Origin of the sequence: Leisingera sp. ANG-M6, assembly GCF_000813905.1 — a bacterium.
Taxonomy (GTDB): domain Bacteria; phylum Pseudomonadota; class Alphaproteobacteria; order Rhodobacterales; family Rhodobacteraceae; genus Leisingera.
In genome coordinates, this window is the sequence record NZ_JWLG01000020.1 from 1 (window position 1) to 56,130 (window position 56,130).

At 65.2% G+C, this 56,130-nt stretch carries 54 protein-coding genes (1 of these 54 only partly in view); 31 read left to right on the forward strand and 23 right to left on the reverse strand.

The features are described 5' to 3' along the window. Together RA24_RS18005 and RA24_RS18010 are read right to left on the reverse strand one after the other, a co-directional pair. On the reverse strand, positions 1-4,308 hold a 4,308-nt coding region (locus RA24_RS18005; protein WP_039193326.1), incomplete at its 3' end, for a type I polyketide synthase. Positions 4,309-4,569: 261 nt separating this feature from the next. Continuing rightward, positions 4,570-6,033, reverse strand: coding sequence for a membrane protein (locus RA24_RS18010; protein ID WP_039193328.1), 1,464 nt, complete (start codon positions 6,031-6,033; stop codon positions 4,570-4,572). 193 nt (positions 6,034-6,226) lie between these two features. On the opposite strand from RA24_RS18010, the gene RA24_RS18015 reads away from it, so the two are divergent. Then, a complete protein-coding gene (locus RA24_RS18015; protein ID WP_039174575.1) occupies positions 6,227-6,979 on the forward strand; it encodes a WecB/TagA/CpsF family glycosyltransferase in 753 nt (250 codons plus the stop codon). Positions 6,980-6,986: 7 nt separating this feature from the next. Here RA24_RS18015 and RA24_RS18020 read toward each other — a convergent pair whose 3' ends face one another. The 4 genes from RA24_RS18020 to RA24_RS18035 form a co-directional block, all read right to left on the reverse strand. Then, the gene (locus RA24_RS18020) at positions 6,987-7,937 is read right to left on the reverse strand and encodes a glycosyltransferase (RefSeq protein WP_039193330.1); all 951 of its coding nucleotides are present in this window, start codon (positions 7,935-7,937) and stop codon (positions 6,987-6,989) included. Beyond that, positions 7,934-8,971 carry a glycosyltransferase family 2 protein gene (locus tag RA24_RS18025; RefSeq protein ID WP_237754605.1) on the reverse strand — a complete coding sequence of 346 codons (1,038 nt, stop codon included), beginning with the start codon at positions 8,969-8,971 and terminating at the stop codon, positions 7,934-7,936. The genes RA24_RS18020 and RA24_RS18025 overlap by 4 nt, the downstream gene beginning before the upstream one ends. Before the next feature lie 77 nt (positions 8,972-9,048). Then, entirely contained in the window at positions 9,049-12,678 is a 3,630-nt protein-coding gene (locus tag RA24_RS18030) for a translocation/assembly module TamB domain-containing protein (RefSeq protein ID WP_039193332.1), read from the reverse strand. Beyond that, on the reverse strand, positions 12,675-14,477 hold the full coding sequence (locus tag RA24_RS18035) for an autotransporter assembly complex protein TamA (RefSeq protein ID WP_039193336.1): 1,803 nt from the start codon (positions 14,475-14,477) through the stop codon (positions 12,675-12,677). The genes RA24_RS18030 and RA24_RS18035 overlap by 4 nt, the downstream gene beginning before the upstream one ends. 472 nt (positions 14,478-14,949) lie before the next feature. On the opposite strand from RA24_RS18035, the gene RA24_RS18040 reads away from it, so the two are divergent. Both RA24_RS18040 and RA24_RS18045 read left to right on the forward strand, forming a co-directional pair. Beyond that, complete coding sequence (locus RA24_RS18040; RefSeq protein ID WP_019298136.1) at positions 14,950-15,216, forward strand: hypothetical protein; 267 nt, start codon at positions 14,950-14,952, stop codon at positions 15,214-15,216. Positions 15,217-15,282: 66 nt separating this feature from the next. Next, positions 15,283-15,891, forward strand: coding sequence for a hypothetical protein (locus tag RA24_RS18045; RefSeq protein WP_039193338.1), 609 nt, complete (start codon positions 15,283-15,285; stop codon positions 15,889-15,891). Positions 15,892-15,947: 56 nt separating this feature from the next. On the opposite strand, the gene RA24_RS18050 is transcribed toward RA24_RS18045, so the two are convergent. From RA24_RS18050 to RA24_RS18060, 3 genes are all read right to left on the reverse strand, one after another. After that, positions 15,948-16,931, reverse strand: coding sequence for a type I glyceraldehyde-3-phosphate dehydrogenase (locus RA24_RS18050; protein ID WP_039193340.1), 984 nt, complete (start codon positions 16,929-16,931; stop codon positions 15,948-15,950). Positions 16,932-17,052: 121 nt separating this feature from the next. Then, the gene (locus RA24_RS18055; protein ID WP_019298133.1) at positions 17,053-17,367 is read right to left on the reverse strand and encodes a hypothetical protein; all 315 of its coding nucleotides are present in this window, start codon (positions 17,365-17,367) and stop codon (positions 17,053-17,055) included. 80 nt (positions 17,368-17,447) lie between these two features. Further along, positions 17,448-18,257, reverse strand: coding sequence for an IclR family transcriptional regulator domain-containing protein (locus RA24_RS18060; protein WP_241480975.1), 810 nt, complete (start codon positions 18,255-18,257; stop codon positions 17,448-17,450). Between the two features lie 181 nt (positions 18,258-18,438). Here RA24_RS18060 and RA24_RS18065 point away from each other — a divergent pair, with 181 nt between their 5' ends. The 3 genes from RA24_RS18065 to RA24_RS21830 all read left to right on the forward strand — a co-directional run bounded on the left by RA24_RS18065 (position 18,439) and on the right by RA24_RS21830 (position 21,448). Next, positions 18,439-19,887: a glutamine synthetase family protein gene (locus tag RA24_RS18065; protein WP_039193343.1), complete on the forward strand. Its 1,449-nt coding sequence runs from the start codon at positions 18,439-18,441 to the stop codon at positions 19,885-19,887. Between the two features lie 174 nt (positions 19,888-20,061). After that, a complete protein-coding gene (gene gcvH / locus RA24_RS18070) occupies positions 20,062-20,421 on the forward strand; it encodes a glycine cleavage system protein GcvH (RefSeq protein ID WP_019298130.1) in 360 nt (119 codons plus the stop codon). Positions 20,422-20,476: 55 nt separating this feature from the next. Further along, entirely contained in the window at positions 20,477-21,448 is a 972-nt protein-coding gene (locus RA24_RS21830; RefSeq protein ID WP_193747146.1) for an ankyrin repeat domain-containing protein, read from the forward strand. 25 nt (positions 21,449-21,473) lie between these two features. On the opposite strand, the gene RA24_RS18080 is transcribed toward RA24_RS21830, so the two are convergent. The 3 genes from RA24_RS18080 to truA form a co-directional block, all read right to left on the reverse strand. Then, the gene (locus RA24_RS18080; RefSeq protein WP_039193346.1) at positions 21,474-22,409 is read right to left on the reverse strand and encodes a 2-hydroxyacid dehydrogenase; all 936 of its coding nucleotides are present in this window, start codon (positions 22,407-22,409) and stop codon (positions 21,474-21,476) included. Between the two features lie 80 nt (positions 22,410-22,489). Then, entirely contained in the window at positions 22,490-23,224 is a 735-nt protein-coding gene (locus RA24_RS18085; protein ID WP_019298127.1) for an NYN domain-containing protein, read from the reverse strand. A gap of 192 nt (positions 23,225-23,416) precedes the next feature. Then, complete coding sequence (gene truA, locus RA24_RS18090) at positions 23,417-24,184, reverse strand: tRNA pseudouridine(38-40) synthase TruA (RefSeq protein WP_039150826.1); 768 nt, start codon at positions 24,182-24,184, stop codon at positions 23,417-23,419. A gap of 112 nt (positions 24,185-24,296) precedes the next feature. Between truA and RA24_RS18095 the strand changes: the two genes are divergently transcribed. From RA24_RS18095 to RA24_RS18105, 3 genes are read left to right on the forward strand one after another with little or no spacing between them, the layout of a single operon-like run. Beyond that, entirely contained in the window at positions 24,297-25,712 is a 1,416-nt protein-coding gene (locus RA24_RS18095) for a YcjX family protein (protein WP_039193348.1), read from the forward strand. Beyond that, complete coding sequence (locus RA24_RS18100; RefSeq protein ID WP_039193350.1) at positions 25,709-26,164, forward strand: GNAT family N-acetyltransferase; 456 nt, start codon at positions 25,709-25,711, stop codon at positions 26,162-26,164. The genes RA24_RS18095 and RA24_RS18100 overlap by 4 nt, the downstream gene beginning before the upstream one ends. After that, the gene (locus RA24_RS18105) at positions 26,161-27,150 is read left to right on the forward strand and encodes a YcjF family protein (RefSeq protein ID WP_039193352.1); all 990 of its coding nucleotides are present in this window, start codon (positions 26,161-26,163) and stop codon (positions 27,148-27,150) included. Before RA24_RS18100 ends, RA24_RS18105 begins: the two co-directional genes overlap by 4 nt. A gap of 6 nt (positions 27,151-27,156) precedes the next feature. Here the strand turns inward: RA24_RS18105 and RA24_RS18110 are convergent, their stop codons facing one another. Next, positions 27,157-27,579, reverse strand: a complete 423-nt coding sequence (locus RA24_RS18110) for a group III truncated hemoglobin (protein ID WP_039193355.1) — start codon at positions 27,577-27,579, stop codon at positions 27,157-27,159. Between the two features lie 286 nt (positions 27,580-27,865). On the opposite strand from RA24_RS18110, the gene ileS reads away from it, so the two are divergent. The 4 genes from ileS to RA24_RS18130 all read left to right on the forward strand — a co-directional run bounded on the left by ileS (position 27,866) and on the right by RA24_RS18130 (position 34,064). Then, the gene (gene ileS / locus RA24_RS18115) at positions 27,866-30,808 is read left to right on the forward strand and encodes an isoleucine--tRNA ligase (RefSeq protein WP_039193358.1); all 2,943 of its coding nucleotides are present in this window, start codon (positions 27,866-27,868) and stop codon (positions 30,806-30,808) included. 234 nt (positions 30,809-31,042) lie between these two features. Then, complete coding sequence (locus tag RA24_RS18120; protein WP_039193362.1) at positions 31,043-31,807, forward strand: hypothetical protein; 765 nt, start codon at positions 31,043-31,045, stop codon at positions 31,805-31,807. 140 nt (positions 31,808-31,947) lie between these two features. Continuing rightward, on the forward strand, positions 31,948-33,027 hold the full coding sequence (locus tag RA24_RS18125) for a transporter substrate-binding domain-containing protein (protein WP_039193389.1): 1,080 nt from the start codon (positions 31,948-31,950) through the stop codon (positions 33,025-33,027). 14 nt (positions 33,028-33,041) lie between these two features. Then, a complete protein-coding gene (locus RA24_RS18130; RefSeq protein ID WP_039193365.1) occupies positions 33,042-34,064 on the forward strand; it encodes a transporter substrate-binding domain-containing protein in 1,023 nt (340 codons plus the stop codon). A gap of 10 nt (positions 34,065-34,074) precedes the next feature. Here the strand turns inward: RA24_RS18130 and RA24_RS18135 are convergent, their stop codons facing one another. After that, positions 34,075-34,425 carry a hypothetical protein gene (locus RA24_RS18135; RefSeq protein WP_039174556.1) on the reverse strand — a complete coding sequence of 117 codons (351 nt, stop codon included), beginning with the start codon at positions 34,423-34,425 and terminating at the stop codon, positions 34,075-34,077. 128 nt (positions 34,426-34,553) lie between these two features. Further along, positions 34,554-34,928, reverse strand: a complete 375-nt coding sequence (locus RA24_RS18140; RefSeq protein WP_039193366.1) for a hypothetical protein — start codon at positions 34,926-34,928, stop codon at positions 34,554-34,556. Positions 34,929-35,107: 179 nt separating this feature from the next. Between RA24_RS18140 and RA24_RS18145 the strand changes: the two genes are divergently transcribed. Further along, positions 35,108-35,560 carry a methylated-DNA--[protein]-cysteine S-methyltransferase gene (locus tag RA24_RS18145; RefSeq protein WP_039174553.1) on the forward strand — a complete coding sequence of 151 codons (453 nt, stop codon included), beginning with the start codon at positions 35,108-35,110 and terminating at the stop codon, positions 35,558-35,560. A gap of 125 nt (positions 35,561-35,685) precedes the next feature. Here the strand turns inward: RA24_RS18145 and RA24_RS18150 are convergent, their stop codons facing one another. The 7 genes from RA24_RS18150 to fsa all read right to left on the reverse strand — a co-directional run bounded on the left by RA24_RS18150 (position 35,686) and on the right by fsa (position 39,985). Next, the gene (locus RA24_RS18150) at positions 35,686-36,396 is read right to left on the reverse strand and encodes a CDP-alcohol phosphatidyltransferase family protein (RefSeq protein WP_039150799.1); all 711 of its coding nucleotides are present in this window, start codon (positions 36,394-36,396) and stop codon (positions 35,686-35,688) included. 39 nt (positions 36,397-36,435) lie between these two features. Next, complete coding sequence (locus RA24_RS18155) at positions 36,436-36,642, reverse strand: hypothetical protein (protein ID WP_019298113.1); 207 nt, start codon at positions 36,640-36,642, stop codon at positions 36,436-36,438. A 113-nt stretch (positions 36,643-36,755) separates the two neighbouring features. Further along, a complete protein-coding gene (locus RA24_RS22940; RefSeq protein WP_019298112.1) occupies positions 36,756-36,983 on the reverse strand; it encodes a GDCCVxC domain-containing (seleno)protein in 228 nt (75 codons plus the stop codon). A gap of 50 nt (positions 36,984-37,033) precedes the next feature. Then, positions 37,034-37,954, reverse strand: a complete 921-nt coding sequence (locus tag RA24_RS18165; RefSeq protein WP_039193368.1) for a tyrosine recombinase XerC — start codon at positions 37,952-37,954, stop codon at positions 37,034-37,036. Next, positions 37,951-38,658 (reverse strand): DUF484 family protein, encoded by a 708-nt coding sequence (locus RA24_RS18170; RefSeq protein WP_039193371.1) that lies wholly within the window; start codon positions 38,656-38,658, stop codon positions 37,951-37,953. Before RA24_RS18170 ends, RA24_RS18165 begins: the two co-directional genes overlap by 4 nt. A 130-nt stretch (positions 38,659-38,788) precedes the next feature. Then, entirely contained in the window at positions 38,789-39,328 is a 540-nt protein-coding gene (locus RA24_RS22355; protein ID WP_152612867.1) for a hypothetical protein, read from the reverse strand. A gap of 3 nt (positions 39,329-39,331) precedes the next feature. Next, a complete protein-coding gene (gene fsa / locus RA24_RS18180) occupies positions 39,332-39,985 on the reverse strand; it encodes a fructose-6-phosphate aldolase (protein WP_039193374.1) in 654 nt (217 codons plus the stop codon). Positions 39,986-40,066: 81 nt separating this feature from the next. Between fsa and RA24_RS18185 the strand changes: the two genes are divergently transcribed. The 4 genes from RA24_RS18185 to RA24_RS18200 all read left to right on the forward strand — a co-directional run bounded on the left by RA24_RS18185 (position 40,067) and on the right by RA24_RS18200 (position 45,158). Then, a complete protein-coding gene (locus tag RA24_RS18185) occupies positions 40,067-42,262 on the forward strand; it encodes a primosomal protein N' (protein ID WP_039193377.1) in 2,196 nt (731 codons plus the stop codon). A 203-nt stretch (positions 42,263-42,465) separates the two neighbouring features. Continuing rightward, a complete protein-coding gene (locus RA24_RS18190) occupies positions 42,466-43,701 on the forward strand; it encodes an MFS transporter (protein WP_019298106.1) in 1,236 nt (411 codons plus the stop codon). Positions 43,702-43,837: 136 nt separating this feature from the next. After that, positions 43,838-44,710: a 50S ribosomal protein L11 methyltransferase gene (locus RA24_RS18195; protein WP_019298105.1), complete on the forward strand. Its 873-nt coding sequence runs from the start codon at positions 43,838-43,840 to the stop codon at positions 44,708-44,710. A 166-nt stretch (positions 44,711-44,876) separates the two neighbouring features. After that, positions 44,877-45,158 (forward strand): hypothetical protein, encoded by a 282-nt coding sequence (locus RA24_RS18200; protein ID WP_241480976.1) that lies wholly within the window; start codon positions 44,877-44,879, stop codon positions 45,156-45,158. Positions 45,159-45,336: 178 nt separating this feature from the next. On the opposite strand, the gene RA24_RS18205 is transcribed toward RA24_RS18200, so the two are convergent. Beyond that, positions 45,337-45,555, reverse strand: coding sequence for a DUF1127 domain-containing protein (locus RA24_RS18205; RefSeq protein WP_039193379.1), 219 nt, complete (start codon positions 45,553-45,555; stop codon positions 45,337-45,339). Between the two features lie 338 nt (positions 45,556-45,893). On the opposite strand from RA24_RS18205, the gene ruvC reads away from it, so the two are divergent. From ruvC to tilS, 13 genes are all read left to right on the forward strand, one after another. Next, positions 45,894-46,391: a crossover junction endodeoxyribonuclease RuvC gene (ruvC, locus tag RA24_RS18210; RefSeq protein ID WP_039150947.1), complete on the forward strand. Its 498-nt coding sequence runs from the start codon at positions 45,894-45,896 to the stop codon at positions 46,389-46,391. After that, positions 46,388-47,077, forward strand: coding sequence for a Holliday junction branch migration protein RuvA (gene ruvA, locus RA24_RS18215; protein ID WP_019298100.1), 690 nt, complete (start codon positions 46,388-46,390; stop codon positions 47,075-47,077). The genes ruvC and ruvA overlap by 4 nt, the downstream gene beginning before the upstream one ends. A 149-nt stretch (positions 47,078-47,226) precedes the next feature. Further along, entirely contained in the window at positions 47,227-48,246 is a 1,020-nt protein-coding gene (ruvB, locus tag RA24_RS18220; protein ID WP_019298099.1) for a Holliday junction branch migration DNA helicase RuvB, read from the forward strand. A gap of 235 nt (positions 48,247-48,481) precedes the next feature. Continuing rightward, positions 48,482-49,147 (forward strand): hypothetical protein, encoded by a 666-nt coding sequence (locus RA24_RS18225; protein WP_039193381.1) that lies wholly within the window; start codon positions 48,482-48,484, stop codon positions 49,145-49,147. Then, positions 49,147-49,689: an RNA 2',3'-cyclic phosphodiesterase gene (thpR, locus tag RA24_RS18230; RefSeq protein ID WP_052254309.1), complete on the forward strand. Its 543-nt coding sequence runs from the start codon at positions 49,147-49,149 to the stop codon at positions 49,687-49,689. The genes RA24_RS18225 and thpR overlap by 1 nt, the downstream gene beginning before the upstream one ends. A gap of 62 nt (positions 49,690-49,751) precedes the next feature. Then, the gene (gene ybgC, locus RA24_RS18235) at positions 49,752-50,135 is read left to right on the forward strand and encodes a tol-pal system-associated acyl-CoA thioesterase (protein WP_019298096.1); all 384 of its coding nucleotides are present in this window, start codon (positions 49,752-49,754) and stop codon (positions 50,133-50,135) included. 106 nt (positions 50,136-50,241) lie between these two features. Next, a complete protein-coding gene (gene tolQ, locus RA24_RS18240) occupies positions 50,242-50,937 on the forward strand; it encodes a protein TolQ (RefSeq protein WP_019298095.1) in 696 nt (231 codons plus the stop codon). 4 nt (positions 50,938-50,941) lie between these two features. After that, positions 50,942-51,433 (forward strand): protein TolR, encoded by a 492-nt coding sequence (gene tolR, locus RA24_RS18245; RefSeq protein WP_039150780.1) that lies wholly within the window; start codon positions 50,942-50,944, stop codon positions 51,431-51,433. Positions 51,434-51,448: 15 nt separating this feature from the next. After that, a complete protein-coding gene (locus RA24_RS18250; RefSeq protein WP_039193383.1) occupies positions 51,449-52,576 on the forward strand; it encodes a hypothetical protein in 1,128 nt (375 codons plus the stop codon). Continuing rightward, positions 52,573-53,898: a Tol-Pal system beta propeller repeat protein TolB gene (gene tolB / locus RA24_RS18255; RefSeq protein ID WP_019298092.1), complete on the forward strand. Its 1,326-nt coding sequence runs from the start codon at positions 52,573-52,575 to the stop codon at positions 53,896-53,898. Before RA24_RS18250 ends, tolB begins: the two co-directional genes overlap by 4 nt. Positions 53,899-53,989: 91 nt before the next feature. Beyond that, on the forward strand, positions 53,990-54,496 hold the full coding sequence (pal, locus tag RA24_RS18260; RefSeq protein WP_019298091.1) for a peptidoglycan-associated lipoprotein Pal: 507 nt from the start codon (positions 53,990-53,992) through the stop codon (positions 54,494-54,496). A 4-nt stretch (positions 54,497-54,500) separates the two neighbouring features. Continuing rightward, positions 54,501-55,334, forward strand: coding sequence for a tol-pal system protein YbgF (ybgF, locus tag RA24_RS18265; RefSeq protein ID WP_019298090.1), 834 nt, complete (start codon positions 54,501-54,503; stop codon positions 55,332-55,334). Continuing rightward, positions 55,331-56,130, forward strand: the 5' portion of a protein-coding gene (gene tilS, locus RA24_RS18270; protein WP_082008979.1) for a tRNA lysidine(34) synthetase TilS. It continues 454 nt past the right edge of the window; only the first 800 of its 1,254 coding nucleotides appear in the window; the start codon lies at positions 55,331-55,333; its stop codon lies beyond the right edge, outside the window. The genes ybgF and tilS overlap by 4 nt, the downstream gene beginning before the upstream one ends.

A 56,130-nucleotide genomic window follows, 5' to 3' on the forward strand; every position in this document is an offset into this window, starting at 1 on the left:
GCCGGTGCCGGGCACCAGCGCGGTGCCATCCTTGGTGCGGTGCTCATCCAGCAGCCAGTCCGCGGTTCTGAAGCCGGGGGTGAAGATGCGGTTTCCGGCGGCATCGAAAGCCTGCTGCAGCAGCAGCGGCTGCGGGCAGGGCTCGGGCGTGCTGGCGCCTGCGTTTGCGTTGCGGCCCGCCATGGCGTCAGCGGCCATGCCGGTGTCGGCCCAGACGCCCCAGTCCACCGCGATCACACGGGTCTGCCCGCCTGCGCGGTGCTTGGCCCAGGCGTTGAGGTATTCGTTGGCGGCGATGTAATCCACCTGCCCCGCGGGCCGGGTCACGGTGGAGGTGGAAGAGAACAGCACCATCAGCTCCAGACTGCCGTCCGGGAATACTGCATCCAGCGCCCGCAGCCCACTGACCTTGGGGGCCAGAACCCGGGCGATCTGGTCCTCGTCCTTGGCCAGCAGCGGGCCATCACTGATAACGCCGGCACCGTGGATCACCCCGGTGACGGGGCCAAAGGCAGCTTCGGCCTGCTCCCGCGCTGCACGCAGGTCGCCGCTGTTGCAGACGTCGGCGGCCAGCGGCAGTACTGCACCCTTGCTACCCGCCTCCAGCGCCATCACTGCGCGGATGCGCTGGGCGGTACGGTTGGCCGGGCTGTGGCTGGCCAGATACCGCTCCCAGGTCTCGCGCGGCGGCAGCCCGTCGCGGGAGATCAGCGAGACCTTGGCGGCGTAGCCGCGCATCAGGTGGCCTGCGATGGTCAGGCCGATGCCGCCATAGCCGCCGGTGATCACGTAGTGGCCGCCCTGTTTGAAAGGCGGGGTTTCCGGCGCGGGCAGCGGCTGCGGGCGCCAGCTCAGCTCATAGCGTTTTTCGCCGCGCCAGGCGGCGGTGCTGCTGGCCGGCTCTGCCATCAGCTCTTCCAGCAAGCGGGAGGTGATACCGGCCTGCGCCGGATTGCGGCGGGCAAACAGGCCTTGCGGCGCCTGCGGCAGTTCAATGTCCACAGCCGAGCAGGTCAGCCCCGGCAGCTCGCGCGGGATCACGCCCAGGGGGCCTGCGATCATGGCCTTTTCCGGGTAGGGCAGCGCCTCGCCGCGGACCTGCGCGGCACCGGTGGTAAAGACCGTCAGATGCGCTGGACCGGGCAGATCGGTATTGCCCAGCTCCTGCGCCAGTGCGGTCAGGGAATGGAAGCCCATCTCAAGGTTGCGATCAAAGAAGGAGGAGCCGGGGCGGAAGCTCTCTCGCTCCGTCACCAGCCAGAAATGCGCGATGCGGTCCGGCAGCAGCCCGGCCTCTGCCAGATCAGCCAGCAGCGCGCCATAGGCGGCACGCCCCTGTTCCGGCGGCAGGATATAGGAAGCGGGTGAAAGCTGCGCATAGGTGTCGCCTGCGCGGACGCGCACAACGCTGTGGCCCGCTGCTTCCAGTCTTTCGGCAGCACGGGCCGAGTGGCCTGCCTCGTCCTCGAAAATCAGCCAGTTGTACGGCTCCTGCGCCAGCTCTTGCGCGACATCCAGCGCGCAATCTGCCAGCCGCTGGCGCCAGGCCGGGCGGTAGCCCCATTTGCTCAGATCGTCATGGCGCGCCGGGGTCTGGGCCTCTTCTTCGATTGCCGGTTTGCCGGGCTCGATGAAATAGCGGCTGCGCTGGAAGGCATAGCCGGGCAGGGGCAAGCGGTTGCGGCGCGCGTCGCCCCAAATCTGCGGCCAGTCGGCCTCCACCCCGCAGGCCCAAAGCCGGCCGATGACGCCGAAGAAATAGCTGTCGTCCATCACCTGGTGATCCGGGTGGCGCAGCGTGCTGAGCACTTGGCCCTGTTTCACCGCAGGCGACATCTGCGCCAAGGCGCTGAGGGCCTTGCCGGGGCCGACCTCCAGGAACACCCGGTCCGGGGTCTTGGCAAGGGTTTCGATGCAGTCGGCATAGCGCACGGTATTGCGCAGCTGGCCGACCCAGTAATCGGCGCTGGTGGCCTGTTCCGCGGTCAGGGCAGCGCCGGTGCGGTTCGAAATCACCGGCAGACCGGGTGCCGACAGGGTCAGCTTACGGATGAAATCGCCGTATTCCTGCAGTATGCCGTCCAGCATCCGCGAGTGGGCGGCGATGTCGATGGGGATGCGCTGGTGTTCTACCTCGCGGGCAGTCAGGTCGGCTGACAGCCTGTCCAGCGCCTCCTGCGGGCCGGAAACAGCAGTGAGCGACGGCGCGTTGACGCTGGCGATATCCAGATCATCGCCAATGATGGCCTCAACCTCAGCCAGGGGCAGGGCAATCGACAGCATCCCGCCCGCAGGCACGGTGTCGAACAGCCGTCCGCGCAAGAGGACCAGATCAATGCAGTCCTCAAAGAACATCACGCCGGCCAGGCAGGCAGCGGTGTTCTCGCCCATGGAGTGGCCGACAAGGGCTGCGGGCCTCACGCCCCAGCTGATCCAGAGTTGCGCCAGCGCGTATTCGACGATCATGATCAGCGGCAGCTGCACCGAAGGCTGCTGGAGCTTGGCGTTGGCCGCATCCTCTTCGCCCTCTTCCGGCAGCCAGATCGCGCGGATATCGTAGTCCAGGCTCTGTTGCAGGTGATCCAGTCCGCGGTCCATCCATTCGGCAAAGACAGGCTCGGTCTCATAAAGGTCACGCGCCATGCCCGCGTATTGCGCGCCGCCGCCGGGGAACATGAACACCACCTCGGGGCTGCCGCCCAGCCGGTCGTGGGTGAAGACCTTGCGGGGGTCGTTTTCCTCAATCAGGTCAATGGCTTCGGAGGCGGTCTCTGCCACCAGCACCCGGCGCTTGGCAAAGCCGCGGCGGCCTTCCTTGAGGGTATAGGCCACGTCGGCCAGATCGGCCTCCGGGTTTGCCTTCAGGTACTCTGCAAGGGTTTGCGTATTGGCGTCGAGCGCCGCCTTGGACTGGCCCGAGACGCATAGGATCTGGAACGGGAAGTCGCTTTCCTCGGAGGGCGCGCGCTCCGGCGCTTCCTCCAGGATCACATGCGCATTGGTTCCGCCGACGCCCAAAGAGTTGATGCCGGCGCGCCGCGGCCCCTTATGCGGGGTCCACGGGGTGAGCTCCGCGTTCACGCGAAACGGCGAGGCTTCAAAATCAATCGCCGGGTTCGGGGCTTCAAATCCCAGCGAGGGCGGGATTTCCTTGTGGTGCAGCGCCAGCGCCGTCTTGGTGAGGCTGGCAACACCCGCCGCGGTGTCCAGATGGCCGATGTTGGTCTTGACCGAGCCGATGCGGCAAAAGCCGCTGTCCTGGGTCGTGGCCCGGTAGGCGTCAGTCAGGGCAGAGACTTCGATGGGGTCGCCCAGATAGGTGCCGGTGCCGTGGCATTCCACATAGTCGATGGTGTCCGCCGGGGTGCCCGCGGCCACTAGTGCCTTTTGCACCGCTGCCGACTGGCCGCCGACGGAAGGCGCGAGATAGCCGGCCTTATCCGCGCCGTCGTTGTTGATCGCAGAGCCCTTAATGACAGCCCAGATGTGGTCGCCGTCGGCTATCGCATCCTCCAGCCTCCTCAGCGCCACTGCACCTGCGCCGGAGCCAAACACAGTCCCTTGCGCCCGGTGGTCGAAGGCGTGGCAATGGCCGTCGGGCGACAGGATCTCGTTTTCCTTGTAGAGGTAACCGCGGCCTTGCGGCAGTTCGATGGTAACGCCGCCCGCCAGTGCCATGTCGCAGTCGCCCTCGCGCAGGGCCTTGCAGGCGTAATGAACCGCCACCAGTGAGGTGGAGCAGGCGGTCTGGACGTTGACCGACGGCCCCTTGAGGTCGAATACATGGCTGACACGGGTCGACAGGAAATCCTTGTCGTTGCCGGTATGGCGCAGCAGGAACATGCCCACGTCGTCCACCAGCGCGGGGTTGGAGCAGATGTTGAAATAGAAGTAGCTGCCCATGCCGCAGCCCGCGTAGACGCCGATGGGGCCGCCGATGCTTTCCGGCGGATGGCCTGCGTTTTCCATCGCACCCCAGGCCACCTCCAGGAATTTGCGGTGCTGCGGGTCAAGGATGGCGGCCTCTTTCGGGCTGAATCCGAAGAAGTCCGCATCAAACTCCTCAAACCCCTGCAGCCGTGCGGTGGCAGGCACATAATTCGGATCGGCCAGGACAGAGGCGCGCTCGCCGTTTGCCAGCAGCGTCTCGCGGTCCAGAACCTCAATCGATTCGATGCCAGCGCGCAGGTTCTGCCAGAACGCCTCAGCAGAACCGGCGCCGGGCACAGTTACCGACAGGCCGACAATGGCAATATCACCTGCATTATTCCCGGCGGCGCGCCCCGCTGCGGATGTCCGATCCTGCATCGTCAATACCTGACCCCACTGGCCTTTCGCAAACAGCCCGGCACGCCGCAGCCAATCCGCTTTGCGAAGATGGCAGGGCCCGCCGGACGGGTTTATTTTCGGGTGCCGGGGTTCTCCCCGGCTGCTGTCCCGGCCTGGCGGCTTGGATCCCCATCTGTTCCGCGGGGCCGGGTGAACTCAAATTTACTTTCGTCAATCCATGCGGCTGTCCTATGGACGCATTGTGTCAATTTCGGCCGGAAAAGCGGAAAGATTGCGGCATCACAGGATGCTGCGCCCTTTTGCCCCGGCGGTGTCAGGCATCAGCGCCTGCGCCCCGCCAAATAGTGCGGGTTTCTTCTGGAACAAGCCCGGGTAGAGCAATCTCTCGGCGTAGCCCAGAACCGATCCGGCGCACATCCAGGTGATCGGGATCAGCGTGGCATTCAGCAGCATATCCACCATGGTGGCTGCCAGAATCAGCGCAATCGGGGCTGCATAGGGTGAAACACTGCCCCGGGGCTCCCGGGCCGCGGCACGGGCCAGCAGCAGCAGCGGGGACGCCAGCAGGCCCATCTCGGCGATATAGCCCAACCAGCCGAAAGTGCCGAACACGATGATCCAGCGGCCGTCCGGGATCGACAGGATCTGCCCGGTTTCTTCGTGCCGCACCAGGTTGCGGCCCCAGCCGCCCCAGCCGAACCAGGGCTTTTCGGCGGCGCGCGCCAGCATCTGGGCTTCGTTTTCAAAACGGTAGTTCAGCGAATGTGCCCGTTCGGCGCTGATCGTGCTTGCCTGGGCCACCAATTCCTCTGTTGGCACCAGCCCGGCGTTGCGCAGCATCGGATAGACCACGGCAATCAGCGCCAGCAGCAGGGCCGCCCGCAGCTGCCAGCGCAGCGGCGCCAGTGCCACCACCGGCACAAAGGCCAGCGCATAGGCCAGCGAGGCGAGGCTTTTACACAAAACCAGCACGGCAAACAGGTAGCCTGCGGCCAGCGCCAGCCGGACACGGTCCCCGCCCTTGGTGGCACGGGCAAGCGCGGTGGCCGCCAGCAGCGCCGACAGCATAAAAAACGCCAGCCACAGCGCATGGGGCAGGAACACGATGGGCCTAAAGCCGCCCTGGCGCATCATCTGGCTGAAGTCATGCTGGAAGAATCCGTAGATCCAGACGTTGATCTGCGGGCTGAAGCGGATCTCGATCAGCGACGGAATGGTATAGGCGAGGCCGCCGATCATCAGCGCCAGCAGCAGCTCGCGCTGGGCCTCTGGCGTGGAAAGGTACCGGCGGGCCAGCAGGAAAGGGATCAGCACGATCACCTGATTGATGATCACCGAACCCAGGTCGCGCCAGCGCAGGCCCGGCAGCTGATCGGTCAGGAAGATGATCGGGTCGGAATTGGCGATTTTGCGGAACAGGATCGGCTCGCCATTGGTCAAAACGGTGGGGATGACCCCGAACACAAACAGCAGAACCAGCACCCGCACCGCCGGGTGGCGCGGCAGCAGCGGCACCGGTTTGCGCAGCAGGAAGGCACACAGCACAAAGGCCATCACCGAGGGGATCGCGAACTTGTCCATGTCCGGCACCAGCGGCAGGTCGAACTCGGCCAGCGGCGGCAGCAGAAGATAGCCCGCGATGATGCACCAAAGGATCGCCCGTTCCAGCGGCAGGCGCCGGAACAGGATCAGGCTGGCCAGCGGCCAGGCCAGCAGCATCAGATAGGCCAAAGCGTTGGGCAAAGCCCCGTGCCCCCTCAATTCCCCGGTATTTGCGTCAAACTTTACCCGCTGCGGGCGGCGATGTCGCGCGGATTTGCAATATCGGGTTAACAGGATGCAGCTTTGCCACGGCGCAGGACCGGCTTGCGCATTGGTTCTGGTCTGCCGACGGTGGCGGCGGTATCAGATGGGCGGAAGTGAACCGGGGACGCCCATGTTTTTTGAAATCCACGGCCGCCGGGTTGCGGTGAACATTCCTGCGCGTGCGATGCTAGAGGCAGAAATTCTCGCCCGTTTCAAGGCGGGCCAAGGCTTTGCGCTGGCAACGGTGAACCTGGATCACCTGGTCAAGATGGAGGCGTCGGAGACGTTCTTGTCAGCCTATCAGGCGCAGGATCTGGTGGTGGCGGACGGGCGCCCCATCGTCTGGCTGTCCCGCCTTGCCCGCCGCCCGGTGGCTCTGATGCCAGGCTCCGACATGGTGGTGCCGCTCTGCCGCCTGGCGGCTGAGGCCAAGGTGCCGGTGGTGCTGGCGGGCAGCACGGAAGAGGCGTTGCAGGACGCTGAAAATGCGCTGACGGAGGCGGTGCCGGGGCTGCAGGTGGCCTGGACCCACGCCCCTTCCGGCCGCTTCGATCCGGAAGGGGAGGAGGCAGATCAGATCCTGCACCGGCTGGATGAAACCGGCCCCTGCCTGTGTTTCCTGGCGCTGGGTGCGCCCAAGCAGGAGCGGTTTGCCCAGCGCGGCCGCAAACTGTCGCCCGCGGCAGGCTTCGCCTCTGTCGGTGCCGGGCTGGACTTCCTTGGCGGCCATCAGAAACGCGCGCCCGCCTGGGTCCGCGCCATGGCGATGGAATGGCTTTGGCGGGCACTGTCGAGCCCCACGCGGCTGCTGCCGCGTTATGCCAAATGCCTGGCAATTCTGCCCGGGCTGACACTTAAGGCCTGTCGCATCCGGGCGCGCTGACGGCGGGCTACTTGTATTCTAGTATGCCGCGCGCAGAACCGCGCCAGCGGCGCCAGTAAAACTCCAGCGCGCCCGCAGCCTCAGCGAATTTTCCGAGCACCGAAAACAGAGCCTGTTCAAACCCCATGCGGCGGGACAGGCGCAGCACCTGGGCGGGGTAGATCAGTGCCGCCAGCAGCAGAGCAGGGCGGAGCAGCCCGGCCATCACGATGGCTGCTGGCAGGATGGCGCCCCACAGGAGGGCGCGACGGGTCTCTGCTACCCAGTGGTGCTCCGGCCCGGCGCCATGCAATGCGGCGCCTTCGGCAAAGGCATGGCCTGCGCGGCGGCTGCGGTTCCACCATTGCCCAAACCGCAGCATCTGCGCATCATGCAGGGTCATCTCAGCGTCCAGCCGCCAGACCTGCCAGCCCGCCCGGCGCAGCCGCAGGCACAGTTCCGGCTCCTCGCCGGCGATCAGCCCATCGCGGTAGCCGCCCGCGGTATAGACCGCCGCCACCCGCATCAGCGCGTCGCCACCGCAGGCCTTAGCCTCGCCAACGGGCGTGTCCCATTCCGCATCGCACAGCCGGTTGTAGACGGACATCTCCGGGAACCGCTCCCGTCGCCGTCCACAGGCCACCGCTGCCTTGGGATTTGCCTGCATGAAATCCGCGGCGGTGGCGATCCAGTCCGGGTTCACCTCGCAATCGCCATCCACGAATTGCACAAACTCGATCCCGGTCTCCAGCACCGCCAGCCCGGCGTTGCGGGCGCGGGCGGCGGTGAAGGGCTGGCTGAGGTCCAGGGCCACCACTTCCGCACCCATATCCCGCGCGGCAGCTGCGGACCCATCCGTGGAGCCGCTGTCGACATAGATCAGCTGCTGCACCTGGCCTCGCAGGGATTGCAAGCAGCGGATCAGCCGCTCTCCTTCGTTGCGGCCGATGACAACCGCGGCGATGGCGGCCGCGCTCATGCGGCCTCTCCGGCAAGAAAAGCCCGGTACGCGGGCGAGCTGCGCAGGAAGCCCCGGCGCTGCAGCTCTGAAATCCCCGCGCCCTCTACCGCGTCCGAAGACCACAGGCTCAGGTCCGGCTGCGTCTGCATTGCGCTGCTGCGCTGGCGGTCCTCGCCGTGTTCCGACACGGCCTCCGCCTGGCTCTGCAGATCCCGCGCCAGACTGTCGCCGGCAAATTTGTAGTGGCGGATCAGGCCTTCCAGATCTGCCACCCGCACACCTGACGAGGCATGCGGATGCGCTGCTGCCTGGACGCCAGGCCCGTTGAACACCAGCGGGTGCTTGCTGAGGCAGCAGTTTTCGCCAAACACCTTGCCGCGCACACCGCCGAACAGCATCTGCGCGCCGCCGGGCGGCAGGGTGTTCTGGCGCAGGTAATAGGCAAAGCCGGTGTCGCCGGAGGTATAATCCACCGCCCGCACCGTGCTGATGTCAGAATACCGGAAGCTCTGCACCGCTTCGGCGTAAGACAGTCCGCGCGCCGCGGACAGCGGGCCTTTGGGGAACATTTCCAGCATTTCGGCCTGCAGAGCCGTGTACCCTTGCTGCGCCAGGTAGCGGGTCAGCCCGGCCAGCCCGGCGGTTTCGCTGCCTTCGAAATCGAACAGCTCATCCATGTCGGCAAACAGGCACCAGCGATCCTGGCCATAGCGTTCCGCTGCATAGGCGCGAAAGGTGTTTTCAAACTCCAGCCAGGGCAGGGGGGACTGCAGCACCGCAGTATCCGGCTCCTGCCGGATCCGTTCGATTGTGCCGTCAGCAGAGCCGTTGTCAAAAAAAACAAACGCCGAGACACCAAGCCGCCGGTAGTGATCAAAGAACACATCCAGGTAATAGGCGCCGTCGCGCACGAGGGCGATCAGAACCACCTGGTCCGGCGCAGCAAAACACCCCGCCGGCCCGTGCAGATGGCGCAGCGAGGCGCGGAATCTGACCCGGTGTGCCATGCGGCTGGCGCGGTCCGCCAGTTTCTGGGTGAGTGTTCTTCCCACAGCGTCCCCAATCTGCGGTTGCCCGGAATTCTGCTTGCAGCTTGCCGGCATATTCCCTCCGCTGCAAGCCCTGCCTGTCAGTAGTCCCGTTTGAAGAAAAGGCCGACGCCGGTTTCCCCTTCGCTGTCCACAGTGCCTTGAACCGTCAGGCTTTTGGTGACGTCCAGGTTGATGCTCAGTTCACTGTCGCCCTGGGTGTTGACGTTGAAATCAGTATAGACGTTCTCCGCCACATAGCCGCCCAGCCCCAGCTGTCCTGCGCCCAGGTTGTCGGTGCCGATGTCGACGTCATCCGCTCCGGTGGCTTGCCGTACCTTGCTCTGGGCGCCGCCGCCGCGCCCGCTGAGGGTCAGGGCAGAGCCCGCCAGCCGCGCCAGCGCCAGCGGTGAAATATCTCCGATGTTGTCGCCGAACAGCAGCAGTGCCAAGGCCTCTTCACTGGGGCGGGGCGGGTCGGAGGTCACCTTGATCTCCGGCGCGTCGACCCGGCCGGAAATTTCCAGCGTCGCGGTGCCCTGTTCGGTGGCGGCGGTGGATTTGAACTCCAGATAGGGTTTCAGGTCGCCCAAGAGGGTAATGCGGCCCTCGTCCAGCTCCAGCCGCCGGCCGAGAACATCGAAGGTGCCGCGGATCAGGCTGATCTGGCCGGAGGGCGAGGGCCGCGCGGTGGTGCCGCGCAGGTGGATTTGGCCGCCCAGTTCCGAGCGCAACCCGCGGCCGCGGGCAAAGATCCGCGATGGGGCGCTGATCATGATGTCCAGGTCTGTTCTGCCGGAGCCGCCCGCCCCGCTGCTGCCGCTGCCGGTCAGCCCTGCGCGGGCAAGGGTCCGGCGCACCTCTTGCGGTGCGCCCACATGACGGATCGGCGGGATCGGCGCAGAGGATACGGAGCCGCCTGCGGTATTCAGGTTGATGCTGGTCTCGCCCACGTTGATCTGGCCTGCAATCCGGTTGCTGCCCGCCATGGCGCCGGACATCGCCAGGCTGCCGTTCAGCAGGGACTCATAGGACAGGTGGTCTGTCACAACCACGTCGCCAATCGCGATCTGCAGGTTGCCGTCGAATGGCGGCAGCAGCCCGACCGGGCCGCTGATCTGTACCGTGCCGCCGTCGCGCGGGCGGGCCGAGACTTGCACTTGCGCATTGGAGCGGGCAATGGAGACCGTGGCGTTGATATCGTCCACCCGCTGCGCCGCGGCCGGGATGGCAAGCGACGCGCTTGGCACGGAGATGGTGCCGCTGACCCCGTCCAGCGCCGGAACCCCGCGCAGCGCCATGTCGAAATTCGCAGGCCCTTGCACGAGGTTGGGAGAGATGAATGGGTTCAGGCCTTCCAGCCGCAGGGTGCCCTTGGCGGTCACATCGGCAGTGCCCTTCGCCTCGTTCCAGCTGCCCTCGATGCGGCTGTCGATGTCGGCCGGGCCGCTGGCGGTGCTGTCTACGGTCCAGGTGCCGTCGCGCCGGGTTGCGTTGCCAGTGGCGGCCAGCCGGCCGGGCAGGTCTGGCACCAGCCGCTGCAGCTCAGCCATCACCGCGTCGAACTTCAGATCGGTGCTGCCGTTGCTTTCCGTGAAGCGGGCTTCGGTCTCTACCGAAATACCCGCAGGCCCTTCGGCTTGGACGGTTGCCTGCCATTCGCCGCTGCGCCGTTCCGCCATTCCTTCGGCGCTGAGCCGGCCCGCGAGCTGCGGCACAAAGCGTTCCAGCTCGTTCCAGGCTGCCGCAAAGGTGAAATCAGCGTCCCCCTCAAGCGTCACCGACCCGTCCAGCTTGGCGCTGGAGGTATGCGGCCCCTTCAGCTCCGCCACGCCGCTGAAGGTATCGCCGGTGCGGCTGAGGGTGGTTGCCAGCTCCAGCGTGCCGGGCGCTTGCGGTACCAGAACCTCCAGCCGGTTCAGACGGGCCGTGATGTCCAGCTGGCCGGACTGGTTGCTGAGCGTGCCTGCCGCAGCGGCTTCCAGCGCGCTGCCAGCCAGGGCAAAACGGTCGATGGCAATGCCGTTTTCATCCCGCGCCGCCTTAAGGGCGACGGTGGTGGTGCCTGCCAGCAGCTCATCCGCCTGGGCGATGCCCGCTGACAAGTCCTGCGCCTGCACTGAAAGATCGGTGTCGAACCCGCCGGTCAGCGGGATGAAGGATCCCTTGACCACGGCCTGAACCGCACCGCCCAGCGGGCGGCCCGCCAGCTCGGAAAAACGGCCAAGATCCGCAGCACCCGCCGTCAGGTCTGCGGTGACTTTCAACCCCTCTTCCAGACCATCAAAGGCGACATCGCCTGCGGCCTGGTAGTCGCTGCCGCGCAGCTCCATATCCGTGATATGCAGCGCACCGGGGCCGTCAGTGCTGAGCGTGCCTTCAAAGCGGATTTCGTTGCCGGTCGCTTTGGCCAATGCCGGGTCGCGCGGCTGGAAGCCGCTGAGGCCGGCCGTCAGACGGCCTTCCAGCGCAAAGCCGCTGCTCTGATCCAAGGTGCCGCGGCCCAGAATTTCGGCGGTATCCACCAGCGCGCCTGGATGGCTCAGCTGATTGAGCACCCCGTCCAGCACCCAGCGGCCTTCGAGCGTCTTCTGCAGCTGCAGGTCGGCCTTGGCCAGCGTGGTCTGGCCGTCGCTGGTTGGCAGCGTGACCGCAGCCTGGCCTGCGGGCGGGGAGATCGCGGTCTTCAGGTTGGCGGTGGCCAGCTTGCCGCCCGCATCCAGCGCTGCGGCGCCGGTGATCCGAAGGGCATTGGTGTGCAGGACCAGCGTATCCAGCGTTACGGCGCCGCTGCCCTCGCGCAGGCCTTTGACGTTCAGGCGCAGGCCGGGGCCGAAGAACGGGCGGTGCACCGGCGGCAGCAGCACGTCGATATTGCCGCCCAGGTCGGCAGAAAACCCGATGTCGCGCGGGGTTTCGGGGGCGGCATCCTCAGGCAAGGGGCGGGCCGCCAGCACCACCTGGCCGCCAAGGCGTTCGGTGCCATTGGTGCTGAAGGCGATATCCGCGGTGAAATCCGTGACCGGCCCGGTGCCCTTGGCGGTCAGCTGCAAGTCGGGGTTGCCCGGCAGATTCAGCCCGCGCGAGATCAGCCCGCCCGCGGCCTCATCCACCGAAAGGTCCAGGGAAATCTGCTGGGTTTCATTAGCATATCCGGCTTCCAGCCGGATGTGGTCGCCGGGCTTGTCCAGCCGTGCGGCCTCCAGCTTGGTGTCCAGCGCGCCGTCCGCCAGTTTCAGCGTGCCTTCGACCCGCAGGCTGGCGGCTGTTCCGGTCAGGTCCTCGCCCAGCTCAATCCGGGCCGCCTTGATCTGGCCCAGTTCGATGGCCACCGGCAATTCCGGCAGTGCAAAGGGCGTGGTCTCTGCCTCCGGCAGCTCCGGGTCCGGCGGCAGCGGCTCCGGTGCGCGCTCCACTGCAATGCGCTCCGCCGAAAGCTCATTGACCGAGAACCGCCCGCGCAGCAAATCCAGCCGGTTCCAGTCCAGCACCGCACCCTCGACGGTCAGCCAGATGCCTTTCTCGTCGGCTACGGTGATCTTCTTGATCTTGGCTTCAGAGGAAAATGCGCCTTCCAGCCCCGACACGCTGATATAGCGGCTGTCGCCGGACAGGGTGTCCTCCAGGAAATCGACCAGCAGCCCGCCGGCGTCTTCCTCGGTGGTTTCCTGCGCCGCAGCAGGCAGCGCCGTCAGGCCCAGTGCGAGCGTATAGCCAAGAACCTGTCTCAAAACGCCTGTCCTATCCCGATATAGAATTGCAGCCCGTCCTCGGACCCGCCGTCCACCGGATAGGCAAGGTCGAGCCGGATCGGGCCGATCCCGGCCACATCATAGCGCACACCGATGCCCGCGCCTGCATGGCGTGCTGATGAACCGGAAACGAAACTGTCCGCATCGACAAAGCCGAGGTCGTAGAAACCGACCAGCGAGATCTTGTCAGTGACCTTGCCGCGAACTTCGGCAGACAGGGCGGCAAAGCTGCGCCCGCCCGCGGTGCCGCCATTCGCTGGCACGCCCAGCGACTGGTATTCATGCCCGCGCACGGTGCCCGCACCGCCAGAGAAGAACAGCAGCGTGGGGGAGACCTCACTCAGTGAAGGGCCCACCACGGACCCCAGCTGCAAGCGGCCTGCCAGCACGATCCGGTCGTCAGCGCCCAATCCATAATAGGCGCGCCCGTCGCCTTTCATCTGCAAGCCGGACTTGCTGCCGCCAAAACCGATGAAAGGTGTGGCAGTCCCTTGCAGGAAATAGCCGTCGGTGGGGTTCACCCGGCTGTCGCGGGCGTCATATTCGGCCCGGAACCTGCCTGCCACGTATTTGAACCTGCGTTTGCCGAACACGTCCTCAGCCAGGGTGGAGGACACGCCCAGCGCGGCTTCAGCATAAAACGTCTCCGAAAACGTCCGCCGCGCGCCGATGGCGCCATAGACGCGGGTGGCGGTGTAATGCTCTTCGTCCAGCCGCTCGGCTTCTGCCAGGTAGAAGATCAGGTCGTCCGGCCCCAGTTTCGCGGGCCGGTCCAGCCGCACCGCGACGCGGCCGTCGATGTCGTTGCTGCTGCCGATGCCGCTGATGCGCGCTTCGATCCGCAGCTTCTCGGCGTTGCCGAACAGGTTGCGGTGCATCCAGCTGCCCGACAGCTCCAGTCCGTCGGAGGAGCTGACTTCGGCGCCAAAGGTCAGGCGGCGCTGTGGTAAGTCTTCCACCTGCGCCACAAAGTCCAGCGTGCCGTCCGGGTTTGGCTGCTCCGCTTCGCGCAGGACCACGCTGGAAAACGTGCCGGTGCGGCGCAGCCTTGTGGCGGACTTGGAGATCAGATCGGGGTGGAACTCCTCCCCCGCCGGGAAACCCGCAATGCGGCGGATCGCATCCTGGCTCACGGCTGTGTCGCCGGTGATCCGCATCTGCCCGAACCGCAGCTTTGGTCCCGGCGCCAGCCGCAGCTGGGCATCCAGCCGCGCCTGCAGGTGGTTGGCGGTGATGTTCTGCTCCGCCACATCCGCCTTGGCATGGCCGCTGCGGCGCCACGCCCGGACGCCGGCAATGGCCGCATCGCGGATCACCCCGGTGCCGGCGGGCTTGCCGGAGGCAAAGCCCTCGGGGATCTCCACATCGCTGTTCTGCGGGAACGGTGCCAGCTCCGCCTTGCCAAAGGCAAACTGCGGGCCGGGTCTCACGGTGATTTCCACCGTTTTTACGCTCCTTGGCGGGTTCAATGGCTGGATCTGCGCCGCTTCACGTCCGTCCAGGCGGATGCTTACCACCGGCGAGAAATGCCCGGCATCATACAGGACCTGCACCAGCGTGCGGTAATCTGACAGCGCCGCCGCCAGCAGTTCCTGCACATTGGTTTCGCCGCTGGCCGCGACCGAGGCGGAGGAGCCGCGCAATTTTTCCGTCAGGGCCTGATCTGCACCGGGCGCCTGCAGCGTTGCTTCGGCGGCGCTGGCCTGCAGCGGCAGCAGGGTCTGAAGGCTGAAGGCTAAAGCGCACGCCAAGGGGCGGGGGCGGAAAGGAAAATTCATGTCTGCTCCGGCAGCGGGCGTAAAAATCCGCCTGGACCCGAACAGGGGCACAGGCGCCTTGAAGATGAGCCTAGCACGGGAAAATTGCCGGATGGAACCGGCAAAGCGGCGGCAATCCGCCGGCCCCGCGCGATGGCGGATTGCCGCGCATTGCCCCGTGTTGCCGGCCTGGCGGGCAATGAGGATTGGCAAGCCAAAGGAGGTGTGTGATAGATTAAACCAGCTCCGGCGGGCAGGCCCGCCGGAGCTGTCACTGTTTAACAAAGAACAAAAGTAACGTCAGGCGCAGCCACCACTCACAAAGCAGCCAGCCTGACTGGAATGATACCACGCATGATTTTACTGTCCATATAATTGTCAGTTTGATAAAGTTGCGTGGTATCATTTCTCCCGGGACAGGCCGGGATGCAGGTGTTGAGGACCCAGGAGAGCGGTTTTGGACCGGTTAAGACCAATATTCGAACTTCGCGACATGCTTCACCAGATGGAGCGTGACCTTGGACTGGACAGCCTGAGCCGGTCGGAACGCGATGTGCTGCTGGCGGCAAATGCGCTGACAAGGACGCCGGGTGAGCCGGTACAATCCGAACAGATCCGCAATCACCGGCTGGTCCAGGGGCTGGCCCAGGCCACATTCCACCGCACGCTGAAATCGCTGCTCGAGCTGGGACTGATCAAACGGGCCGGCGGCAGCAAGGCCAAGCACTATGTGGTGAGCTTCGATTCTGCGGCAAAGTGACGGCGCTGCGTCATTCATACATTCCACGGATTGCAGGTTTCTCCGCTCCTGTCTAAAGGGAGCGGCATGAGACGAGTTTTTCAGCTGTTTGCTGGCCTTCAAAGTTTTGCGGTGATCACGGCCGCCTATGTTATCTGCCACGGGCTGACCGCCTGGGTGGTCACACCTGTGCAGGGTCTTTTCCTGCCGGAGGTGACGGTCTTTGCCAGCCTGGTCTACCTGCCGCACGGGGTGCGGGTGCTGGCGGTCTGGCTGCTGGGCTGGCGGGCGGTTCTGCCGCTGGCCGCAGGCGCTTTCCTCTCTGAATTGATATTCACCGACGCCGGTGTGCGGCAGGTTATGGAATCAGTGCTGCTGCAATCCATCGCTGTCAGTGCGGTTTCAGCCTTTGCGGCTTTTGAAATTGCCAGGATGTTCGGGTGGAACCTGTACGCCGGCCAGCAGCGGCGGATTGCCTGGACCAGCCTACTGGCGGTGGGCGCACTGGCTTCCCTGATCAATTCATCGGGGCAGTCGGTGGTGTTTTCCGGCCTGATTTTCCCCGAAGACCAGCTTCCGGTGATGGCGGTCTATGCCGCCGGCGACCTGATCGGCCTGGCCGTCTGCATGCTGGCGCTGACGCTGATCTTCCGCTGGTTCCGCCTGGCGGGCAAACGGCGCTGCCCGCAGGAATAGCAAAGCCCGCCGGCGGCGGGCTTGCAAAAAAATGGGGCAGTACAAAGCGCCGGGAGTTACCCGGCCATAAGCCGCGCCACATCCAGCATCCGCGCCGAAAAGCCCCATTCATTGTCATACCAGCCGAACACCCGCACCTGGGCGTCCCCGGCCATGCGGGTTTCCGGCCCGGCAATCACCAGCGATTCCGGCCGCGCCCTGAGGTCGGAGGACACCAGCGGCATATCGGTCCAGCCCAGCACCTTTGACGCGGCAACGCCCTCGCGCAGTGCAGCAGTGAACTCTGCCTCGTTCATCGGGGTTTTCAGATGTGCGACCAGATCAATGGCAGACACGCTGGCCGTCGGCACCCGCACTGCCGCGCCGCTCACACGGCCTTTCAGATGCGGCAGCACTTCGTCGATCAAATGCATGGCAGAGGTGGTGGTCGGCACCATCGACTGCGCACCGCCGCGCGAGCGCGCGAAATCGCCGCGCGGCGCGTCCACCATCGGCTGCGAGTTGGTGTAGCAATGGATTGTGGTCATATGCGCGGTGTCGATCCCGGCGATCCCGTCCAGCAGCTTGACCAGCGGCGTCAGTCCGTTGGTGGTGCAGGAGGCATTGGAGACGATCCGCGCATCGCCCAGCGTCTCCTCGTTTGCACCCAGCACCACGGTCAGCTCCGCCGCGGGGGAGGGGCCGGAGATCAGCACCTTGGCGGCGCCGGCTTTCAGCCCGCGCTCCGCCACGTCCGACGTTCGTGCAATGCCGGTGCATTCCAGGACCAGATCGACACCGCTCAGGTCAACTTTGGTCAGGTCGGGCTCATGGCTCACCGGAATACTGCGCCCCATCACCTGCAGCGCATCGCCGCCATGCTCCACCGGGTGGGCAAAGGGGCCAAAGGTACTGTCGTACTGAAACAGATAGGCGCACATGTCCAAGGGCGCGATATCATTGATCCGCACAACCTCGATGCCGTCTCCGCGCGAGGGGGTCAGAATCTGGCGCAGGATGGCGCGGCCGATGCGGCCGAATCCGTTGATAGCAAGTTTCATGCGCAATCTATGGCAGGCGCTCCGGCACCGCTCAATCCATGGGCTCCCGGAAAATGATCACATTTCCCAAGAGGATGTTTCAGAAAAACGCTGCTAAACCGCACAAGCGTCAGGGGAGTGCCTATTTGCGGCAGATCACCTGGGCGTAATAGGTGCCGGTGATGTTGCGCACCATCGTGTCCAAGTTGACGCTGCAGCCGGTGGCGGTGCGAATGGCCCGGACCGCCTGGCGCGCGGTCAGCACCGCGGGCGGACGGAAGGCCAGATGCTCCCGGTTGGTGCGGGTGGCGCTGTAGCGGCCCGGGGCGTCTTCCACCGGGGCCACCACCCAATCGCGGCCCAGCACGGTGACCTGCTTGCCTTCCACGCCCTTGGCGCCTGCAGCCGGGGCCAGCGCGGCGCAGAGGGCCGCTGCCAATGCAGTCTGTTTCATCATCGAAATGCTCCTGCGGAAATCACTGGCCTCAGCCTAACGCAGGGCAGGGGCTTTGCAAGGTGCTGCTTAGGGTCAGGACCCTAAAGGTGATCCACCGCTTCCGCCTGGCGCAGCTCTGCCGCGCACAGCTGCAGCCCGCGCAGCAGCCGCTCGGCATCCGCCTCCGGCTGCGATCCCCGCGGGGCGGAGCACCCGGCCACAATCGGCGTCTGGCCGGGCCGCGACACCGGAACGGCATAGCCGGTGATCCCGGCCTCGAACTCGCTGTCCGTCAGGCAGTAGCCTTGTTCCCGCGCCTGTGCGACGCATTGCAGAATGGTGCCGGGATCGGTCAGCGACTGGCTGGTATGGCGCGGGATTTCCGCCGCTGCCAGCACCGATGCGGCCTCCTCCTCCGGCAGCCCGGCCAGCAGCATCCGCCCCAGGCTGGTATGGGCCAGCGGAATATGCGAGCCGGCGGTGAAGCCATAGGTGATATGGCCGTGCTCGACAGTGGATTGCGCCAGCAGCAGCACCCGGCCCTGATCCAGCATCGCCAGCGTCACCTCGATCTGCATCTGCCGGGCATGGCGGTTCAGAACCGGCTGCACCCGGCGGCCGAACTGATTGGCCTGCAAAAAGCCGCCCGCCAGCGCCAGCACCCGCGGGGTCAAGGACAGCATCCGACCGTCCTGGCGCAGATAGCCCGCCTGCACCAGCGTCAGCGCGCCCCTGCGGGCGGTGGCGCGGTCCTGGCCGCTGCGCCGGGCAATCTCTGCCAGGGTCATGCTGGGAGTCTCTGCGTCAAACACCGCCAGAACCGCCAGCCCCTTGGCAAAGCTCGACGAAATATTCCTGTCCTGATCTGCCGCTGTCATTACCTGGCCGTCCCGTTCTGATCCTGTAGTCACCGCTGGCTGCAGCAGTTTTGTGCGAATGCTGGCAACAATGTTCGCTTTGCGAACGCTGTCAAGGCGCAAAACCTCCGCAATATCCAGATTGCGCAACGGGTTGCGGCAAATCCCGCCGCCGGCTGGACGTGCAGGTGTTTCCGGTGCAATTTCAATTAGCTCCACACCCGAGAGGCCGCCCATGGCACAAGATTTCACATCCGGCAAACTGGCCCGCCTGGGGCTGCTGTCACCTGAGGACTGCCGGAAGGCGGCGGAAATCACCTCCCGCGCGCAGTTTGACGGGATCGAGACGGTTCGGGTGCTGTTCCCCGACCAGCACGGGCTGCTGCGCGGCAAGACGGTGATGGCGGAAGGTTTTGCTTCCGTCTTTGACCGCGGCCTCAATGTGCCCGCAACCCTGCTGCTCAAGGACACCTCGCACCGCACCGCCTTCCCGGTGTGGGAGGAGGGCGCCGATCTGGCCGGCCCGATGCAGGGGGCAGGCGACGTGCTGCTGGTGCCGCGCCCGGAGACCTGGCGCGCGCTGCCCTGGTCCGGCCATTCCGCCTGGATCTTCTGCACACCGGTCTACCCGGACGGCCGGCCCATCCCCTTTGCCCCCTGCGCGGTGCTGCAGCAGCAGGTGGAGATGCTGGCGGGGCAAGGCATGGCCGCCACCTTCGGGCTGGAGGTGGAGTTCCACCTGTTTGAGCTGGCAGACAAGGCGGACGCTCATGCCCAGGCCACCCGCCCCGGCGCCCCGGTGCAGACCCGCAACCTGATGCAGGGCTACCAGTATCTGACCGAAACCCGCTATGGCGAGGTGGAGGGCATCCTCGACCTGTTGCGCCGCAACGCCCAGAAACTGGGCCTGCCGGTGCGCTCGGTGGAAGTCGAGATGGGCCCCAGCCAGGTTGAGTTCACCTTTGCCCCCGACGGCGCCATGGCGCAGGCCGACGCGATGGTGATGTTCCGCACCATGGTCAAGGAGGTCTGCGCCCGGAACGGCCTGCACGCCAGCTTCATGGCCAAGCCGCGGCTGGACAATGCCATGGCCAACGGCTGGCATGTGCATCAGTCGCTGCAGGATCTGGCCACGGGCCGCAACCTGTTCATGCCGGAAACCGCCGGGATGCTCAGCCCGCCCGCCAGCGCCTGGATGGCTGGCCTGCTGAGGTACGCGTCCGAGACCTCCTTGCTGATCGCCCCCACGGTGAACAGCTACAAACGCTACCTGCCGTTCCAGCTGGCCCCCAGCCGCATCGGCTGGGGCGAGGACAACCGCGGTGCCATGCTGCGCGCGCTGATGCAGCCCCGCGACCCCGCCAGCCGGATCGAGAACCGCGCCCCCGACAGCACCGCCAACCCCTATTACGCGCTGGCCGCCCAGGTCATCGCAGGTGCTGCCGGCATCCGGGAGGGGCTGGAGGCCCCGAAACCCACCTTGTCGCCCTACAGCGAAGACGCTGACCGCCTGCCGCGCTCGCTGGGCCAGGCGCTGGACGGGTTCGCAAACTCCACGCTTTGCCGCGAGGCGCTGGGCGCGGACACTGCTGACTATCTGCTGCAGCTCAAGACCTTTGAGTGGGAACGCTACCTCGATACCGTCAGCGAATGGGAGCAGGCGGAGTATTTCAACCTGTTCTGACCGGTGGCAGGGCAGCAAATTCTCCATCTCCGGGTGAATTGCCGTCTTGATCGCCCGGCCCCCCCGTTGATACCGTATACCCGCGTATGCGAGGGGCTCCCTTGCCATGTGCGGCGCCATTTCCGGCGGCCAGAGACATTGAAAACCCACGCCTCTTCGAAGGAACACATCCCCATGAAATACACCGAGGAACACGAGTGGCTGCTGCCCGAGGGCGACCTGATCACCGTCGGCATCACCGCCCACGCTGCCGAGCAGCTGGGCGAAGTGGTCTATGTCGAGCTGCCCGAGCCGGGCACCGAAGTCTCCAAGGATGACGAGATCGTGGTGATTGAATCGGTCAAGGCCGCCTCCGACATTCTCGCCCCGCTGGACGGCGAGATCGTCGAGGTGAACGAGGCGCTGGCCGACAACCCCGGCAAAGTGAACGAGGACGCCGAGGGCGACGCCTGGTTCTTCAAGATCAAGCCGTCGGACCTGTCGCCGATGGACGATTATATGGATGAGGCCGGGTATAAGGATTTCATCAGTTGATCCGGCTGCGGCCCCGCTCGGGGCCGCCACACAATTTCCCAGCGGCGCAGGGCCTGTGCCGGCGCGTTTTGGCGTGATGCACCCGCCATGTTACACTGCGTCCGTCAGACATTCTGAAGGAGGACGCAAGATGCCGCTGCGTTTCTTCCGGCCAGCCCGCCTGCTTTTGCTGCTTGTTCTTCTTCCCGGCGCAGCTGTGGCTCAAAATTTGGTCCCCTTAGCCGCTTCGGGCGATATGCCGGCCTTGAAGGCGGCCTTGCCCCAGGGCTCCAGCCCTGACCCGGAAACGCTGGCCAGGCCGCTCTACTTCGCAGCCCAGCGCGGGCAGGAGGAGGCGGTGCGCTACCTGCTGTCTGCGGGCGCTTTGCCTGACACCGCAACAGAATTCGGCACGGCGCTCGGCATTGCCGCCCGAAACAATCACACCGGCATCGTCTCAATCCTGCTGGAGGCTGGCGCCGACCCGAACCTGCCGGGCGGTGAAGACTTGCTGATGCCGCTGCATCAGGCTGCTGAGCGAGGAGCAATCGAGGCGGCCCGCCTGCTGCTTGACCACGGCGCCGATGTGAATGCGGCGGCGGTGCGCTTCGGGTGGCCCGCCCTGCACTATGCCCAGCGGAAGGGCCGGACTGAGATGGTCGCGTTCCTGCGGGAAATGGGGGCCGGCCCGGCACCGGTCGCGCCCCTGCAGCCCGGGGAGCTAGCAGCAGCCGACCCCGAGGAAGGACGCATTCTGGCATTTGAATGCGGGGGGTGCCACGGTCTGAAACCCGGTGAAATCAATACAGGGCAGCACCCTGGCCCTAGCCTTGCAGGAGTCGTTGGCCGGGCCAAGGCATCGGTCGAAGGGTTCCCGTATTCCGGGGAGATGAAAGCGCAGACAGGGCAATGGACGCCCGACGAGCTAAATGTTTTCCTTGCCGATCCGTTCAATGCCGTTCCCGGAACAGACATGACCCGCGGCAGCCAGCCGGACCGCGCCGCGCGGGTTGCCATCATCGCCTATCTATCGAGTCTTGCGTACTAGCAGGTGCATTGCGCAGGGCAGGGGCTCAGTACCCCCGCTCACGGTCCACTTCGTGCAGCAGGTCTTCGCCCGCCTCCAGCCGCCGCAGGTTTTCCACCACGTCCTTCAGCGCATCGCCCAGATGCCAGCCGGACACATGCGGCGTAAGGGTGACTTGCGGATGCGCCCACAGCGGATTGTCCGCGGGCAGCGGCTCCTTGCTCACCACATCCAGCACCGCATGGCCGGGTGTGCCCGCGTCCAGCGCCGTCAGCAGCGCAGGCTCATCCACCAGATCGCCGCGGCCCGCGTTGATCAGCACCACGCCCGGCTTCATCGCCGCCAGCGTCTGTGCGTTCATCAGCCCTCGGGTGGCGGGGGTGGAGGGCAGGATCGAACAGACGTAATCGCATTCGCCCAGCATCTGCACCAGCGCCGCTTCGCCATGGCGGCAGTCCACGCCTTCGATCTCCTTGGGTGAGCGGCTCCAGCCCAGCACACGGAACCGCATGTCGCGCATTAGCTGCGCCGTCAGGCCGCCGATATGGCCCAGTCCCAATACGCCGACGGTGGTTTCCTGCGGACGGCGCGGCGCCAGCGGCTCCCAGGCGCTGCGGGATTGCGAGGCTGCATGGGCCAGCAAATTGCGCTGATCACGCAGCACATAGGCCAGGCAGAACTCTGCAATCTCATGCGCGGGTTCCAGCGGGCGCAGCCGGGCCACCCGCACATGCGGTGCCAGGCTGGGGTGCGCCACGATGGTATCCACCCCGGCGCCCAGCTTCTGCACCAGCTTCAGGTTTGGCAAATGTTCCGGCAGATCTCCCTTCAGCGCGGAGACCGCCAGCACCGTGATCTCATCCAGATTGCCGGGGGCTGATATCGGCCGGATATCGGCACCGGGGGCCATCGCCCGCAGTTCCTCTGCCAGCTGTTCCTCGGTATACCAGCCATCGTGGCCGATGCTGATCAGCATTGCCATGCGCGTTCCTCCCGTCGCCGCGTCCCATTTGCGGGACTAAGCCACGGTTTGCGCGCAAACGAAAGACGGTATTCGCAGCCTCAGTCCAACCGCCGCACCAGGATCTGGTTGCCTTCGCCGCGCTTGGTCTCAAACAGCTTCAGCGTTGCAATCAGTTCGCTCAGCTTGCGCTTGCCATAGCTGCGGGTGTCAAAATCCGGAAACGCCGCGGTGATATACTGGCCGATCTGGCCCAGGGTGAACCACTCGTCCTCCTGGCCGATCGCATCCATTGCCCGCACCACCAGCTTGGTCGGGTCCGCCAGTTCAGCCGGCGCATTGCCGTTGCCCTCTTCCTTCTTGGGCTTCGGCTTGGTCTTTGCCGGCTCCTCCAGCAAGTTCTCCACATAGATGAACCGTTTGCACGCCTGCACAAAGGCGGCGGGCGTCTTACGCATCCCCATGCCGAACACATCCACGCCTTGTTCGCGGATGCGGCTGGCCAGCCGGGTGAAATCGCTGTCCGAGGAGATCAGCACAAAGCCGTCGAAGCGGCCCGAATGCAGGATGTCCATCGCGTCGATCACCAGCGCAATGTCAGAGGCGTTCTTGCCGGTGGTATTGGCAAACTGCTGATGCGGCACGATCGCCAGTGCCGCCAGCTTCTCCTTGTTCCAGCCCTGCGGGCCGCCGCCGGCAAAGTCGCCATAGATGCGCCGGATGCTGGCCTCGCCGAAGGAGGCGATCTCCTCGAACATCGCCTCGGCGTATTTGGCAGAGATATTGTCGGCGTCGATCAGGACGGCCAGAAGGGGCGGTTTGGCTGTAGCGGGCATTCGGGGTCTCTGCTTCGTGTATTTGGGCAGCCCCGCCGCGCGCAGTGCCGCCGCAGGAACGCTGCCGGTTGGTCAGGTCCTGCGTCAGTGTGAGGGAGGGGTGTGGCGATAGAATGGCAGGGGTGTGGCAGCGGCCCGGTGCACAGGGGGTGCACAGGGGGTGTACGGATGGCACCCCCCGGATTTCAAGCTTCAGCCGAAGGGATCGTCCGGATACCCCACCCGCGCCAGATACAGCCCGTGCCCGGGGCAGACCGGCCCGCAGGCAGCGCGGTCGCAAGCGTCCAGCGCGGCCTTCACGTCCGCCGGTTCCCAGGCTCCGGCACCGACCCGCTCCAGCGTGCCGACAAAGCTCCTGACCTGGTTGTGCAAGAAGCTGCGGGCGCGGACGTGGAAGTGAATCTCCGGCCCGGAGAACCCCTGCACCCGCTCCACCCGCAGCTCATCCAGCGTCTTGACCGGGCTTGCCGCCTGGCAGATCGAGGAGCGGAAGGTGGTGAAATCATGATTTCCGATCAGATGGTTGGCGGCTTCCTGCATGGCCTCCGCATCGAGATCGTGATTGATCTGCCAGACCTGGCCCGCGTCATGGGTGGCAGGTGCGCGGCGGATCAGGATGCGGAACAGGTACTGCCGCTCTACCGCGGAAAACCGCGCGTGCCAGTCGCCGTCCACCCGGGCGCAGTCCACGATGGCGACCGGATCGGGCTTCAGGTGGTAGTTCAGCGCCTCAGACAGGCGGAACGGGTCCCATTCCTTGGCCATATCGCAATGCGCCACCTGTCCCAGCGCATGCACGCCGGTATCGGTGCGCCCGGCGGCGGCAATGGTGTGCTCCCCCGGCTCCAGCCGTGCCAGCGCAGCCTCGATCGCGCCCTGCACAGACGGCAGTTCCTTCTGCCTTTGCCAGCCGGCAAAAGGCTTCCCGTGGTATTCGACTTTCAAAGCAAAACGCGGCATGGCCGGGCAAGTAGCAACAGGGCCGAGCCGGGGCAAGCCCCGCGTGCGCTCTGGTATCCCGGCGGGATGCTGCCTATCTTGTGCTCAGCAAGAACAGAGCAGGATCAGGGCCTTGGTGATAACCTCCCTTGCAGACGGGGTGATGAGCGGGGTGGAGAGCGTCACTAGCGGCCTCTCCGCAGCGCTGTTCGACCGGCCCATCCGGCTCGGCGTCACCGGTTTGGCGCGCTCGGGCAAGACGGTATTCATCACCTCGCTGGTCGCCAACCTCATGGACCGGGGCCGGATGCTGCAGCTTGGCGCCGCGCGCGAGGGCCGGATCGAGGCCGCCTTCCTGCAGCCCCAGCCTGACGACACCGTGCCGCGGTTCGACTATGAAAACCACCTCGCGGCGCTGACCGGGCCGTCACCCCATTGGCCGGATAGCACAAGGGCGGTCTCCGAGCTGCGTCTCAGTCTCAAGGTGCGGCCCGCGGGCCTCTTGGCAGGCCTGCAGGGGCCGCGCACGCTGCATCTGGACATTGTCGACTACCCCGGCGAGTGGCTGCTGGATCTGGCCTTGCTGGACAAAACCTACGCTGAGTGGTCTGCCGATGTGCTGTCCCGCATTGCCAGCCGCCCGCAGGCGGCCCGCTTTCTGGCTGAACAATCCAAAGCCGTCCCCGCTGGAACACATGAGGAGCCGCAGGCGCAGTCGCTCGCCGCCGCCTTCACGGAATACCTGACAACCGCCCGCACCGCCGGGTTCTATGACTGCACCCCCGGCCGCTTTTTGCTGCCCGGCGATCTGGAAGGCTCGCCGGTGCTGACCTTCGCCCCGCTTCCGGCTGAGGCCAGCCCGCCGCGCGGCAGCTTGTGGCGGGAAATGGAGCGGCGCTACGAGGCCTATAAATCCAAGGTCGTGAAACCCTTCTTCCGCGATCACTTCGCCCGTATCGACCGGCAGGTGGTGCTGGTCGATGCGCTCTCGGCGATCCACTCCGGCCCGCAGGCGGTGGAGGATCTTCGCCATGCAATGACGGATATCCTCAGCGCCTTCAAACCGGGCCGCAACCATTTCCTGACCCGGCTTCTGGGCGGCAAGCGGGTGGAGAAGATTCTGTTCGCTGCGACCAAGGCCGACCACATGCATCATGCCCAGCACCCGCAGATGACCGCCATAATCGAGGCCCTGACCCGCGAGGCGCAGGACCGCGCCCGCTTTGCCGGGGCAGAGACCGCGGCGCTGGCGATGGCCTCCCTTCGCACCACGACGGAAGAAATGCGCCCCCACAACGGCGCTGAACTGCCCTGCGTGCGCGGCACCCTGCTGGACAGCGGAAAGCAGGCGGCCTTCTACCCCGGCGCTTTGCCGCAAGACCCGGCCCAGCTGCTCACCCCAGCGCGGCAAGGTGCTGAACGCTGGCTGGAAGGCGACTACCAGTCAATGGCATTTGCACCCGCGCCGCTCACCCTGAAACACGGCAGCGGCCCGCCGCATATCCGCCTCGACCGCGCCGCAGACTTCCTGATTGGAGATGCCCTGTGACCCTCTGCCTGCGCCCAGCCACACCTCTCGATGCGGGGGCGACCGGTGATATTCTCTACCGCTTCCAGCAAGATACCGCCTGGATGCCCAAGCTCTATTCATCGGCCCAAACGATCATGTTCTGCGGCATGATGATTGACCGGGGCTGGGTGACCGTGGCGGAGCGGGACGGGGCAGTTCTGGGTTTCCTCGCCCGCAAGGAGCAGGAGGTCTGCTCTCTCTACCTCGCTCCCGGTGCCTGCGGCCAAGGCGCGGGTAAGATGCTGCTGGATGCGGCCAAGGCGGAAGCGCCGCGGCTGGTGCTGAACACCTTTGCCGCCAATACAAGGGCGCAGCGGTTCTATCTGCGGGAGGGGTTTGCCGAGGTTGCCCGCGGCGATGGCTCTGGCAATGAAGAGGGCCTGCCTGACATCACTTATGAGTGGCGCGCAGTACAGGAGGCCGCGGCATGAGCAACAAGCCGGTCCTGTTTGATCTGGAGGAGGAGGCTGACGCCCCCTCTGTCGCAGAGGCGCCGCCGGTGCCCGATCCCGTACCGATGGCAGCGCGGCCAAACGCGATGGAACAGGCCGCCCGCATTGCGGCGCGCCGCCCCTCGCGGCTGGCCCGCTGGTTCTGGGCGCTGCTGGTTGCCGTCATTGGCGCCATGGCCTCGGTCGCGGCCTGGGATTTTGCCGCCGGCCTGATTGCGCGGGTGCCGGTGCTGGGCTGGGCCGTTACCGCTGGTCTCGGGCTGCTCCTGCTGCTGGCGCTGGCGATGGGCTTGCGCGAACTGGCCGCGCTCTCCCGGCTGCGCCGGGTCGATGCCTTGCGCCATCAGGCAGCGGAGGCCGTGGATCTGACCGCCGCCCGCGCCTTCACCACCCGGCTGGAGGCTTTCTACAACGGGCGCGAGGATCTCAGCTGGCACCAGGCAAGGCTGGCAGAGCGGCAGGCGGAGGTGATGGACGGCGACGCGCTGCTGCTGCTGGCAGAGGAAGAGCTGCTGGTGCCGCTGGACTCCATTGCCCTGCGCGAGGTGGAGGCTGCGGCCCGGCAGGTTGCGACGGTGACGGCGCTGGTGCCGATGGCGCTGGCGGATATCCTGACGGCGCTGGTCTCCTCGCTGCGGATGATCCGCCGGGTGGCGGGGATCTATGGCGGCCGTCCCGGTTTCTTCAGCTCCTGGCGGCTGACTCGCGCGGTGCTGGCGCATCTGGCCGCAACCGGCGCGGTGGCCGCTGGCGATGACCTGCTGGAGCCGGTGCTGGGCGGGTCGGTGCTGTCCAAGCTCTCCCGCCGCTTCGGCGAGGGGCTGGTCAACGGTGCCTTGTCCGCTCGCGTTGGCATCGCCGCGATGGAGGTCTGCCGTCCAATGCCGTTCTCACCGCAGCACAAGCCGAGCACCCGCAAGGTGGTGCAGCGGGCACTGACAGGATTGTTTTCAAAAGAAAAATAGGCGCTGTCAGAACAGTTTGGGCGGCTGGTCCTTGGGCTGGCGCATGGCCACCACGCCAGTGCGGAAGCCCTCGCCGATGCGGTCGGCCAAGGCGCCCCATTGAAGCGCGGTACGCTCTGGCAGCTCCGCCCGCAGCACTTGGTGGAACAGCCCAAGCCAAAGCGGGAAATGCTCTGCCTTCACGTCGGGACGTGAGACATGCACCCGCATCGGATTGCCGCTGTAACTGCGCTCGCGCAGGATCGCATTGCGCCAGAAGCCCGCAATCTTCTCCTCATGTTCCGGCCAGTCGGTGACATGGGCGGCAAACACCGGCCCCAGCACGTCGTCCGCACGCACCTGCATGTAGAACACCGCCACCACGCGGGAAATCTCCTCTGCGGTGATCTCGAACCGTGCCAGCGGGTTCTGTGTTTCGGTGTCGGTCATTGTCTGCTCCGGCCTGCCATCATCCGCTAGATAGGGTGAAGGCGGCGGAAGCGGAAGAGGGAAGGCGTATTTGCCGCTGCCCTCATCAAAATGCGGCACATCTGCCGCTTTACCCTCCCGCGCGCCCGTCCTATAAGGCGCTTCATGTCCCTATTCGCGGCCATCATTATTCGAATTATATCCCCGGCGCTCTGAAACCATTGAGCCGCCGGGCAAAGGCGCTTGAGCCATCGCGCCGAACCGAATATCCCAATTTCCGACCTTGATCATCCAAAGGACGCCCCCGATGTGCGCCGACACGCCCCAGACGCCTGACTACAAAGACACCCTGAACCTGCCGAAAACCGATTTCCCGATGCGCGCAGGCCTGCCCAAGCGCGAGCCCGCCTGGCTGGAGCGCTGGGCCGAGATCGGCGTCTACGACAAACTCCGCGACAAGGCCGCCGCGGCCAAGGGCGGCGACGCGGAACGCAAGCCCTTTACCCTGCATGACGGCCCGCCCTACGCCAACGGCCACCTGCACATCGGCCACGCGCTGAACAAGACCATCAAGGACATGATCGTCCGCTCGCACCAGATGATGGGCTTTGACAGCCGTTACGTGCCGGGCTGGGACTGCCATGGCCTGCCGATCGAATGGAAGATCGAGGAGCAGTACCGCAAGAAGGGCAAGAACAAGGACGCGGTGCCGGTTGTGGAATTCCGCCAGGAATGCCGCGCCTTTGCCGACAGCTGGGTCGAGATCCAGCGCGAGGAGTTCAAGCGTCTGGGCATCACCGGCAATTGGGATGATCCGTACCTCACCATGAACTACCACGCCGAGGCGGTTATCGCTGACGAGTTCATGAAGTTCCTGATGAATGGCACGCTCTATCAGGGCTCCAAGCCGGTGATGTGGTCGCCGGTCGAAAAGACCGCCCTGGCTGAGGCCGAGGTGGAGTATCACGACAAGGAAAGCTTCACCATCTGGGTGAAGTTCAAGGTTGCCGAACCTGCAGATCACAAGCTGGCCGGCGCCCAGGTGGTGATCTGGACCACCACCCCCTGGACCATCCCGTCGAACAAGGCCGTGGTTTTCGGCAAAGACATTGCCTACGGCCTCTATGAGGTCACCGGCACCCCGGATGAATGCTGGGCCGCCGTGGGTGACAAGTATATCCTGGCCGACAATCTGGCGGCTGAGGTGTTCAAGCGCGCGCGCCTGAGCGAGGACCAGTACACCCGGGTCGCCGATGTTCCTGTCTCCGATCTCGAAGGCGTCGGCCTGACCCACCCGCTGCACGGTGCCGAAGGCTCGAACGGCGAATGGGACGGTATCCGCGACTTCCGCGCGGCGCCTTTCGTGACTGACACCGAAGGCACCGGCTTTGTCCACTGCGCCCCCAGCCACGGCATGGAGGAATTCGAACTCTACCGTGATCTGAACATGCTGGAGCAGATGATCACCTACAACGTGATGGACGATGGCGGCTTCCGGGCCGACCTGCCGTTCTTCGGCGGCACCTATATCCTGAACCGCAAGGGCGGCGAGGGCGATGCCAACAAGACCATCATCGACAAGCTGGTTGAGGTTGGCGGCCTGCTGGCACGCGGCAAGATCAAGCACAGCTACCCGCATTCCTGGCGCTCCAAGGCGCCGATCATCTACCGCAACACGCCGCAGTGGTTCGCCTCCGTCGACCGCAAGCTGGACGACGGCATGGATGAGATGGGCAGCAGCATCCGCGAACGTGCCCTGCGCTCGATCGACGAACTGGTGAAATGGTGGCCGCAGACCGGCCGCAACCGCCTGCATTCGATGATCGAAAGCCGCCCCGACTGGGTTCTGTCGCGCCAGCGCGCCTGGGGCGTGCCGCTGACGTGCTTTACCAAGAAGGGTGCGCTGCCGACCGATGCGGACTTCCTCTTGCGCAACGAAGACGTGAACAAGCGCATCGTCGCAGAGTTTGAAGAGCACGGCGCCGACGTCTGGTACCAGGATGGTTTCAAAGCGCGGGTGCTGGGTAACTCCGTGGACCCGGATGACTACGATCAGGTATTCGACGTGCTGGACGTGTGGTTCGACTCCGGTTCGACCCATGCCTTTGTGCTGCGAGACCGCGAGGACGGCACCGAGGACGGCATCGCCGACGTTTACATGGAAGGCACCGACCAGCACCGCGGCTGGTTCCACTCCTCGCTGCTGCAGGCCTGCGGCACCAAGGGCCGCGCGCCTTACCGCAACGTGGTGACCCACGGCTTCACGCTGGACGAGAAGGGCATGAAAATGTCCAAGTCGCTCGGCAACACCATCGTGCCGGAAGAGGTCGTCAAACAATACGGCGCCGACATCCTGCGCCTGTGGGTGGCCCAGACCGATTACACCGCCGACCAGCGGATCGGGCCGGAGATCCTGAAAGGCACCGCCGACAGCTACCGCCGCCTGCGCAACACCATGCGGTTCATGCTGGGCTCCCTGGGCGACTTCAGCGAGGATCAGCGGGTTGAGCCTGCGGATATGCCGGAGCTGGAGCAGTGGGTGCTGCACCGTCTGGCCGAACTGGATCACAGGGTGCGCACCGGCTACCAGTCGTTCGACTTCCAGGGCGTGTTCTCGGCGGTCTTCAACTTTGCCACTGTCGACCTGTCAGCCTTCTACTTCGATATCCGCAAGGATGCGCTTTATTGCGATGGCGACACCCTGAACGCCCGTGCAGCCCGCACCGTGCTGGATATCCTGTTCCACCGCCTGACCACCTGGCTGGCGCCGATCCTGGTCTTCACCATGGAAGAGGTCTGGCTGGAGAAGTACCCGGGTGAGGGCAGCTCCGTGCATTTGCAGGATATCCCGGTGACGCCCGCCGACTGGCTAAATGAGCCGCTGGCCGCCAAATGGTCCAAGATCCGCCAGGCCCGCCGGGTGGTGACCGCGGCGCTGGAGGTGCAGCGCACCGACAAGGTGATCGGCGCCTCGCTGGAGGCCGCTCCGGTGGTGCATGTGCGCGACGGTGAGGCGCTGGCGGCGCTGAAGTCGGTGAATTTTGCTGATATCTGCATCACCTCGGACATCGCGCTGACCAATGACCCGGCCCCCGCCGAAGCCTTCCGGATGCCGGAAGTGGACGGCGTGTCGGTGGTGTTTGAAAAGGCCGACGGCGGCAAGTGCCAGCGCTGCTGGAAGATCCTGCCGGATGTCGGCAGCCACGGGCATGAGGGCGTCTGCGGCCGCTGCGACAGCGCGCTGGGGTAAGCCGCTCCTCACCTCTGAATTGCACGCAACGCCCGGCCACGCGCCGGGCGTTGTCCTTTTTGCGATGATGTTATGGCATTTTTCACACTTTTTCCGGGAAATGCCTTGTGCCCTGCAAGATCGGATTCCTCTAGATGTTGACCGGTTTTCTACAATTGGTTAAGAATTCGTTAATTCCATGTAGATTTAAAACGTCATTTCAATAAGTGGCATGGGGCAGGGGGACAGTTTTCTATGCTGAAGCTGAAAGCGGACGCGCAACCGGCGGCTGAGCCGGGTGAAGCGCGCGGCAAGGCAGTGCGGATTGACGGGGTGTCAGCGCCGAAGAATATCAAGATCGGGCTTGTGGCGGCACACCCTGAGCCCGTCAAGGCAAAGCCCGCTTCCAGCGCCGCCGCCAGCGCGGTCAAGGCCGCCAGGCCAGGCCAGCCGGCAAAAAGCTTAAAACCCGCGAAGCCGGAGCCGAAAGCCGCTCCCGAACCGAAGCAGTTCGCGCCTGTGGCAGCTGAAGGCCCCTCGGCGCTGCCCAAGCTGGGTCTGGCGGCGGCCGGCCTTGCGGTGGCGGCTGCGATGCTGCTCTATTTTCAGTTCGGCGGCAGCGATGCTGCAGAGGCTGTTCAGGCCGTGGCAGTGCCGGTGGAGCAGAACGTGGAAGCGGTCCCGGCTGGTGCCGCAGCAGCGGCAGGGCTCGAGGGCACTGCCGCCAGCGGCGAGGACGCGCTGGTCGCCCGGATCACCGAAGGCACGCTGGCAGCGCTGCGCAGCAAGCAGGCTCAGCCCGCCGCTTCAGTCCAGGCTGCGCCTGCTGCGCCTGCAGAGGGCTCGGCGCTCTACAAGATGGTGCTGACCGCTGCCGCGCAGGGCCAGTCCGCGGCCTATATCGACCAGCTGGTGAACGGCGCCTATGAGCGTCAGGAAATCTCCGTCCCGTCCAGCCTGATCGGCGCCGATGGGCGGGTGGATACCGCAACGCTGCTGGCGCTGTTCGTCGGAAACTAAGACCCGTCAGCTGCGGCGCCAGAATGGCGCTGCCGCGCGGGCAGCCGCACTGCCCGCGGACCTCAATCAACAAGAAATCAATACAATGGGCGCCACCCGCCATTTCTGCGGATCAGGTGCTGCACACTTCCGGGGGGATCATGAAGACCTTTTTCGCTGCCGCCGCCATCGGGCTGTCCGGCCTCTTTGCCACGTCTGCTGCTGCCGAAACCTGCGGCGGCATCTATACCGTGCAATCCGGTGACAGCCTGTCGGTGATTGCCGACAAGCTCTACAAGGACGCGGGCAAATGGAGCGCCATCCACAACCGCAACATCGACCAGATCGGCCCTAAACCTGGCGCGATCCGGGTTGGCATGAAATTGTCTCTCGCCTGCCTCGAAGGGCTGCCTCTGGGCTTGCCGGGCGGCAAGGACATCACCGCTGCCGCGCCTGCTGTTGCAGTGCCGGTCAAGGTGGCGCCGGGCAACGCGGCTGTACGCCAGAAAATCAACCTGCTGACCGGCGACGACTACGCGCCCTTCACCTCCAAGGCGTCGCACAACGGCGGCCTGATCACTGAAGTGGTGAATGCTGCAATGACCCAGGCCGCCCCGGCTGAGGGCTATGCCATCCACTGGGTCAACGATTGGTCCTCGCACTTCGACCCGCTGCTGTCCAATGCGCTGCTGGACCTGGGCTTCCCCTGGTACAAGCCTGACTGCGAAACCATGCCCGACAGCTACCGCTGTCAGAACTTCCACTTCTCCGAGCCGATGTTCGAAACCCTGATGCTGCTGTTTGCGCATAAGGACCGGCCGTTTGTGTTCACCAGCGACAGCGACATCGAGGGCAAGACCCTGTGCCGCCCCGCGGGTTACCTGACCTTTGATCTGGATGAGCGTGGCCGCCGCTGGATTGCCGACAAGAAGATCACCCTGAAACAGCCGCACAAGGTGAAGGACTGTTTTGACATGGTGGCCGCGGGCGAGGCGGACGCGGTGGCGATCAACGAATTCACCGGCCGCAGCGTGATGAAGGAGGCGGGCATTGCCGACCAGTTCACGGTTCTGCCGCAGCCGCTGTCGGTGCTGGGCATCTATGTGGTGGTGCACAAGACCCATCCGCGCGCGGGTGAAATGCTGGCAATGATCAACAAGGGCCTGCGTTCGATCCAGGAAGACGGCAGCTACCAGGCCATCGTCGAAGACCACATGGCCCGGATCTGGGCCGGGTTCTGAGGGGGGATGCCTGAATGAAACGGCTTTTTTCACGCCTCCTGCGGCTAGCTGCCCTGTTCACCATGGCACCCGCTGCGGCCTGGGCGATCTGCGACGTGGACTATGTGGCGCAGCCCGGCGATACGCTGTTCTCCATCGCAGAGACCCATTACGGCGACCGCAACCGCTGGACCATGGTTTATTACCGCAACCAGAAACTTCTGGCCGGCGCCACGGTGCTGCCGGGCCGCAAGCTTTTCATCCCCTGCCTCACCGGCGCCACCGCGCCGGATGCCACGCCGCTCAGGCAGGAGAAGGCAGAGCTGACGCTGCTGACCGGCAGCGGCTACGGCCCGTTCACCGACCGCAGCCTGCCGGGGCAGGGCATGGTGACAGAGCTGATCAACGCAGCACTTGAGCTGGCACCAGCACCGGTCAGCTATTCGGTCAGCTGGGAGGACGACTGGTCCAAACACCTGTTCCCGATGCTGGACAAGAAAGAGTTCGACATGGGATTTCCGTGGCTCAAGCCCGACTGCGCGGCAGAGCCTGGCAATGAGCGCTGCGCGAATTTCCATTTCTCCGAACCTGTCATGACCATGCCCATCATGCTGTTCGTGCGGGCCGGCGGCGGTTTTGAATATGAGGACGACAGCGATGTCGAGGGCAAGACTCTATGCCGCCCGGCGGGCTACTTCACCCATGACCTGAACCGCGCAGACCGGCGCTGGCTGGACGGCGAAAAGATCACCCTGGTGCAGCCGGAAACCCCGGCCGACTGTTTCCGCATGGTGTCAGAGGGACAGGTGGACGCGGCGGCGGTGAACCTGTTCCTGGGTGCCAATACCATTGTGGCAGAGGACCTGCGCGACACTGTGGTGCCGCTGGAAAAACCGCTGTCGGAAGAAGGCCTGCATGTGGTGATTTCCAAGCGCCACTGGCGCGGCACCACCCATCTCTACCGGATCAACGCAGGACTGCAGAAGCTGCGGGACAGCGGCCGGTTCGAAGAGATCATGTCGCGGCACCTGGAGCTGTTCTGGGCACAGCTGCAATAAGACGGAGAGGTCAGGCCGTCAGCGTCCTGGCCTCCTGATAGCCCTGATAGGCTGCCTGGGCCCCGCCGGGCGGGATCCGGTCTGCCGGCCAGGCGCGCTGCATCAGCAGATGCTCTGCCAGCACAGCGTTTTCGTGAAACAGCTCATCTCCGGGTGCAGCGGTTTCGCGTCCCGCGGCGTCCCAGAAAAACTCGCTGTTTTCCGGATGCGGCGCATCCTGCGGATGCTCGTCCTGACCGCGCGGCGTGTTGTCGGCGGTTTCGCTCTTGTCCGGGTCATCGGAGCGGACAACCGGGCGGGCGGTCAGAAAACCGCGGTTTGGCCTGATGGGATCTATACGTCCCGAAACTGGTATAAACATCACAGAGGGTCCTTCGCAGAGGCACTGAACCGTTCTTTAACCAGTTTTAACACAACAGGCTTAACGGCAGGTAAACACATTCAGGCGGCGTGGTATGTGCCCTTGCAGACGGGCCTTGGTTTGGCGGGTCAGCCAATGATGCGCTGCACCTTGGCATAGTTCGCCTCTGCGGTCAGCACACTGACCGGCTTTGGGCCTGCCTGGCAGCCATTCATCAGATCCTGATAGTAGGCATCCATGTCGATGCCTTTCGCCGGGCGCGGTTCCAACGCCTCGGCCCGCGCCATTTCCCGGGCCGGGCCGACATACTGGGCGGTCAGGGCGTCAGCAGGGCTGCCGGCCTGCACGGCATCCCGCGCTGGAGTGCGCGTCATGCCTTTGATCAAAGACGCATCAGCCAGTTCCCGTGCAGTGGTTCCCGAAGCCGGTGCCTCCTGGCGCAAGGCCTGGATCTGCTTCATGCCGTTGTAGAAACCGGCAGGGCTGGAAACTGCTGAAATCATCTGACTGACCTTTAGCTCTCTTCTTGAAACTCACTTTAGTCGAATTTGATGCAATCTGGCGGTAAACCGTTAGCACTGGTTAACAAAGCGTTAACGCGGCAGCCGGGGACCGATGTCCGGGCTTGCGGACCGCGCACCGGCACCAGAGAATGCAGCCGGGAGCAGGCCGGAGGAAAAGGATGATTTCAGCAAGTCTTGAGACGCCCGTCGGGCCGCTCAGCGTGGCAGAGCGGGACGGCGCCATCGTGCGGCTGGACTGGACGGCGGAGGCCAGCGGGCAGTCAGCGCTGCTGACCCGGGCGCTGGACCAATTGCGCGCCTATTTTGCGGGGGAGCTGACGGTGTTCGACTTGCCGCTGCAGGTGGACGGGTCTGATTTTCAGCGCGCCGTCTGTGATGCAATGCTGGCGATTCCCTTTGGCGAGACCCGCACCTATGGCGATATTGCCAAACAGCTGGGGGCGCCGCCGCAACCGGTCGGAAATGCCTGCGGCGGCAATCCGATCCCGGTGATCATCCCCTGCCACCGGGTGCTGGGCGCCAGCGGTCTTGGCGGGTTTTCCGGCAAAGGCGGGGTGGAGACCAAGGTGGCTCTGCTGAAACACGAAGGCGCTGCCAGCCTGCTGATTTGATCTTTACGGCAGACGCGTCTTTATGACAGCCGCGGCGGCTGCTTCTTTCTGGTTGAAAATACCCCGGGGTGAATGCGCCCGCAGGGCGCAGAGGGGCGGCGCCCCTTCAAGTGGCAGGGCGGTATTCAAGCCCTTGAGGACGTGCGCTGCCGTTCCGGCACAATCTGCTGGGCGATGCCGACAAACAGCAGGTAGACCGAGGTCACCACCAGCCCCCAATGCGCCCAGCTGGCCGGGTGGAAGTCGACCCAGGCGGCCCAGCCCGCAAAGAAGGTCCAGGCCAGCGCCATCGGCAGCGACACCTTGCGCCAGCGCACCGTGCGCACCGGATGGATGAACTTCAGCGGCAGGAACATCGCCACCGACAGCAGCGTCACCAGCACCAGACTAGTCCAATGGCTCGGCTCCAGCGCAAAGATCACCAGCACCGGCATGTTCCACACGCCGGGATAGCCGGAAAAGGAATTGTCCTTGGTCTTCATTCTGGTGTCGGCGTAATACATCGCGCTGCCAAAGGTGATTACGATGATCGCAAACCACCCTGTCCAGCCCGCCATCAGCCCGGATTGGAACAAGGCAAAGGCGGGAATGAAGACATAGGTCAGGTAGTCGATGATCAGGTCCAGCAGCACCCCGTCGAACTCCGGCGAGTAGCGCTTGACGTGATAGTGCCGCGCCAGCGGCCCGTCGATGCCGTCCACCGCGAAGGCAACCACCAGCCACAGGAACATCAGGCTCCATTTACCCTCAGCCGCCGCCAGCATTGCCAGCATGGCAAAGACGGCGCCGGTTGCGGTGAGCAGGTGAACGGAAAGAGCGCGGATCTGAGGTGTCATGCGACCGTGATGGCGAATTTGCCCCGGAGCCGCAACCGTTCAGTGCAGAATTGGGCGGAATTCCGTACCCGCCGCCAACTGGATCCGCGCCATGCTGCGGCCATGCGGCGCCGGGTCGGTGATGTCGGGCGAGGAGAAAGGGGATTGTGCGGGCCTGTCGCGCTGCCATGGCTGCACATCAGGCGGCGGGGCAGGGGCGGCAGGGGCGCCATCGGCAAACAAAACGGCAAAGCCGGCGGGGGTCATGGCAGAATCCTTTCTGGATCGGTTTCTGCCATCTGGCCTGCAGCGCCTTAACAGAGGCTTGCTGCCTGCTGCGGAAATTAGTGCGGATTTTATTCAACCGGGCGGTAAACCGGTCAGCCGCAGCAGCCGTCCCCCTTTTGCACCGGCGGGCACGGAACGGTCCCGTAGGAACAGAAAACACAGCAATCGCCGGGCTTTGGCCGCAGCAGGGTTTTGCAGGCGGGGCACTCATGAAACCACTGGCAGGCGTTCTGCGGCATCTCCTCTGCCGCCTGATGCCCGCAGGCGGGGCAGGTCAGGATACTGGTCAGTTCCACTTGTGCGGGGTGTTCATCGGGCATGGTAGACCCTCCTGCTGACAGCAAAGGCCAGCAAGGCGGGCGGGGTCAAGTCACGCTTTCGGGTGGGCCTTGTTGTAGACTTCCAGCAGGTGGGTGGTGTCCACCGCAGTATAGGCCTGGGTGGTCGACAGCGACGCGTGCCCGAGCAGTTCCTGAATTGCGCGCAGGTCGCCGCCCGCCTCCAGCAGGTGGGTGGCAAAGCTGTGGCGCAGCGCGTGCGGGGTGGCGGTGGCGGGCAGGCCCAGCTGGGCGCGGGTCCTGGCCATCACCCCCTGGATCTGGCGCGGGTTCAGCGCGCCGCCGCGCACGCCGCGGAACAGGGGGGCCTTCGCCTCCTGCGGATGCGGACACAGCGACAGGTAACGCTCCACTGCATCGCGGGCGGCGGGCAGTACCGGCACCACGCGTTCTTTCCGGCCCTTGCCCAGGATGCGCAAGACCGGCGGCAGCGGTGCATCCGCACCCGTCAGCCCAAGCGCCTCGGATATCCGCAGCCCGCAGCCATACAGCAGCGTCACCACGGCGACGTCCCGCGCCGCCACCCAATCCTGCTGCGACTGCAGCTCAACGGTTTCGAGGACGGCCTTGGCGGCCTCCGGCGCCAGCGGGCGGGGCAGTTTCTTCTGAAACTTGGGAGAGCGCGCCAGCAGCACCGCGGCCGGCTCAAACCCTTCGCGCTCCGCCAGCCAGCGGTAGAAATTCTTGACCGCCGACAGCTTGCGCGCCAGCGACCGCGCGCCGGTGCCGGAGTTACGCTCCGACGCCATCCAGGCCCGCATGTCAGAGGTGGTGATCCGTGCCAGCGCCCCCAGCCCCTGCGGCCCGCCGCTGTGCTGGGTCATGAAGGCCAAGAAGGTGGAGACGTCACCGCGGTAGGCGGTGAGGGTGTTGGCGGAGGCATCCTCCAGCCCGCCCAGACGCTCCAGCCACAGCTGCAGGGCGTCGCGGCAGGCGGGGGAAATCAGCGTCATGACAGCCAGTAGCGCATCGAGCGTTCAAAGACGCCGCCAAAGAAAGTCAGGAGGTCCGTGCCTTGCATCGGCGAGAACTGATGCGGATCTTCCGATCCCATCACCAGCATACCGGGCAGGCGGCCTTCGCCCAGGTCCAGCATCAGGCAAGCCTCTGAACGGATCCATTCGGCCTTCATCCCGTAGACCCGCGGGCTGCCGCCCTGGGTCTGGCGCAGGGTCACGGGGCGGTCGCTGCCGGGCTGGCCTGCATAGCTTTCGGTGAAACCGGGGCCTGCCAGCTTCAGTGCGCCGGACTTGCGCTCCACCTCGGCGCCGCCGGGCTGGGCGGTCTCCAGCACCAGCGCCAGCGCATGGACGCGCAGGATTTCCGGCATGTCCTGCTCAAGGCAGGCCAAAAAGGCGGTGAAATCGCGCGGCTCCAGCAGCCGCAGCACGGCGCGGTGGATGAGGTTGGTGCCGGCCAGGTTGTCATAGGCCGCGGCAATCACCGAGCGGTGGGTATCCTCCAGCCGGTCCAGCCGCGCCGCCATCCGTTCCATCGCGATGCCGCGCAGGTCAACCACGTTGGACCCCATCGCCCGCTCATTGGCTGCAACCAGGGCGTTCATCAGGTGCTGATCCTCCAGCACCGCATCGGGTTTGGCGAGGATCGCCTCGCGCAACTGGTCTTCCAGGCTGACTGTATTGCTTGAACTGCTCATGTGAACTCTTACGGCTCCGGACCTCTGACGGGTTTGGTGCCGTTTATAACACGGGATTTCCCTGATGCTGCGGAAAAATGCGGGGCGCACGGAAATTGCTGTATGGATGCGCGCTTGAATTGCTCAACGGCTAATTTTCAGCCGTTGCTGCGAGTGGCGAATTGAATCGTGCCGGATCCCTGACTTCCTGATGAATCTGATCGAGAGTCGGCTGCAACAGTTTGTCGTGTGCACTCCAAATCTGTTCAAGATTGGAGGGCTTGCCGTCCGCCTTGAACTTCACCTGTTTGGGGAAGGTTAGCAAAGATAAGAAGCCGAGGTGGTCCCGCGTTTCGGCTTTCCGCCAAGGCAAAGAGATCAGCGCTTTCCCCCACTTCTGCGGGTCGCTACCCAAAGCTGCAGCTGAACTTTCAGCAGACGCGCAGTGAAAATGCCATGCTTCAACAATAAGCTGCCTGCCGTGCGGCAGATACAGGCATTTCACTATCCTGATGCCATCTTCACGAACCGGCCCCAGAAAATCAGCTGCATATTCCTGATTGTGTGGTTCCCAGCCTGGCTTCCAAGCTGGGTGCGGGACATAGCCATAAGACGAAAGTGCCTTTGCCAGCCTGTCAGATAGGATGGCAAAGGCTTGTTTGTGCTGTAACTTTGGCTTTTTGGCGGCCACAGATTACAGGATCTTGATCTCTGCCGCCTTGATGTCGGCCAGGAAGGCGTCCAGGCCCTTGTCGGTCAGCGGGTGGTTCACCATCGCCTTGATCACGGCAGGCGGAGCGGTGATTACGTCAGCGCCGATGCGGGCGGAATCCAGCACGTGGTTTACGGAGCGGATCGAGGCCGCCAGGATCTGGGTCTCGAATCCGTAGTTGTCATAGATGGTGCGGATGTCCTCGATCAGTTCCATGCCATCGAGGTTGATGTCGTCCAGACGCCCGATGAAGGGGGAGATGAAAGTTGCGCCCGCCTTGGCCGCCAGCAGCGCCTGGTTGGCGGAGAAGCACAAGGTCACGTTCACCATATGGCCGTCATCGGTCAGGGTTTTACAGGCTTTCAGCCCGTCCCAGGTCAGCGGCACCTTCACCGCGATGTTCTCGGCGATCTCCACCAGCTTGCGGCCTTCGGCGATCATGGTTTCCGCATCTGTGGCGGTTACCTCGGCAGAAACCGGCCCGTCGACCAGATCGCAGATCTCCTTGGTGACCTCGATGATGTCGCGGCCGGATTTCTTGATCAGCGAGGGGTTGGTGGTGACACCGTCCACCATGCCCAGATCGTTCAGCTCGGCAATGGCGCCGATCTCGGCAGTATCTACGAAGAATTTCATGGGGCAGTCCTTTGGATGGGTTGGCCTCGGTCGCCACAGCCTTTACCTCATGGAAATACGGGCGGCAACACAGGCAGCAGTATGAGCGGGCAGGAGTTCTTTCAGGCAGGCGAGAGGGTTGGGGTTCTGACCACGCAACCCCTTGACCGGCTGCTGGATTACCGCGCGCCGGAGGGCGGCTGCTACCTCGGCGCCTATGTCGAGGTGCCCTTGGGTCCGCGCAAGGTGCTGGGCGTGGTCTGGGGGCCGGGTGCCGGGGATTTCGATTCGGCCAAGCTGCGCTCGGTGATCCGGGTGCTGGATGTGGCCCCGATGCGGACCGAAATGCGCCAGTTCCTTGGCAAGGCCGCCGATTACACCCTGACACCGATGCCTGCGATGCTGCGGCTGGCCACCCGTGCGCCGGGTCTTTCCGATCCGCCGTCGATGCGCAAGATCCTGCGCCGGGGCGAGGGCGTGCCGGACCGGATGACGGATGCCCGCACCCGGGTGCTGGAGGTGCTGGAGGAGTATGGCGGCCTTGCCTTCACACCCAGGGAACTCGCCGATATGGCGGATGTGACACCCTCGGTGGTGAAGGGGCTGGTCAAGCAGGGCGCCCTGCGCGAGGAGGAAGCCCCCCGCGACACCCCTTATCCGCATCTCGACCCGGAACTGCCCTCAAAACAGCTGACCGAGGATCAGGCCAAGGCTGCCGCTACTCTGGCTGAAGGTGTGTACAGCGGGCGCTACGGCACCACGCTGCTGAAGGGCGTCACCGGCTCCGGCAAGACCGAGGTCTATCTGGAGGCCGTCGCCGCCGCCCTGCGCGCCGGGCGGCAGGCGCTGGTGCTGCTGCCCGAAATCGCGCTCACCGCTGAGTTCCTGACCCGCGTCGAGGCGCGCTTTGGCGCCAAACCGGCTGAATGGCACTCCGGCGCCACCATGACCGAACGCCGCCGGGTCTGGAAAATGGTCGGGCAGGGAGCGGCCCAGCTGGTGATCGGCGCCCGCTCAGCCCTGTTCCTGCCGTTCCGCGACCTGGGCCTGATCATCGTCGATGAGGAACACGACACCTCCTACAAGCAGGAGGACGGGGTTCTGTACAACGCCCGCGACATGGCAGTGCTGCGCGCGGCGATGTGCTCGGCGCAGGTCGTGCTGGCCTCCGCCACGCCTTCGCTTGAGACCTGGGCCAATGCCGAGGCCGGCAAGTACAACCGTCTGAACCTCACCTCCCGTTTCGGCGCTTCGGTGCTGCCGGACATGCGCGCAGTGGATATGCGGTCAGAGGACCTGCTGCCCTCCACCTGGATCTCGCCAACCCTGAAACAGGCAATGAAACTGCGCTTGGAACGCGGTGAGCAATCGCTCCTGTTCCTCAACCGCCGCGGCTTTGCCCCGGTTACCATCTGCCGCGCCTGCGGCGCGCAGGTGGCCTGCGACCATTGCGATGCGCGGATGGTGGAGCACCGCTTCATGAAGCGGCTGATGTGCCACCAGTGCGGCGAGACCAAACCCGTGCCGGAGGCCTGCCCCTCCTGCGAGGTGGAGGGCAAGATGGCCCCGGTCGGCCCCGGCATCGAGCGGCTGGCGGAGGAAGCCACCGCCATGTTCCCCGAGGCCCGCATTGCGGTGCTCAGCTCCGACTTGTTCGGCTCTGCCCGCGCGCTGAAAAGCCGGATCGAGGAGATCGCCGCAGGCGAAGCCGACATCATCCTCGGCACCCAGCTGGTCGCCAAGGGCCATAACTTCCCTTTGCTGACGCTGGTGGGGGTGATTGACGCCGACCTTGGCCTGCAGGGTTCCGACCTGCGCGCGGCAGAGCGGACCTTTCAGCTGATGCGTCAGGTGGCGGGCCGGGCAGGGCGCGCCGAACGCCCGGGGGAGGCCCTGATGCAGACCTTCCAGCCGGAGCACCCGGTGATCCGGGCGATCCTGTCTGGGGATGAGGAAAGCTTCTGGAAAGCAGAAGCCGCCGAGCGTCAGGCCGCTGGCGTGCCGCCCTATGGCCGGATGGCCGGGATCATCCTGTCCGGGCCGGATCTGGCGGCGGTCTTTGACCTCGGCAATGCGATGGCCCGCAACGACGGACCGCTGCGCCAGATCGGCGCCCAGCTGTTCGGCCCCGCCCCGGCCCCCATCGCCCGCGTCCGCGGCCGCCACCGGGTGCGGCTGCTGGTCAAGGCGCCGAAAGGCGTGCCGTTGCAGGAGGCGCTGGCCCGCTGGACCGCGCCGCTGCGGCTGAAGGGCGACTTGCGCCTCAGCATCGACATCGACCCGCAGAGCTTTTTCTGAGACCGGGCAGGGGGCGCTGCCCCCGGCCTGCGGCCTCCCCCGGGGTATTTCTTACCAGAAAGAAGCGGCCTTTCTCTTGCCCGGCATATCCCTGTGCGAGGCAGAGCCTCGCATTTCCAGTCTCTGCGCGCTGATGCGGAGCTTAATGTGCAGGCGGGTTTTCCCCCTCGCCAGACCGGCGGAACAGGCGTAAACCCTTGCTCATGTTCAAACCGATGCCCCTTTCTGAGGCCCAGGGCCTCCCGTTCTGGCGCCGCCCGGTGACGCTTTTGTTCCTGATGGCGCTGGCGATGCCGATTGCCTTCAACACCTGGAGCGCGCTGCTCAACAACTTCGTGATCGAAGCGGCCAATTTCGACGGCGCCGACATTGGCCTGCTGCACACGGTCCGGGAAATCCCGGGCTTTCTGGCCGTTGGCGTGATCGCGGTGATCCTGTTCGTGCGCGAGCAGGTGCTGGGGCTGATCTCGCTGGTGATGCTGGGCGTGGCCACCGCAGTCACCGCCTGGTTCCCCTCGCTCGGCGGCCTGCTGATGGTGACGCTTCTCAGCTCCATCGGCTTTCACTACTACGAGACGGTGAACCAGTCGCTGCAGCTGCAGTGGCTGCCCAAGGACCGCGCGCCGCAGACGCTGGGCTGGCTGGTCGCTGCCGGGTCGGCGGCAACGCTGGTGGTCTACGGGCTGATCGTGCTGACCTGGGAGAGCCTGGGCCTCAGCTACAACACCGTGTTCCTGGCCGCAGGCGGGCTGACCGCTGCCATCGCGCTATTTGCGCTCTTTGCCTATCCGCAGTTCGACGCGCCGCACCCGCAGACCAAGAAGCTGATCCTGCGCAAGCGCTACTGGCTCTACTACGCGCTGCAGTTCATGGCGGGCGCCCGGCGGCAGATCTTTGTGGTCTTTGCAGGCTTCATGATGGTCGAGAAGTTCGGCTTTGAGGTGCATGAGCTGACCGGGCTTTACCTGATCAACCTGGTGATCAACATGACCGTTGCGCCGGTTCTGGGTAAGGCCGTGGCCGCCTTTGGCGAGCGCCGCACGCTGATTTTCGAATACGCAGGGCTCGCCATCGTCTTTGCGGCTTATGGCGGCATTTACTGGTTCGGCTGGGGTGTGGTGATTGCGGCTGTGCTCTATGTGGTGGACCATGTGCTGTTTGCCCTGGCGCTGGCGCTCAAGACCTACTTCCAGAAAATCGCCGACCCGGGCGATATCGCCCCCACGGCCGCCGTGGCCTTCACCATCAACCACATCGCCGCGGTGTTCCTGCCGGTGCTGCTTGGCCTCCTCTGGGTCTATGAGCCGGGCCTGGTCTTTGCCCTGGCGGCCGCCATGGCGCTGGTGTCGCTGTCCCTGTCGCTGCTGATCCCGCGCCATCCGGAACCCGGCAACGAGACCATCTTCAGCAAATACGCGCGGCCTGCGCCGGCGGAGTGACTCTTCCGCCCCGCCAAGGGGCGGAGCGCCCGCGCATGAGCTAAGCGCGGGCGCTGCCTGGCCTCAGGCCAGGCGGATGCTTGACGCGGGGCGCGTGGAAGCCTAGGCGCATGGCAACAGTTTCAGGAGCAACGCCATGCCCACATTCACCGCCCTCACCACGCTCACTGCAAAAGCCCAGGCCGAAGCGCTGGGCGAAGCCATGGAGCGGCTCATCCCGGAACCTACCGGCATCGGCGTCTTTGAGATGGAGGACGGCTCCGGCCTGTGGGAGGTTGGCGGCTATTTCACCGAAGCCCCCGACGAGGCAGGCCTGGCGCTGCTGGCTGCGATGCATGAGGCCAAACCCTTTGTGGTCTCAGAGGTGCCGGAAACCGACTGGGTCGCCCATGTGCGCCGCGAACTGGCGCCGGTCGAGGCCGGCCGCTTCTTCGTTTACGGCTCCCATGACGCGGACAAGCTGCCCGCAGACAAGATCCCGCTGCTGATCGAGGCGGCAATGGCGTTCGGCACCGGCCACCACGGCACCACGCTGGGCTGCCTCAAGGCGCTGGACCATCTTCTGGACGAGGGCTTCCGCGGCGAAAAGGTGGCTGACATCGGCTGCGGCACCGCGGTGCTGGCAATGGCCGCAGCGCGCGTTTGGGATGGCACCATCCTGGCCAGCGACATCGACGAGGTCGCGGTCGAGGTGGCTGAGGCCAATCTCAAGGCCAACGGTATGGAAGGCCAAGTCACCTGCCTAGAGGCAGCGGGTTTCGACAACCCGGAATTGCAGGCGCAGGCGCCCTATGACCTGATCTTCGCCAATATCCTGAAAGGCCCGCTGGTGGCCCTGGCGCCGGATCTGACGGCGAATCTGCGTCCCGGCGGCTATGCGATTCTCTCCGGAATCCTGAACGAGCAGGCCGATGACGTGGTCAGCGTTTATGCACAGAACGGCGCCAATCTGGCGCGCCGGGACGAAATTGGTGAATGGACAACGTTACTTCTCCGTAAAGCGGGCTGATTGAACTAAGTTTACGGCAAATTTGAGGGGCTTGCCCCACTTTTGCCGCATTTTTAGCCAATGATGGGCCATCCGCTGGTGGGGGCCAGTTCGGAGACTAGTGATGGGCGAACATCGTGATACGTTCCAATCGCGTTTGAAGCATATCAACCGCAAACATACGGCCATGTCCGAAGGCTTTTCCGCGAAGATGCGGCCGGATGGGCTCTTGGTGATTCAGCCGCGCCGGGTGCAGTCCCGGATCTCGGCCCGCACCGTGGTGATCTTTGCCGGGGCCTTCCTGCTGTTCAAGGGCTTCCTGATGGCAGCGCTTGGTTTTGGCAGCTATGACGAAAGGGTCAGGACCCTTGCCGAAGGCAGTGCGCTTGAGCGCGCGGGGGCCTTTATCATGCAGGCTGATCCTGCTTCCGTTTACATCGCTCAGAAGATCGGGCCAGTGCTGCGCTGACCCGGATCAAACTGCAGGAAAGAGTGTGAAAGGCCGCTGCTCACGGGGCAGGCGGCCTTTTCCTTTGCCGGCGGCTGGCTGCACGGCCGCGCCAATAAAAAACGCCGCGGCCATTGCAGGTCCGCGGCGTTTCCCTAATCGCCCCGAGGGAGGAGGCAGGGCGGAAATCAGGGATGTCTCAGATGACGGTTTTGCCGGTGGCGACGCCATCGATGTCGCCGCGGCACATGCCGATGTCGGCCAGCTCGCGGTCGGACAGGCCGTTCAGCGCGTTGCGGGTCACGCGGGCGTCGTTCCAGGCGGCGAAGGCGCCGGTTGCAGCGGCGAACAGATCGCCGAAACGGCCAAACAGGCCGGTGGAACCATAGGTGGTGCGGGTGGTATCAAATGCGGCCATATCCGTGTCCTCTGATTAGCTGTTAGCATCCGTCGCGTCATTGCGATGGCGGGCATCTAGTGGCGAAAAATCAGCGCAGCAAGGCCTGAAATTGCATGTGTCATATGCACTAACTGCATAGCTGTTTGCCTTGTAAATAAGGGGTTTACGGCCAGGCTCCGAATGGGCCCGAAAATGTCGTTCCCGCCAGTATGAAGGGTCGTTTCCAGGCCGCAGCTGCAGGATTCCCGGAAACAATCAGCTATGAAAGCAATTGGACATGTTCGCCTTTTGTGCTAGTGCTGGGTCAAAATAATTTCCGGCCAGCGGGCCGGCTCGCGGGCAAGGGCAGGCAGATCATGCGGATTTTGGGAATTGATCCGGGGTTGCGGAACCTTGGATGGGGTGTAATCGAATCGCGCGGCAGCCGTCTCAGCCATGTTGCTAATGGTGTTTGCACTTCTGACGGCGACGATCTGGGCGAGCGTCTGTTGTCGTTGCACAACCAGGTTTCCGAGATCATCGAGGAATTCGCCCCGGACCAGGCAGCGATCGAGCAGACTTTCGTGAACAAGGACGGCGCCGGCACGCTGAAGCTGGGCCAGGCGCGGGGGGTGGCCCTGCTGACCTTGGCCAAGGCGGGTCTGCCGGTGGGCGAGTACGCCCCGAACCGGGTCAAGAAAACGGTGGTGGGTGTGGGTCACGCCGAGAAGGAGCAGGTAATGCATATGGTCAAGCTGCAGTTGCCGGGGTGCCTTCCCAAGAACGCTGATGCCGCAGATGCGCTGGCGATTGCGATCTGCCACGCCTACTACGGCGGCACGCAGCAGCGCCAGCTAAGGGAGAAACGCGCATGATCGGCAAGCTGACAGGGCGGCTCGACTACCGGGCGCAGGATCACGTGCTGATCGACGTGCGCGGCGTTGGTTACATCGTCTACTGCTCCGACCGCACCATGGCGGCTTTGCCGGGTGTGGGCGAAGCCATCGCGCTCTACACTGACATGGTGGTGCGCGAGGACCTGATGCAGCTTTACGGCTTCACCTCGCTGGTGGAGAAGGAATGGCACCGGCTGCTGACCTCGGTGCAAGGTGTCGGCGCCAAGGTGTCGCTGGCCATTCTCGGCGCGCTTGGGCCGGACGGGGTGAGCCGCGCGATTGCGTTGGGGGACTGGGCCACAGTAAAGGCCGCCAAGGGCGTCGGCCCCAAGACCGCGCAGCGCATCGTGCTGGATCTCAAGGACAAGGCGCCCGGCGTGATGGCGATGGGTGGCACCGTGGTGGACGCGATGGACGGCCCAGGGCTGGAGGTGGTCGAGGATGCCGATCCCGCACCCGCCGCCAAGCCGGCCCGCAAGGCGCCGCCCAAGAAACCCAGCGGTGCGGCGGCTGCTTCCGCCGGGGCGTTGTCGGCCTTGGGCAATCTGGGCTACGGCCCCTCGGATGCCGCGGCTGCGGTGGCGGAGGCGGCTGCGACCTATCCGGATGCGGATGAGCCGGAACTGATCCGCGCCGCGCTGCGCCTGCTGGCGCCGAAAGGGTGATGTAAGTTGTTGCGGATATCGGATGCCCGACCCGGCCTGCAGGCCGGGCAGCGCCCGTCCCGCCCCCCTCGGGGCGGGCGCTTCGCTTCCTGCCCCGCCGGGACGGGCGCTGCCCTTTCCGGGTTCCCTCTAATTGCGGAAACACTGACATGATTGACGCCGACCCCGCCTTGCGCCCCGAGCCGTTGCCGGAAGACAACGACCGCGCCCTGCGCCCGCAGGGCCTGGGTGAGTTCATCGGCCAGGCCGAGGCCCGCGCCAACCTGCGCGTCTTCATCGAGAGCGCCCGCCGCCGCGGCGAGGCGATGGATCACACGCTGTTCCACGGCCCCCCGGGCCTTGGCAAAACTACGCTCGCTCAGATCGTCGCGCGCGAGCTGGGCGTGAACTTCCGCATGACCTCCGGCCCGGTGCTGGCCAAGGCAGGCGACCTGGCAGCGATCCTCACCAACCTCGAAGCCCGCGACGTCTTGTTCATCGACGAGATCCACCGGCTGAACCCGGCGGTGGAGGAGGTGCTCTACCCGGCGATGGAGGATTTCGAACTGGATCTGGTGATCGGCGAAGGCCCGGCAGCGCGGACCGTGCGGATCGAGCTGCAGCCCTTTACCCTGGTCGGCGCCACCACCCGGATGGGCCTCTTGACCACACCGCTGCGCGACCGTTTCGGCATCCCGACCCGGCTGCAGTTCTACACCATCGACGAGCTGTTTGAGATCGTCAGCCGCAACGCCCGCAAGCTGGGTGCCCCGGCCGATGATGCCGGCGCCCGCGAAATCGCGCGGCGCGCCCGCGGCACCCCCAGGATCGCCGGGCGGCTCCTGCGCCGCGTGGTGGACTTCGCGGTTGTGGAGGGCGACGGCACCATCACCCGGGAGCTGGCCGACGGTGCCCTGACGCGGCTGGGGGTGGACCAGCTGGGGCTGGACGGCGCCGACCGCCGTTATCTGAAGCTGATCGCGGAAAACTACGGCGGCGGACCGGTGGGGATTGAGACAATCTCGGCAGCCCTCAGCGAAAGCCGCGACGCGCTGGAGGAGGTGATCGAGCCCTACCTCTTGCAGCAGGGATTGATCCAGCGCACCCCGCGCGGGCGGATGCTGGCGCAAAAGGCCTGGACCCACCTCGGCATGCCACCGCCGCGCAGCCAGAACGACCTGTTCGGGTAAAACCGGGGTCTGCCACTATAAGTTGTGTCAGTCTTTCTGTCCAAATGTTTCGCGCGCGAAACATTCGGGCAATATTGCTGACCTATCTGAATGCACTGCGCCGCGCCTGCGGCGCCGGGCCCAAGGCTGCTGCCGGCGGCCTGGCGCAGCCAGGAGGCCGGCCAGGCGCGGGAGCCTTCCCCTTGCTGTCCCGGCATACAGACGGCATAGACGGGGCAGGACCAAGGAGACGCAAATGACCGCCCAGCTGCCAGACCTGACGCCGGAGCAGATCGAAACCCTGTTCACCCGCAATGACGGCGCCTACGCCTTTGCCCGTTGGGGCCGGCCGGTGGCGCCGATTGTGTTCGGGGTGCAGGACGAGACCCTGAAGACCGTCAAGGGCGCGCTGGAAGCAGTGATGACGCTGGCAGGCCACCAGATGGCCGAAACCGACCCGGAGCTGGGCTCCAACCTGATGTTCTTCTTTTTCCGCGAGTGGGAGGAACTGCTGGAGGTGCCGGACCTTGACCGGCTGATCCCGGGGCTGCAGACGCTGGTCGCACGGCTGAGAGACGGTGATGCCAGCCAGTACCGCGCCTTTCGCTTTGACGATCAGGGCGGCATCAAGGCGGCGTTTGTTTTCCTGCGGATGCAGGGTGCGATGGCGCAGATGCCGGCCGAGACGCTGGCGCTCACCCAGGCGGTGCAGGTGGCGCTGATGTGGGGCGATGCGGCCTTCGCCGAGGCCTCGCCGCTGGCGGTTCTGCCGGAGACCGGCGCCACCATCCTGCGGCCCGAAATCGCGGGAGTAATCGCGGCCGCTTACGACCGGATGATGCCGGTTGCGGCGGAGGATAAATCCCATGCTCTGCGGTTGTTTGCGCGGCTTCAGGCGCCGGCGGAACCGCCGCAGAGCTGATGCGCGCCTTTGTCGGCCTGCCGCTGCCGGACTCAGCCCTGGATGCGCTGGAACGCGTGCAGGAGCGGCTGACCGTGGGACGCCAAGTCCCCGCAGAGAACATGCACCTGACGCTGGCCTTCCTCGATGACCAGCCGGAGGCCGCGCTGCAGGCCCTGCATCAGCTTCTGGCAGAGATCAGCGTGCCGCCCCTGCAGCTGACCTTCAACGGTCTGGACACCTTTGGCGGCAAGCTTCCGCGGGTGCTGGCGGCAGAGGTGCGGAAAACGCCGGAGCTGACCCGCCTGCGCGACCACGTCCGCAGCGCCTGCCGCACTGCCGGGATCGAGCTGTCCCGCGAACGCTTCCGCCCCCATGTGACGCTGGCGCGTTTTCCCCGGCACATGGAGGCGGGGCAGGTGCAGAAGGTTGCCCGTTTTCTGGCCGCGGCATCGGAGTTCCGGCTGCAGTGCGAAGCGGAGAGCTTTGCGCTGTTCCAATCGACGCTGGCGCCAGAGGGCGCGCGGTATGACAACTTGGCGGAGTATCCGCTAGAGGGATGAGCCGGCTTGCAGCGGTTTGGCGCCGCCCATAGGGTGCGCGGGCAAACGCAGGAGAGCAGGCAATGAACCACCAATTTCCCGTCCGGGTCTACTATGAGGACACCGACATGGGCGGGATTGTCTATCACGCCAACTACCTGCGCTTCATCGAGCGCGCCCGCAGTGACTGGGTGCGCGGCATCGGGGTCGATCAGAACGCCATGCGCGAGGCCGGGCTGATCTATGTGGTGCGCCGGATCGAGGCGGATTACCTGGCGCCTGCCAAGTTCGACGAGGAGTTGCTGGTCATCACCTCAATGCACAACGTGACCCCTGCCCGGATGGTCCTGAATCAGGAGGTCGCACGGGACGGCCAGGTGCTGTTCCGCGCCCAGGTCACCATTGTTTGCATAACCACAGGCGGCAAACCGGCCCGGCTTCCGGCAGAGATTCGCGCATTGCGGTAACATTTGGCGCCCGGCCGCCTGTTTTATTGGCCTTTGCCATTGAACTGCGCTAGCGTCTTGCCAAATAAGGCCGGATAAACGGCTGGGAAAACCGTAGAGCAGGCGAATGGAAGCAGAAACTCTGGCGCTGGCGCAGGAGATTGATTTCTCCATGTGGGGCCTTTTCGCGCGGGCCACCGTAACCGTGAAACTGGTGATGCTGATGCTGATCGTGGCCTCGGTCTGGTCCTGGGGCATCATCATTCAGAAAACGATAAACTACCGCAAAGCGCGCGGGGAGGCAGACGCCTTTGACCGCGCCTTCTGGTCCGGCAATCCGCTGGATGAGCTGTTTGACCAAGTGGGCGCAGAGCCGCCCGGCCAGGCGGCGCGGATCTTCTCGGCCGGGATGACCGAATGGCGGCGCAGCCACCGCAGCGACGGCGGGCTGATCCCCGGCGCGCAGGCGCGCATTGACCGGTCGATGGATGTGGCGATCGCCAAGGAAACCGAAGGGCTGCAGGGCGGTTTGTCGGTGCTGGCAACTGTTGGCTCCACTGCGCCGTTCATTGGCCTCTTCGGCACCGTCTGGGGCATCATGACCGCCTTCATCGAGATCGCAGAACAGCAAAACACCAACCTCGCCGTTGTGGCGCCGGGCATTGCCGAGGCGCTGATGGCGACCGGGCTGGGCCTGCTGGCGGCGATCCCCGCTGTGGTTTTCTACAACAAGCTGAGCGCGGACAGCGACCGCATCATTGGCGGCTACGAGGCCTTTGCCGATGAGTTCGCCACCATCCTCAGCCGCCAGCTGGATTCCTGAGGCGATGGGCGCCGCAGTCCAGCAGCCTTCAGGCGGCAGCAACCGCCGCCGGGGCCGCCGCCGCGGACGCGGCCGGCCGATGTCCGAAATCAACGTGACGCCTTTTGTGGACGTCATGCTGGTGCTTCTGATCATCTTCATGGTGGCAGCCCCCCTGATGACCGTGGGCGTGCCGGTGGAACTGCCCAAGACCGCCGCGGGCGCATTGCCCGGCGACGAGGAAGAGCCGCTGACCGTCACCATGACCGCCGAGGGCGGCGTGGAAATCCAGACCACGCCGGTCGCGCGCGAGGAGCTGGTGGCCAAACTGCGCGCGATTGCGGCAGAGCGCTCCTCGGACCGGGTGTTCCTGCGCGCCGACGGGCGGATCGCCTATTCGGACGTGATGCAGGTGATGGGCGCGCTGAATGCGGGCGGTTTTTCCAACGTGGGGCTGGTCACCGATACCGGCGGTCCGGCGCTGGACGGGCAGCGGGCTGAAAGCACAGGGCAGTAGGCGGGGACGCGGACGGTGCAGACCGGAACCAAGATCTCACTTGCCGGGCACGGGGTGCTGATGACATGGGTTGTCTTTGGCGCCTGGTTCCCGTCCGAACCCTTGCCGTCCAACGTGCAGCAGGTGGCGCTGATTTCATCCGAGCAATTCGAGAAGCTGAGCCAGCAGCGTGAGGCGCCGCAGGTGTCGCCGGAGCCTGCTCCGCTGAACGAGCCCGCCGCGGTGCAGCCCGCGCCGGAACCGGCACCGCAGCCGGATGCGGAACCGGAAATCACCCAGCCGGAACCGATTGCCCCGGCAGAGCCGGATCCGCAGGTAACAGAGCTGCCGGAACAGCCGCCTGAACCGGAAGTGCCGATCGAGCTGCCCTCTGTCGCGGAAGAGCCGGATGTGGCCTCCCTGGTGCCGCAGGTCCGGCCCGAAACGGCGCCGCGCCCGGTGGACCGGGTGGCGCCGGAACCGGTTGCACCGCCGGAACCGGACACCAGGATCGACGATATCGTCCAGCCCGAGGTGGCGCCGGAAGAAGGCGCCGAGACTGAGCAGGACGTGCAGGACGCCACTGCGCGCGAGGCCGCCAGCGACCGCATTGTGACCGAAGAGAACGAGGGTGAGGATGTGGCAGCCTCCGCCGCGCCCGCGGTCTCCAAGCGGCCCAAGACCCGGCCCGCCCGGCCCCAGCCGGACCCGGAACCGCAGGTGACAGAAGCGGCGCAGCCGGCAGAAACGGAGCAGACGGATACTGCCGATGCAGTGGCGGATGCGCTGGCCGAGGCGCTGGCGGGCGGCGCCGATGTGGAGGCGCCGGAACCCTCCGGCCCGCCTCTGACGCTGGGCGAGAAAGACGCGCTGAGGGTCGAGGTGTCGCGCTGCTGGAACGTTGGCTCGCTCTCGACCGATGCGCTGAAGACCACCGTGGTGGTTGGTGTGTCGCTGTCCCAGGACGGCAAGCCGGACACCGGCTCGATCCGGATGCTGTCCAGCACCGGCGGGTCTTCGGCAGCGGCAAAGCAGGCCTATGAGGCGGCCCGGCGGGCGATTATCCGCTGCGGGTCCTCAGGCTTTCAGCTTCCCCCTGAAAAATACGCGCAATGGCGCGATATTGAGATGACATTCAATCCTGAAAGGATGCGGATCAAATGAGGAAAATACTGGCAGCCCTTCTGATCGGAGCCGCAGCCGCGGCAGGCGCGGGCGCGGCCATGGCTCAGGACGGCCCGCTTCGCATCGAGATCGACCAGGGCGTGATCGAACCCTTGCCTTATGCGGTGCCGGATTTCGTGCCGGAAACACCGGCAGCCTCGGAATATGCGGCGCAGATCGCGCGGGTTATCGCAGCGGACCTGAGCGGCACCGGCCTGTTCCGGGAAGTGCCGGCCAGCGCCCATATCTCCAAGGTGACGGGCTTCGACAATCCGGTGAAATACGCCGACTGGAAAGCCGTAAATGCGCAGGCGCTGATCACCGGCGCAGTCAGCGTCAACGGCAATCAGCTGACGGTCAGGTTCCGCGGCCATGATGTGTTCGCCGAGAAAGAGCTGGGCACCGGCCTGCAGTTCAATGGCACCACCGACGGCTGGCGGCGGATGGCGCATAAGGTGGCGGATGCGATCTACAGCCGGATCACCGGCGAGAGCGGTTATTTCGACAGCCGGGTGGTCTATGTCTCTGAAAGCGGCCCCAAGAACGACCGCCGCAAGCGGCTGGCGGTGATGGATTACGACGGTGCCAATGTGCAGTACCTGACCAACAGCGCCTCGATCGTGCTGGCGCCGCGGTTCTCGCCCACCGGCGACCGGGTGCTTTACACCAGCTATGAAAGCGGCTTCCCGCAGATCCATGTGCTGGACGTGGGCCAGGTGCAGCGCAAGGTGCTGTCCAGCGGAGACGGCACCATGAGCTTTGCGCCGCGGTTTGCGCCCGACGGGCGCACCATCGTCTATTCGCAGACCCAGGGCGGCAATACCGACCTGTTCTCGATGGATATCCAAACCGGGGCCAAGTCGCGGCTGACCTCGGCCCCGTCGATCGAGACCGCGCCGTCGTTTTCACCGGATGGCAGCCAGATCGTGTTCGAAAGCGACCGCTCCGGCAGCCAGCAGCTCTATGTCATGCCGGCAGGCGGCGGCGAGGCGCGGCGGATCAGCTTTGGCCAAGGCCGCTATGGCACGCCCGTCTGGTCGCCGCGCGGCGACATGATTGCCTTTACCAAGCAGAACAAGGGCCGTTTCCACATCGGCGTGATGCGCACCGACGGCAGCGAGGAACGGCTGCTGACAGCGTCCTTCCTGGACGAGGGGCCGACCTGGGCGCCCAATGGCCGGGTGATCATGTTTACCCGCGAAAGCCAGGGCAGTGCTGGGCGGGCGCTGCTGTATTCTGTGGACATCACCGGGCGCAACCTTAAACCTGTGAAGACACCGGACGGGGCCTCTGACCCGGCCTGGTCGCCATTGCAGAATTAATTGAATCTATAAGGCGGGGATACCCGCATGGAACCTGAACCGGGCATATGTTAATTTCCGGTCAAGAAACGCAAAGGGATAGGCAGACAACATGAGCGGTTTGAAATTGGCAATTGCGGCTGTTGCCGTCCTGGGCCTTGCGGCCTGCAGCAACAACCGGTGGGATGATACGGCAAACGGCGGCGGAGCCGGCGCAGGGGCGGGTGCCGGGGCAGGGGCCTTGGATCCGGCAAGCCCGGCTTATTTCCAGCAGTCCATCGGCGACCGGGTTCTGTTTCTTGTGGACCAGTCGACGCTGACGCCTGAGGCACAAGGCATCCTTCAGGGCCAGGCGCGCTGGCTGACCCAGAACGCCGATTATGTTGTCACCATCGAGGGCCACGCCGATGAGCAGGGCACCCGCGAGTACAACCTGGCCCTGGGCGCCCGCCGCGCCAATGCCGCGCGGGAATACCTGATTTCGCAAGGGGTTGCAGGCCACCGCCTGAAGGTCGTCAGCTACGGCAAGGAACGCCCGCTGGAGATCTGCTCAAACGAGGCCTGCTATTCCAAGAACCGCCGCGCGGTCACCGTGCTGGCCGGCGGGCTGACGGGGTAACGCGATGAAACGCCTGCGCACAGTTCTTCTGGCCTCCGTTCTGGCCCTGCCGCTGCCGCTGGCGGCGCAGGACAGCCAAACGCTGGCGGACATCCGCCAGGAGCTGACCGTTCTGCATGTCGAAATCCAGCGGCTGAAGCGCGAGATGTCGACGACAGGCGCCCCCTCGGCGAATGTGTCAGGCGACACGGTTCTGGACCGGGTTGCCGCGATCGAGAGCGAACTGCAGCGGCTGACGCTGCAGACCGAGCAGCTGGGCCACCGGGTCGACCGGATCGTCACTGATGGCACCAACCGGATCGGCGACCTGGAGTTCCGCCTGGTTGAGCTGGAGGGCGGCGATGTCGGCGCGCTGAAGGAAACCACCACGCTGGGCGGCGGGGAATTGCCTGCCGCCGGCGGCTCGGGTGCGGTGGCCGGCACGGCCGGCACCGAACCGGCGGCCGGAGAGCTGGCCATTGGCGAGCAGGCGGACTTTGATGCCGCCGAAAAGCTTCTGGCGGACGGCGCGTATCAGGACGCGGCAGAGAAATTCGCGGCCTTCAACCAGTCCTATCCAGGCAGCCCGCTGGCACCCGCTGCCGAATTCAGCCGCGGCAAGGCGCTGGACGGTCTGGGTGACACCCGCGAAGCAGCGCGGGCCTATCTGGCGGCGTTTACCGGAAACTCCGCCGGGCCTGTGGCCCCCAAGGCGCTGTTCGAACTGGGCGCGGCCCTGGGCCGCTTGGGCCAGACCGACCAGGCCTGTGTCACGCTGTCTGAAGTCGGAGTGCGGTTCCCCGGCGCTGCGCAGCAGGCTGAGGCCGCGGCAGAAATGGCCAAACTGGGCTGTTCTTGACCGGGCTGCGGCGCGATATCCTGGGACTGCTGCGCGGCCAGTTCCAGTCCAGGCTGACTGGCAAGCTGGGCATTGCCGTCTCTGGCGGCAGTGATTCCATGGCGCTGCTGCATCTGATGAAAGAAGCCTTCCAAGGTGAGCCGGTTGAGCTCCTTGCCGCGACTGTGGACCACGGTTTGCGGGAGGAATCAGCGGCTGAAGCCGCCTGGGTTGGCGAAGTTGCTTCTGAACTTGGGATCACGCACGAGGTGATCCGGTGGGAGGATGGTCCCGGCAAGGGCAACCTGCAGAAACAGGCGCGCGAAGCGCGCTATGATCTGCTGTGTGCCTGGGCTAGGCGCCATGGCATCTCTACCCTCTGCGTGGCGCATACAGCGGACGATCAGGCCGAAACCCTGCTGATGCGCATGGCCCGGGCCTCTGGCGTGTCGGGGCTTTCCGGCATGCCGCCGCGCCGCGTGCACAAGGGCGTTACCCTGGTGCGGCCGCTGCTGGAAGTGACCCGCAGCGAACTGCGCCAGTTCCTGCAGGAGCGCGGCATCGAATGGTGCGAGGATCCCAGCAACAGCGACATCCGCTATGAACGGGTGCGGGCACGCCGCGCCCTGGCGGAACTGGCACCGCTGGGCCTGACGCCGACGGTGCTGTCCCGGGTTGCCGAAAACATGAACAAGGCGCGCGAAGCGCTGGATTGGTACGTCTTCCTGGCCGCCCGCGACATGGCCCATGTGCAGGCCGGGGCGGTGGTTCTTTGCCAGCGGAAGTTCCGCACTCTCCCCGGCGAAACCGGCTACCG

Bases quoted from the DNA above. Each gene is read 5' to 3' on its own strand.
- RA24_RS18015 (WP_039174575.1), top strand. From the start codon at position 6,227: ATGTTTTTTGAAATCCACGGCCGCCGGGTTGCGGTGAACATTCCTGCG.
- RA24_RS18020 (WP_039193330.1), bottom strand. From the start codon at position 7,937: ATGAGCGCGGCCGCCATCGCCGCGGTTGTCATCGGCCGCAACGAAGGA.
- RA24_RS18035 (WP_039193336.1), bottom strand. From the start codon at position 14,477: ATGAATTTTCCTTTCCGCCCCCGCCCCTTGGCGTGCGCTTTAGCCTTC.
- RA24_RS18040 (WP_019298136.1), top strand. From the start codon at position 14,950: ATGCTTCACCAGATGGAGCGTGACCTTGGACTGGACAGCCTGAGCCGG.
- RA24_RS18045 (WP_039193338.1), top strand. From the start codon at position 15,283: ATGAGACGAGTTTTTCAGCTGTTTGCTGGCCTTCAAAGTTTTGCGGTG.
- RA24_RS18050 (WP_039193340.1), bottom strand. From the start codon at position 16,931: ATGAAACTTGCTATCAACGGATTCGGCCGCATCGGCCGCGCCATCCTG.
- RA24_RS18055 (WP_019298133.1), bottom strand. From the start codon at position 17,367: ATGATGAAACAGACTGCATTGGCAGCGGCCCTCTGCGCCGCGCTGGCC.
- RA24_RS18065 (WP_039193343.1), top strand. From the start codon at position 18,439: ATGGCACAAGATTTCACATCCGGCAAACTGGCCCGCCTGGGGCTGCTG.
- gcvH (WP_019298130.1), top strand. From the start codon at position 20,062: ATGAAATACACCGAGGAACACGAGTGGCTGCTGCCCGAGGGCGACCTG.
- RA24_RS18080 (WP_039193346.1), bottom strand. From the start codon at position 22,409: ATGGCAATGCTGATCAGCATCGGCCACGATGGCTGGTATACCGAGGAA.
- RA24_RS18085 (WP_019298127.1), bottom strand. From the start codon at position 23,224: ATGCCCGCTACAGCCAAACCGCCCCTTCTGGCCGTCCTGATCGACGCC.
- truA (WP_039150826.1), bottom strand. From the start codon at position 24,184: ATGCCGCGTTTTGCTTTGAAAGTCGAATACCACGGGAAGCCTTTTGCC.
- RA24_RS18105 (WP_039193352.1), top strand. From the start codon at position 26,161: ATGAGCAACAAGCCGGTCCTGTTTGATCTGGAGGAGGAGGCTGACGCC.
- RA24_RS18110 (WP_039193355.1), bottom strand. From the start codon at position 27,579: ATGACCGACACCGAAACACAGAACCCGCTGGCACGGTTCGAGATCACC.
- ileS (WP_039193358.1), top strand. From the start codon at position 27,866: ATGTGCGCCGACACGCCCCAGACGCCTGACTACAAAGACACCCTGAAC.
- RA24_RS18120 (WP_039193362.1), top strand. From the start codon at position 31,043: ATGCTGAAGCTGAAAGCGGACGCGCAACCGGCGGCTGAGCCGGGTGAA.
- RA24_RS18125 (WP_039193389.1), top strand. From the start codon at position 31,948: ATGAAGACCTTTTTCGCTGCCGCCGCCATCGGGCTGTCCGGCCTCTTT.
- RA24_RS18130 (WP_039193365.1), top strand. From the start codon at position 33,042: ATGAAACGGCTTTTTTCACGCCTCCTGCGGCTAGCTGCCCTGTTCACC.
- RA24_RS18135 (WP_039174556.1), bottom strand. From the start codon at position 34,425: ATGTTTATACCAGTTTCGGGACGTATAGATCCCATCAGGCCAAACCGC.
- RA24_RS18140 (WP_039193366.1), bottom strand. From the start codon at position 34,928: ATGATTTCAGCAGTTTCCAGCCCTGCCGGTTTCTACAACGGCATGAAG.
- RA24_RS18145 (WP_039174553.1), top strand. From the start codon at position 35,108: ATGATTTCAGCAAGTCTTGAGACGCCCGTCGGGCCGCTCAGCGTGGCA.
- RA24_RS18150 (WP_039150799.1), bottom strand. From the start codon at position 36,396: ATGACACCTCAGATCCGCGCTCTTTCCGTTCACCTGCTCACCGCAACC.
- RA24_RS18155 (WP_019298113.1), bottom strand. From the start codon at position 36,642: ATGACCCCCGCCGGCTTTGCCGTTTTGTTTGCCGATGGCGCCCCTGCC.
- RA24_RS22940 (WP_019298112.1), bottom strand. From the start codon at position 36,983: ATGCCCGATGAACACCCCGCACAAGTGGAACTGACCAGTATCCTGACC.
- RA24_RS18165 (WP_039193368.1), bottom strand. From the start codon at position 37,954: ATGACGCTGATTTCCCCCGCCTGCCGCGACGCCCTGCAGCTGTGGCTG.
- RA24_RS18170 (WP_039193371.1), bottom strand. From the start codon at position 38,658: ATGAGCAGTTCAAGCAATACAGTCAGCCTGGAAGACCAGTTGCGCGAG.
- fsa (WP_039193374.1), bottom strand. From the start codon at position 39,985: ATGAAATTCTTCGTAGATACTGCCGAGATCGGCGCCATTGCCGAGCTG.
- RA24_RS18185 (WP_039193377.1), top strand. From the start codon at position 40,067: ATGAGCGGGCAGGAGTTCTTTCAGGCAGGCGAGAGGGTTGGGGTTCTG.
- RA24_RS18190 (WP_019298106.1), top strand. From the start codon at position 42,466: ATGTTCAAACCGATGCCCCTTTCTGAGGCCCAGGGCCTCCCGTTCTGG.
- RA24_RS18195 (WP_019298105.1), top strand. From the start codon at position 43,838: ATGCCCACATTCACCGCCCTCACCACGCTCACTGCAAAAGCCCAGGCC.
- RA24_RS18200 (WP_241480976.1), top strand. From the start codon at position 44,877: ATGTCCGAAGGCTTTTCCGCGAAGATGCGGCCGGATGGGCTCTTGGTG.
- RA24_RS18205 (WP_039193379.1), bottom strand. From the start codon at position 45,555: ATGGCCGCATTTGATACCACCCGCACCACCTATGGTTCCACCGGCCTG.
- ruvC (WP_039150947.1), top strand. From the start codon at position 45,894: ATGCGGATTTTGGGAATTGATCCGGGGTTGCGGAACCTTGGATGGGGT.
- ruvA (WP_019298100.1), top strand. From the start codon at position 46,388: ATGATCGGCAAGCTGACAGGGCGGCTCGACTACCGGGCGCAGGATCAC.
- ruvB (WP_019298099.1), top strand. From the start codon at position 47,227: ATGATTGACGCCGACCCCGCCTTGCGCCCCGAGCCGTTGCCGGAAGAC.
- RA24_RS18225 (WP_039193381.1), top strand. From the start codon at position 48,482: ATGACCGCCCAGCTGCCAGACCTGACGCCGGAGCAGATCGAAACCCTG.
- thpR (WP_052254309.1), top strand. From the start codon at position 49,147: ATGCGCGCCTTTGTCGGCCTGCCGCTGCCGGACTCAGCCCTGGATGCG.
- ybgC (WP_019298096.1), top strand. From the start codon at position 49,752: ATGAACCACCAATTTCCCGTCCGGGTCTACTATGAGGACACCGACATG.
- tolQ (WP_019298095.1), top strand. From the start codon at position 50,242: ATGGAAGCAGAAACTCTGGCGCTGGCGCAGGAGATTGATTTCTCCATG.
- tolR (WP_039150780.1), top strand. From the start codon at position 50,942: ATGGGCGCCGCAGTCCAGCAGCCTTCAGGCGGCAGCAACCGCCGCCGG.
- tolB (WP_019298092.1), top strand. From the start codon at position 52,573: ATGAGGAAAATACTGGCAGCCCTTCTGATCGGAGCCGCAGCCGCGGCA.
- pal (WP_019298091.1), top strand. From the start codon at position 53,990: ATGAGCGGTTTGAAATTGGCAATTGCGGCTGTTGCCGTCCTGGGCCTT.
- ybgF (WP_019298090.1), top strand. From the start codon at position 54,501: ATGAAACGCCTGCGCACAGTTCTTCTGGCCTCCGTTCTGGCCCTGCCG.